This is a genomic window from Halobacillus litoralis (genome assembly GCF_004101865.1).
Lineage (GTDB): Bacteria > Bacillota > Bacilli > Bacillales > Halobacillaceae > Halobacillus > Halobacillus litoralis_A.
Genome location: NZ_CP026119.1, coordinates 57,672 through 115,342 on the forward strand (window position 1 = coordinate 57,672; position 57,671 = coordinate 115,342).

A 57,671-nucleotide genomic window follows, 5' to 3' on the forward strand; every position below is an offset into this window, starting at 1 on the left:
CAGAAACTAAATCTCGTATCAAATGGGATGCAGCGGATCCAACGAAGTACGAAGCTACTAAAGGTGGATTCAGTAGTGCATTGAAAAGAGCAGCTGTTAAATGGGGCGTTGGAAGATATCTGTATGAAATCCCGGAACAACATGTTGATATTTACAAAGACCGAAACAAAGGATTTCATTATCACAAAGAAAAAGAGAGTGGATTTGTTGGATATTGGAATAATCCTAAGTTGCCTGAGAAATATCAAGCTAAAAGTTTCACAAAGCAACCTATGTTAAATCCTAATTTGAATGGATCCTATGGGAATCAGCAAGACAATTCGATTAATAATCAATCAAATGGAGATAACTCTGATAGGAATGGAATCCTAAACTGGATTGAGGAAGCAGAAGAAATGATTGGTATTCAAGGTAATGAAAACTTTATTACCCGCATATTTAGTCGTGCCAATCCACAAAGAACTCCGGTTCTTCAGCGTTCGGATATTATTTCGGATGCTACTATTAAGGAACTGAAAGAATATGTGAGTGCATTAAAGCCAGTGAAAGATGTTCAAAAAATTGCTTCTGCTTACGATTGTACAAGGAAAGAAATTATAGAATTTGCTCAGATTGTTAAGTCAGAAATGACAGTTAATGGATTGCCAAGTCTGTTCTTCAATTTAAGCAAAGACGATGTATCTGAAATACAAAACATTGCTAAGCAACACGCTCAAAACAAGCATAACCAAACAGCTTAGCAAGAGCGTCAAAGCACAAAGTAGAGCCTTATCCGGCCTCTCTTTGTGCTTTTTTATTTTAAAAATCATTAGATATCCAGGAGGAATATAATTATGAAATTTAATATTACACAAAGTGCATTCGTAGAGGGATTAATGAAAGTGAATAAGGTGATTTCATCTCGTTCGTCGCTTCCTATTTTGCAGGGGGTTTACGTAAAAGCTACAGAAGATGAGATAGTGTTGACCGGTTCTGATGCAAATGAAACCATCATCCATTCTATCCCTGTCACAGGTGAAGATGTAGTGGTGGAAGAAACAGGAGACACGGTATTCCCTAAGCAAGTAATTGATATCGTCAAGAAGTCTCGAAAGCATCTGTCTATTGATTTGGACGGAACGGTCACCAAAATAAAATCAGGTAAGAGTGAGATTGAACTTAACTGTTTAGACCCCGAGGAGTACCCTTCTTTTGTCAAAGTGGATGAAAAGGAACCAGACCTGGTATTAGATGCAGCGCAGTTTAAAACGCTGGTATCGAAAACTTCATTTGCAGCGGCGAAAACAGATGTACGTCCCGTACTTCAAGGCGTTTATTATAACGTTACGGAAGATTGTATGAACTTGACTTGCACTGATAGCCACCGTCTTGCTGTGGTTAAGCAGAAGGTTGAGTCTAAACAAGCAATACAAATGATCATTCCTGCCTCCTCATTAGATAATGCTCTAAAAATCTTTGGCATGAATGGTGAAATAGAGATATTTTCGCATTCGGACAATGCTCTTGTCTTAAAAGATGGTCCGACGTTATACCAAACTCGACTTCTTGATGGTAATTATCCAGAGACTAGCCGATTGATTCCAGATTCATTTACATCTGTTATGAAAATCAATCGGAAAGAGTTTCTCGAAGGACTAGAGCTGATCAAGGAAGTCGCGAATAGTAATACATCAAATGAAAATGGCGTAGCTAAAATCCATGTGAATGGGGTTGCTTCGCTTTCGAGTACAAAAGCTGAAACTGGAAAAGGAAAGATAGATATTCCTTATGACTCCTTAGAAGGAGAACAAGAGGCTTTTACCATCTCTTTTTCAGTAAAATATGCTATCGACTCTTTGAAGGCTTTAGATTGCGAAACTGTAGATTTCAGTTTTGTAGCAGATATGAGGCCCTTCTTACTGAAACCATCTGACATGACAGATATGGAAGAATGCCAATTGATTCTTCCTGTTCGAACAGTCTGATTATGGAGGGGAATTTTCCCCTCTTTATGGTTCTTCAAGAATGAACAGAAAAGAGGTCGTAATGATGAGAGTGGATTTCAATGAAATCTTAGAAGGTCTTCGAGAATTTGATTATGTAGAGGACCATTCTAAAAGAGGTAAAATTATAGAGTTTCTTTTGTCATTCGGTAAACCGAGTCCTGAATTTTTAGATTCTATTGATATGCAGTCTATTGAAGATGTTTTCGATCAAATGATGGACTGGCCTATTGATAGTGATGAGTCTGGTGAGATTCTTTATCTGGACCCGACGAATGATTTTGATAAGTACCTGAAGCAAGACAATACCTTTTATAACTTAGTCTATTCTAAAGGTACTTATGAAGCGGATGACGAGGATGTATTTATCTAAACAGAGGTTTTATAGGAGGATTAACACATATGAGAAGTATGCCTGAGTTTGAGCATCAATCTTGGTTAAATGCTATTCAAGGATTAAAAATACACAAGCTCTTTAGACAAGTTGGCGTAAATGTCACAGGGGATATTTATATCCCGGTGGATGCGATTCATAATATGTCTGACCTTGTGATTGATGGATTTTCTAAGACCTATTCTCGAGGAGAGTTATGGTCATGTTTTGAAGAAGATAAAACAATTAAGGAAAAGAAGCTTGCCATAGATGAAGCGTTTATCGAACAAACGAGTGAAACGTTTGAGTATTTCTTTGTGATTGAAGATGAACGCTTTAATATCAATGGGATAGAAAGCGAAATACCTTTAAAGACTTCCTTTGATGATTCTGTTTTCGAGGGAGGAATAATCGTTCCATTACAATTCCTTGGTTATTCTAATCCTGGTATTGCTATTGGTCATGATTTCTTCTTAGGATCTGCAGAAGTTGTAGAAGAGGTATTCCAATTAGAAAGTCTAATTAAGCAGCTTCATTCCTTTCCGGAGAGTAAGGTGAAGAGCTCATGAAAGTAACTTTCACATTAGATAGCGAAAAACTTCATTCGACTTCCGATGCTATACAAGTCGAACAAGAAATTGAAGGAAAGAAAGTTTATCGTTCTCTTTCTTATGGTGCAATGACAGAGATATTCAATAAATCATTAGTTAATGATGAAGAATGGGGCCCAATCCTCCCACCAAATGCAATTCAATATAGTGTCAGATCAAATGGATACAGCATTATCTTGGAAGTTCCAAAAACAAGGCAAACCATTATATTTAATGGTCTTACTCTTGAAGTAGGTTTTCCGAGATTGCTTTTTAAATTTGATTTATCCATTCATAATTCAAATAAAAATTATGAAGTGGAACTAAGTAAAATTGTTGCCTTGAAGAGTAAAGGGAGATTGTCAAAAGAAACAAAGCTATATCATTTCCCCTATTCTCACGTTATGAATGGGAATGTCTGTATGGGAAGTATGAATTTGCCTGCTATTAAGAGTATTAATCAACTGGAGCACTTTCCTTCTTATTTTTTCCAAAGCACTTTTACAATGGACTACGGTTCGAAAGTGGTGTCTGGAACGAGTGTTTCTTCATTATTTACAGAAGTGTTTAATGAGAAAGACTTTGATGATAAGGAGTTAATGCCCTTATATCATACGTACGGAGAGTTTTTTCACATAAATTAATTGAGATTTTACTAAACAAATTATTGGAGGAATTTATTATGACTGACGTTAAACAAACAGATATTTTTTCTACATTCGGACTTCACGATGAGGTAGCGGAGGAAAGACAACGGGAGGAAGAAGAGCGTAAAAGAAAAATCGAAGAGGCGAAAAAGAATGCTCCCCAAAACCCACTTGCTGATAAAACTGAAAAACCAAGCAAGAAAGAGGAGTTTGAGCTTAATTTAGAAAGCTTTATCTTCCACCTTGGCCAGCAAATTTCTATTCTTGAGTATTTCACTGAGGAAGAAATTGAGAATGGTGTTAGGAAGAATAAAAAAGGCGAAGAAGTTTTTGTTAAGATCGATGGAGAAGAAGTTAGAAAACGCTTGGAGAAAGATTATCCGAATTTGGTTAAATCTCACACTCAAGTAGTATTTTTAGCTAAGAAGAATATGCTCATGTGTATTCAAATATCTAAAAAGAAAGGTTGTAGTGAAGGAGCCTCCTCTTCGGAGGGCTCCTTTTCTCCTGTTAAAATCCCTTCTTGGATACTTAATGATTTCATTTTCCAGGCTAAGAAGATATATCAAACCCATCAATCAGAGTTGCATGCGGATATTTATCTAAATACAGACACAAAGGAATTTATTTTGGACTTCCCCTCTCAATGGATATCTTCAGTAAATTGTGAAGTGACTGAAACAGCTGAAGAACAAGCTTTAAAACTTATTGAGTGGTCAAGTGACTCACTATCTCCTATTATGAAAGTCATGGAGATTCACTCGCACCATCAGATGCTTGCGATTCCAAGTAAACAGGATGATGAAAGTGAAAGGTTATCAAATGTTCTTTATGCTATCGTTGGCGAAATAGACCAACTATTCCCTTCGATCATCGTTAGAGTGTTTAATGAAACTACACAGAGCCATTTAATGATTAACCCTAGTAAAGTGTTCGAATCTCCGTTAAGCGCATCTAGCAACCCCTATTCGCTTGATTTAGAGGTAATGAATAAGGGGGGAGTTAAATGCTAGACATTCTAGAATTGTTCAACGAAGAATTTAGTACATTAAAGAAGCGGCTAGTTCCGGTGATTGTACAGGTAGGAGTGGGGGGGACTGGGAGTAACTTGTCTCAACAAGTAGCTCAGATGCTCCGTAACTACCCTAATGCTAGTCATTATGTACTCTCTGACCCTGATCAAGTAGAGGAAAAGAACTTGAACAATCAGCTTTTTACAAAAAGTAATATAAATAAGCCTAAAGCTGAAGTTTTAGCAAAGCGTTATTCAAGTGCATATCAAATACCCGTTTACTCTTATACAGAGTCTTATATTGAATCTGCAAATGAAGTAACTAAGTTATTCAATACAGGGGATTTTAGCAATATTACCTATGACGAGGTTATATTGCCTATCCTCATAGGTTGTGTAGATAATCATTTTACCAGACAAATTATGCACGAGTTTTATAAGGCTAATGGAACGATTATATATATAGACAGTGGAAATGAAACTGCTCTCGTTCCAGAGGACTTCCCTACTCGAAAGATGAAGGATTGGACGGAAAATGAAAAAGAAAATTACCACAGCAGCGGCTGGACCGGACAAGTGGTGTGTGGGATGAAAATACGCGGGAAACAATACCTTGAACCTGTAGCAGAGGTTTATCCCGACATTTTAGAAGAAAAGGATTCGATAGCACCTTCTACATTGTCGTGTGAGGAATTATCTTCTTCTGACCCACAAAGGTTACTTACAAATAGAATGGCCTCCATGGCTATGTCCTCGTTCCTGTCTGAAATCATTGAGTCAGGAACAATAAGTAAAAGGCACACAGTTTTCCATGCCAGCAAAGGTTTTATGCAGAGTGAATTAATACATTAAAAAAGACTTCCGAAGCGGATATTATATCCACTTTGGAAGTCTTTTTTTAGATAATGGAAGGTTCCATATTAGAGTGACTAATTAGATCCACAGAAGGAAGATGAATTGTTATACCTACTTCCTTTTGAAGCTGCTTATAAACAATTGAGTTTGTGTTATTCTCCACTACAACTATGCAATCTTTCCTCTTCCTCTTTAAAATCCTTAATAGTTCTAGTGCTTGAAGATTGGAAGCATACCCCCAAAGTTCAACCGTATCATCCACCACAAAGTTATCCTGGATGAAATTCGTATAAGAGACTGCATTAATTATATTTTTCCTTTTAATGTCTTTTCTTAAAAGTAATAAAGTTAATGTTTGCAAATCTTCTTCATTTAAACTATTCACAACTACCAGGGCATTATTATGTTTGTTAAACGAGTGAGTAAGCTCTTCCAACAAGTAAATCCTCCCCTTTCCCCTTACTCCTGAACTAAAATATAGAAGTCCTCGACGACTGCAAAATTAACCATTATTTGAGACCTTCCAATACCTCGGTAAGTCATTAGCTTTGCAAGGATTATTCGCAGCAATTCTTCCCTTTCAAAAGAGAAGATGTTTTTACTTAGGTATATATTTAAGTGATACTGCTTGTATCCATCTACTTCAACCATATAAACAGATACATCACCAGCACGGTCGTCCTCCTTGTTGAGAGCTGACCAATAGTGTAACGTCCAGGTCTCAATACCCTGGCTGTAAACGACGGAAGTCGAATATATCTGAGGGTTGAGAAAGTTAATATCAGTTAAAGGGCCTAAGAACCCTCTCTCGCTTATCCCACTGACCATTCTTTCCTTGCTATCCTTTTCATCCATTATAGCTTGTGTAGCACCTAGACAGACGATTTCAAAGGATATTTGTCTTAATAGCTCACGAACGTTTTCATATCGTGTGATTAACCATTTAACCAAATCATTCAATGATTCAGTGTAGATGGCTTCTATTTGTCCATTTTGATTCAATCCATTCATCAACATTGCTGCATCTTCTGTGATATAACCTTTAGGTTGTGCGTAAAATTCATCTTTCAATGCAGTAGGATCAAGGTATAAAAATTCCCTAACTATGTAATACCCATTAAAGAATTGGCTTTTAACACTCGTGAAAAACAACTCTTGAAATTTATTTTTGTCGTCATTATTAATGATGTTCTCGACTTTGTTGTAGTAATATTGTTCCATAATAGCGAATTGTTTATTGAAATCATCATTATTTTGAAAATGAGATTGTAGCTTTTGCTCCGTGTATTTGAATAACTCTTTGTACTCTAAGTTTTTTTCTGTCAATTCAATCACCTGTTTCTAAAGTATTTTGATCTTTATAAGGAGGGGACGGACTATCATCCTGCAATTTCCAGACATTATCTTCTTTAATAATCGTGGTTATATAATAATACTCGGAATTTTCCCCATTAATTTTGCGGTAAAAATACCCTTCTTTTTCCGAACGATTATATGTGATGGTTGTTAAATCATAGCTCTCGGGAGCCACATTACTTGTGTAAGCATCTTGTAAGGTCCTAAGTACTTCAATCGCGTTCTTTTTTTCTTCTAATAACGATTTTTGACTATAATGTTCTCCTGTGTGTGCCTTAAGAAAATCTGCATATTCTTTTGGAGTTATACTTCCATCTTCAAACTCATACATAACTTTTCCAACACGTTTAGCAAACTCCTGGGGATCCTCATATGAGTTTAGTTCTTCATTTACTTCGGTATCCATAGTCGCTAACTCATCTAAATCATTATCTTTAATGACTTCATCCATAGGTCTTTTCATTTCTTCATAAATCTTATCCCGCTCTTTTTGTAGCTCTTCTTCATCCATTTCTTGCTCAATCTCTTCTGAATCAGGTGTCAATGTTTTCTTACTTTCTTCTACAAATTTATCGTTGGAACACCCGACTAAAGTAAGAAAAGCAAAAATGCCCAGCAATTCCTTCTTAATCAATTTGTTCACACCCTTTTGAAGAAATAATTTGAACCAGCTTACTTTTTTCATTATTGGTCAAAAAGCACGCTATTTCAGTACAATCATAGGTGTTTTCTTTTCGTAAAGCGGTTAAAAATAGATTTGTAACTTCTGGAATCTTTATCTTGTTACTTCCACTAGGAACAACATTAATTTTAAGCTTTTTCTCTATACAGTAGGCAAGCGTATTAAGATACTCTTCCTGAATGTTCGTTGAAATACTTACCCCTTCAATTTGTCTGTTTCCAAAAAGAGAGATATAGACCATTATTGCTTTACGAGTCAGATGTTTTGAATTAACACCTTGAGTAAACACTTTGATACTACCTTTGTACCAACCTTCTACTAGATCCGTGAGCTCACCATTCAAATGTATGACAAATTGATTTTTCCTTGGTTGAACTGTTACATGGTTTTTAAGATTATTAGATTGAAGATAATTCAATAAGTAAAAAGATTTTTCTTTTGCAAATGGTACTTGGATTGATGTGATAGCTCCCCCCATTGCTAAAGGAGGTTCACCTTCCCCCATTAAAGAGGCAACTATCAGGTTAATTAACGATTTTTGTTCATCAAAGTTCTTCACATTGATATCCCTCCATACAAAAAACCCAAATAGGCACAGTCGTATCACGACCATGCTATTTGGGTTTATTCCCTGCGTTTTCAATTCAATTATTATCTATTCTACACCTAGTTTCTCGTCTAATTCAAGCTGTTCTTTTCCTTTGTGATGACGAAATTGACTATTTTTAATTAATTGAGCTGCACTAACTACCTCTATACCTAGTTCAGCAGCTATTTGTTCTACGACCATTCTTTTTTCTGTATAAAGATAAAAAGCGTAAGCGTGTCTAATGTCATTAGGAGTGATCTTGACAGGAAAATTGTAGTCCTGTGATATAACACTAAAGTGCATGTGAAGAGACATATATTCAATAGGTACAAGGGATTCATCATGCTTTTTAGTAGTAAATATATAGTCAGAACCATTGAACTGGGATTCAAAAAAGTAGGATAAGAAGATTTCTGCTTCATCATTATAAAGAATTAAGTTTCTCTTTGGATAAAGAATTTCGACAGAGTTGCCGTGATCAATTACATTACCTTTTTTAATTTGAAATTCTGCACTACGTAAACCGTACGTGGATAAGATGAAAATTGATTTTCTTAAGGTTGTGTAATTGTGGTTGTTTATAACTTTGGGCAGAGTATCTTTAAGAAGATCATAAGTTAATGAATTCCCTTTATTCTCTTCTTCTAGGAATCTATCAATTTTCATTGCTGGATCAACAGGTACTTTTTCTATTCTCCATAAGTAATCAAAGAATCCTTTTAATATCGTTAAGTGTTTGTTGACCGTTTTTATTGAATTCCCTTCTTTCACTTTAGAATTAAGGAAATTTTTAATGTCAGCCGGAGATATTTGATATGGCTCTTTCTGTTTTTCATAAAAATTATCTATAAAGGAAAAGAACAAATGAATGGTTTTTAGATATCCTGCAATTGTGTTTTGACTTTTGTTTTTATCTTCTAGATATTTTGAATACTGAAATGGCATACATTCCCCCCCCCTTTATCTTGACACCTTTATTAAATGAATAGACAACTATTACAAACAAGAATCTATTATAGAAACGGCTGTTACTGTCATGTAGCATGTTTTATAAGATTTAAACTTAAAAAAACAGATGTATATTTTTTTAATCTCAACAAAACTTAATGTTTTTTATTTCCAGAAAATCATTAGTTCGTTGTTCCCTACTATACCACTTAACTAATCAAATTATCCTCAAAGTAAACATATAATAATATGTTTTTTTATGAATAAATAAATGGTTTTCCACACTACTAACGTATTCCACAATATTCACTTATAAATATATGTTTTTTTACGATTTTGAGTAAATGAAAGAAAAAACGAATCATTTCTTTTAAAAAGATGAGTATAAGGAATTGTTCTTGCTCTAACTACTCCTTATGGTTGAAAGGTGGGCTTTGTATTCATCAATCATGAAATCTTCCATTTGGAACTTGTAAGGAAGATCAGGCTTCACAGTTACTGTATTTAAAGAGCGTACTTGTTGGATCATCTTGTCACATAACGTTTTATAATCTATGGCTCCTGTGTTCCATTCCTTTATTGCTGATTTTTCTACTAATTCATACTCTGCTGGAGACACGTTCTGACGAATGGCCAGATGACGTAATACTTCGATTCCTTTCAGTTCATTTAACTGTGGGGAGAAGGAAGATTCATAATCTTTTTCAGTGTATGCAGTTTTCCCAAAATGATTTTGAAGCGTTGGTTTAGCTAGTTGAACCATTCTTCTAAATACACGCAACGAAAAGTAACTAACTTTTGAAACAAATTCGTAGCGTCTCCTCTCTCGTTCATGAGGTTGTTTATAACCGAATAAGACATAGTCTAATATCCCTTCTTCACGGGCAATTCTTATATAGTCAATCACTGTATTATGACGGACAGCATCTATTGTGAATTCTTGAATATTAGGTGGGAATTTCCCTTTGTAATTCACGTATTCCTTAATGGCTAATATTGCGTGTTTAATAGCCTTTTTTGACCGGTCCTTTAATATATAAAGAAGATCCCGGAATAATGAGCCATTGTATAATGAAACTAATTCACCTATTCTTTCATTATTTAATAGATTTGCAATATATTTAGCTTCTCTTTGGTATGTCTCTTTAGGTGCTAAAGGAAACCGATACGTTTCTCCTTTCTTCACTGCTCGATGGAAGTAAGGGTTTAACTGTAGATTTGCTTTGTAGAAACTTCTCCCTCTTTTTGTAATAGGTGGATGACCAGGTACATGATGAAGTAATGTCTGACCATTCGGACCTTTCCAACTGAGTAATTCTATGATTATGTTTTTCACATCTGAATTTTGTTGCTTATGTAATAGCTGTTTAAGAGCAGAAGTAATAATGTCATCTTTTTTATTTGGTGTTTTATCATTTGGGTCCAGAACACGAGTAAACATAAACTTCTTCTTGTTTCCCTGTTGCCACGCTAATGCAAGGTATAATTTCATGTGTGAAACACTCAGCTGATCAGTGAAGAAATGGCTGAACACGAAATGAGGTAGCATGATATACCTTCCTACCTTCCCACTTTCATCATCCACAAAATGATTAAGACGGATAGTATAACGTTTTGTATACTTATCTTTTTTGACTAAGATAAGTTCATTAAGTTCAAATTTCTTTAATGTGTTTTTAAATTCTTGATAAGTTACGGGGTTTTGGTATAGCTTCTCCATTCTCTCAGAATAAAGATTGTGAGGATTTGTTTCCCTTATCTCCCCTACTGTATTGCAGGAGATGTTGAGGATAATGGCTGTCATAATATCTGCCATTGTTATATGGTGTAGTTTTCTGGTTCTAACGGAGCCATCATTAACAATCGGGTAAGTGATTCCTTCCTCGTACCTTTTTTCAATATTAAACAATTGTTTTAAGAAGTCTGCAGACATAGCAATAGGACTATTTGTAATGAAGTTGTCTTTTTGAGGAGCGAATACCTTATTCATGGGTTTTTGTCCTTTCTATTTAAGGTTATTTTAGGGTAGGTATTTACCTTAAAAAAAAGAACAAAACCAAAAGATAAATCAATAAGTCTTCTAAGTTATCAAATAAAAATGACTAGGGCTTTTGGTTAGACGATCCGTCCAACTTACCTGGCCCTAGTCACACAGTTTTTCATTTGAAGACAGAATAAATGTTTGAAAATAGAGCTTCAAACGTTGAATTCAAAGATGTACAATGATATTATTATAGAAGGTAATTGATTTTAAGCGATTGTTGCAGCAATCGCAAGTATCATTGTTTTGTGTGTTGGGCTTGGTTGTTCTTCGGATCAATCAAGTTCTTTTTTTATGTAAATTTAGTTGATTATCTATTTTTGAGCATAAAAAATACAGAAGATTCGTGTAAAGATGTACACGTATCCCGCAATTTGCTCGTCTTATTCTAAATAATATCATAACCATTCTATGATGTGAATAAGGTACTAACAGTTTTAGCTATTACTTCCAGTAGTCAGGCCGCATATTTCTTGCGCCACGGAACCCCCTATGCTAAACTATAAATACAAATTAAATAGAAATAACAAGTCGCAGAAGAAAGCGATTTGTTCGTCTGCAGAACCTCACCTTTGGTGGGGATTTTTGCATTTTATAAACAAAAAAGCCCTCTCCTCTCTACTCAGGGATAGGGCTTTCCTTCGTATTTTCAGTTATTTTATAGTCCAAGCAATTGGTAACCAGCTGCTAAAGTTGTGATTACAATCGCAGAAGCTACTACTACATTATCGGTTAACTTTCTGGTTTTGTCTTTAAATAGTGCTAACATTTAAATCACCTCATATTTTAGTTATTCAATCATAGCACATTATTTTGAATATTCAAAATAATTCAATCTGTATGAGTGTTTAGTAGTTTCAATACATCATTTCTTTTAATGTCCTCTTTATGTTCAATAAGATGATTAAGATAGCTTTTATTTTCTTCTACTTTTGTTTGTTTCTTCTCTATTTCTTCTTTTAAACGCTCTCTTTTCTCTATTTTCTTATTTAGTTCTGACTTTAACTGATCGACTTCTTCAAAATTCTGCTCATTTCTTTCTTCCTCTGCTGTTGATATAGCGTCATTTAAGACACTTTCTACGTCCATTTCCTCTTCATTAGAACCACCAGTGAATAAGCTCAACCAGGAACGTTTTTTCACCTTTTGTTGAGTAGCTTTCATTGTTTGATCTAGAACACGATAGTAACGGCGTTCCATTGCTTCTCTTTGATATTTAGATTGAAGGTTTTCAATTTTATTTTCAAGGTTACTTATTTCACGTTCATTATCTGAGTAATCGAGGCGTGTACTAGTTAAAGAATTATTTGCATCTTGAACTTTTCCTGTTAGCTTTTGAATAATTAAATGCTTTCTTAACTCTTCAATCTCTTTTATTAAGGTTGCTTGATTTTGTCCATCATTCTTTGCTAGATGATTGTCTACGTTGACAGGATTAAAGTTAGTTGTAGACGTTAGGTTTTTCACACCAACAAAATGGGCTAAATCTGCAGTTTTTTTGTTAGCTTTCTCTACTAATAAGAGAATCATATGAAGCTTAAAGATACTTTTATAATCTAAACGGTAATACTTTCCGGAACGTGCGGGACCTATATAATGGAAAAGTTCGTTTCTGAAATAATTTCTAAGAGTTCCGTCATTTCTACCTATAAATTCAGCTGCTTCTGTTGTGCTGTATGTAGTATCTGGGTGCATTTTTAGTATGTTTTCCGTATATAGTTCACTTTCCAACTCCGCTAATTCGATCTCTTTCCTCAATGGGTCTTTTATGAATTCATCTTCTAGCAATTCTTTCATATCTAATTTTTCCATTTTTACACTCCCTCCATTGTAGATTTCTACAATATATTTTCATATTACCTGTGAAAGAGTGATAATTCAAGATTTTTGAGAGCGCTACATGCTCATAAACGTATCGCAACGTAAGTTTTCGATGAATGAAGTGTATCGCAACGCAAGCGTTTCGTCTAGATGGAATAGATTCAAACCGAATCAAATGCATTCAAACGGATTCCTATTCGAGTGAATTTAAATGAATTAATTGCGTTACGGGTCGTCCATGATTCCATAACGCACTGATATTGGAAAGTTTTGTTGGAAAATAGCACTTGAATTTAGTGTATCGCAACTTCACTCTCATTATTTGATTGCACGTTACGTAGCGTTAGGGTTGCGTTATGATTTCAAGTCGATAGCGGTCACTAAATAGCGTTTTGTGCCAGGTCTTTAATCGAGAACGATACGTATCGCTTAAAATTACAATTTGATACGTATAAGCGATCCGTAACGCTCCAGTTACGTTATGTACACTTGTCGATAGCGGTAATTTTATAGCTAATTGAAGCTTTATGCGCCATTGAGCGATCCATATCGCAAGAATTATGAGTGGTATCAAGAAATTATATTTAATTCGTGATAGAGTAACCGCGCGAATAGTATTGAATCGAAAATGAGATAGTTTTTGAAATGATGAAAGAATAGCAAGTTCACTCGAGTATGTTTGAATTTCACATAGAACGATTGCGTTATCGTTCGTCCACGGTGCTGTAGCGCACTGGTATTTTAAAGTTTTGTCATTTTAAACCACATCTATGGACTAATGTCTGCTGCCTTTTGAATATCTAATGAAGGGTGGTTGAACCGAAATTGTGATAGTTAAGCAGTGCTTCCTTATATTGAAGTGCATTATGAAGAGATCAAACGCATTCAAACCAGTTCAAGTTTATATATGCTTAGAGTAGCGGTTGCGTTATTGGTCGTCTATGGAACCGTATCGCACTGATGTTAAGCATTCTAACTGAAAAGACGTTAGATACTAGCAATATCATTTATATGCATAATATATATATATTCTACATTAGAAATGAACATATACAACATATGCCTTATATTGAATATGATATAAAGTCATGCTATAATAGTTTTTAAGTTTGGTAGAGGAGGAATTATTTATGAAACAGAAAGATTACGATATTAAAGTAGTAGAAGATATGGGGAACTCTGAGCAAGTATTGAGATTATCCATCGGTGATTACAAAGAAGAAATTAAACAACCTAATGTTTTCTCAGAGGAGTTTGACTTTGACACAGTGGGAGATAAGCCAGATACCCAACTAATTGAAAATTTGATGGATGATTTATTTGTTTTTATAAACTCAAGTGCGATAAGACTTGCTGGGAACTATTACATAGGAAGAGCAGCGCTTGAACATAGTGGTGAAGTAGTATCGAACATGCGCGCTGGAAAGGATCTTAAATCTGAGTCTGATATTCCAGTGGTTAACACACTAGGTGTCCTAGCTGGGAAAGCCGTACAACGAGCTTTCAAAGAGGATAATGAGATTCCTGATTCAATAAACCTTACTGTAGATTTCATAACTGCTTTGCCTGTGACGGAATATAAGAGAGACGGTGCGAAAGAAAAACTTCAAGAAAAATTCATGAATGGAGTCCATGAGGTCGTTGTCTATGTAGGGAAGAAAAAAGTTAAAGTAGAGATTGGTTTTGAGTTTGTTTTTGTAAGTCCAGAAGGAACAGCAGCTGTATTTTCGATCGTGGATAAGAAAAATAAAGAAAGAACGAAAAAGTTGCTAAGTGAATTTGTTAAAGAGTACGAGGGTATGACTGAAGACAAGGCCCTTGAAGAGCTTGAAAATGGACGCATTCTACATGTTGATATTGGTGAGGGTACAACTGAACTTCCTATTACTCAAAAATACAATTTTGACGATAAAAAAGCAGATGGTATTAACATTGGAATTGCAGTTGCTATCAATAAAGCGTTAACTAGATTTCGAGAAGAACAGGGTTTTCCAACTCTTTCTCGTCAGAAATATAGTGAATATCTAAAATATCCAAAGCAATACCCTGAGTTTCACAGTGTAGCGATGAACTACATTCGCCAGACTGTAAAAGGTCCATATAGACAAGTTTTAGATGCAATAAAAGACCAGCTAGATAGTGTTTACAATGAAGTGGATATTGTAATGGTCTATGGTGGTGGTTCGATATTGATGAAAGAGATTATGTATGATGCATTAAAAGAAGAGTTGGCGGGCCGTAGAATGGGGAAAATTAAAGTATTATGGGTTCCGACTGAACTTGCTACGACTATGAATGCTGATGGTTTGGAGAGACTCTTCTATAACAATTTCTATAATAAGATTAAAAGTGCAAAATTAGAGAGTGCTAAGAAGTAATTTGATTAATATAGGGAAGGGCTTCCCTCCCTCCTTATTTCAAGTAGGTGGTGAAAATATTGAGCCGAAAGAGGCAGACTAAAGAAAAAAAAGCAGGAGATATTCACCCGTTTTATTTAAATGATAATAATGTAGTTAATGAGTTTATAAACAAACAGACTAATGCAAATGAAGGGCTTCGGGTAGCTATTGAACTTTTTGTAAGTCAATTTGGTAATATAGACGTTTCTAAGTTCGTGCCGAATCGTAGAGATCCAGAGACATTGGAAAACATTTTGCCGATATTAGAAATGGCTAGCAAAATAGAAGGTAATACCCCTTCTAGTGCCGGAGTTTATATTGAGCGAAATAAAGATGCTGGCGAAACTGAAAGCGCTCCTTCACAATCCTCTATCAATGATGAACCGCCCGATAATAAAAACGACGGAAAAGATATGGACAATGAAGTTAATCAACGGGATAATGTGAATTTTGTTGCTAGTAATAATAAAAACGAAGGGCGAAACCAGGAGAATCTTTTGAAAGATGAAGATAAAACAGAAAGTAAAAATAGCCATTCAGATTTAAGAAAAGATAGCGAGAGTATAAATGTGGATGAACACAAGGTTCCTCAAAGAGAAAATGAGAGAAAAGAAAAAGATGGAAACGACTTAAATCATGAAGAAGAATCACCTGCAGATAATGATGATATGCCTTCATGGATGACAGAATAGAAGAACTAGGGAGTTACCCCCTTCAAAAAAGTCGATGCATTATGCATCGACTTTTTTATGTGAATTTTTCTTTAAATTCAAAGAAACCCACAGATTCTATATTTAAAATTTTGTCTTCATTCTCCAATATTTTCAGTTTTATTGATTGCTCCAAATCTTCTCTTTCTTTAGGTTTAGTTTGGTTGAGTGCTTTTTTTATTCTGGGTTCTAGTTGTTCTATATAATCTAATATTTCATTTGCATTTGAATCATCCATAACGATACCCCCTACGTTTAAAAGTGAGAAAAAATTACATTATTACACAAAAAATGACTTTTTTACCAAAAATGTTTATTTATCCTAATTTATATCTCTTTAGAAAGTGAGGAGGGATTTTATGAGAGTATCTGTTTATACATCTCAATCATGTGGGTTTTGTAAAAGAATTAAAGACTGGTATTTGTCCCAGGGTATACATTTCGTTGAAAAAGACGTTCAAAAAAACCCTTTGTACAAAGATGAACTATTAGAACTTGGGGTGAAAGGAATACCGTTTTCACTAATCGAGTCATCAGAAAAAACTGTAGAGGTACTTGGGTTTAACAAAAAAGAGCTAGAAGATCTCTTTTTGAAATAACTTTCATTAATAAAGGTTGGGTGCTTATGAGTGGATACGAAAATCAAATAGATACGTTGACAAGACGCTATACAGAGCTAAGAAAAGAACTTAACAGATTTACCTGTAAATTGGATCATGTGGACGAACAAGATATAGAACTTTATCAAGATGTCTGTATGTTGTTCGCAACACAACTTAATCGCTTAAGAAAAGAATGCAATGCCTCCTACTCAATTGATGTTTGTCAAGAAAACTTAGATAAATAACCAGCTGATTTCGATACAACCATACTAATTCAAATCAAAATATTAGATAACGGGAACGTGTGTTCTATTATATCGAGTTGACTCCCATATTTTCAATATTTTCTTTTAACAATGACATATTTCATTGGAGGGAACTATATGAAGCATAAATCGGATTTGATTGAAAAATTTATGAGTGATAACCCGAATTTTGTAAAGCAACCCATCGTTAAAAGCTTCTTAGCACAAGAGGATAACTTTTCTTTACTAGAATCTCATCTAAGAGGAAATGAAAGTTCATCCAATCTTCTAGATGAGAAGTTCAAGTTGCATTTTTACAGAGCAAAAATCGTAAATTATTTATCTAACTTGATTTATTACTTTTCGATAGATTACGACAAAAGGGTCAATGTGTACGGAGAAAGGTTCCCTTTGGTGTTAAATAAAACTCCAAACGACGATGAGGGGAATAATGGAGACAATTCCTTAATCGATATGGTTAATGTAGATCATGTCGATTTTGACTCTTCATTTGAGCATAGTTTAGAGGGTTCTGTAACAGATAAACGTTTATATAAAGCTATAAAGAAGCTTCCAAAGAACCAGAAAAAAGTATTATCGTTACATTTTCTTAAAGGTTTAAGCAATAAGGAAATTGCAAGAGTTTTAGACGAGAGTGAACAGAACGTTTCTAACGTCAAGCGTAGAGCCTTCAAAAAGCTACGTGTGCAAATATCAAGTTAAAGTGTTTAATTTTATACACTTGTTGCTCTTTAGTTAATGTAGTAAGATTATTTGCTTATTTTAAGCTTAGGGTAGTATAGCCAAGTGGTAAGGCCAGGGTCTGCAAAACCCTTACCCCCGGTTCAAATCCGGGTACTACCTCTTCAAGAACTTAAATCTAGAAAGGAGGTAGTTCTTGTTGACTCCAGATAATTGGTTAGATTTAATTAGTAATCTTGGTTTCCCAGTGGTAGTGACTTTCTATTTGCTTTTCAGGTTAGAAAAAAGCTTCCAGAAACTAGAAGAAAGCGTGGATGAATTACTCAATAAACACAGTAAGTGTTTAGAAGCCAGATATCTCGATAACTGAGTGTAGAACTAACATTGTTCTACCTTTTTTTCTGAAACTGATTTATTCAGTCTGATTTTAATACCAGAACAATCAAAAGGGATGTGTAATAGTGAGGAAATCCGTTAAAATTTTTCCTATAAATGATATAGGGGATGATAGGTCAAAGGAAAAGATACCAGAGAATATACTTGAGATAAGAGCTTTTAGGAAATGGGAAGATGGATTATCAGGGAAAGAGGTTGTAATAGCAGTAATAGATACCGGTTGTCACACTAACCATCCTGATTTAAAGGGAAGAATTATTGGGGGATACAATTTTAGTGATGAAGGTAAAAGTGATAATTATGAGGATTTAAACGGCCATGGAACTCATACCGCTGGTATAATTGCGAGTTCTGATAACAATACGGGCATTAAAGGGATAGCTCCTCATTCGAGTATCTTAGTTCTTAAAACTTTGGATAAGAAAGGTACAGGAACGGTTAAGAGTTTAATCAAAGCAGTTAATTACGCGGTTAATTGGAGAGGTCCGAATGATGAAAAAGTAAAAGTTATATCCATGTCTTTAGGAATAGAGGAAGATTATCCAGAGCTTCATCTAGCTATTAAAAATGCTATTGGAAAAAATATCTCAGTCGTAGCATCCTCAGGGAATTACGGAGATGGGAACTTTATTACAAATGAATACACTTACCCTAGCTATTATAATGAAGTAATCAGTGTAGGTGCCATTACTAATGACGATAAGATATCTTCATTTTCAAACACAAATAGTGATATCCTACTATATGCGCCAGGAAGTAATATATACTCTACTTACTTAGAGGGAAGATATAGAAGATTAACCGGTACTTCTATGGCATCACCTCATGTTGTGGGAGTCATAGCATTGTTATTAGAGGAAGAAGAGTTATCAGTTGCGGGTATAAGAAAAAAACTACTTCAAAACACACAAACTATAAGTGATGGTGATATCATTTACCCTGTGCTATACCTACAATAACAACCATCCTGTTTAATTTCCAAAAAAATTTATTTTCAAGACTTTCAAGTTAATAGCTAGATATAATATAGAGTATCATTTAGTGGATGCTAGGAATAATTCAAAAGATCTTTCATTTGTGACCCCCTCGTATGGACTTCATTGTTCACATACGGGGGTTTTCTTTCTTTGAAACATAGGTTATTTACCTTTATAATCGGTGAACTTTGTGAGTGAGGAACTAAACATGTAACACACGTTTAGGTTACAAATATCGAACAGTTATGGCCATAGAAAATAATTTAAATGATTTTGTTTATTTTCATCTCAATAATCCTCTTTACTTAATAACCATATAAAAATGGTAAACCTTACGAAGGGAGGTATTAAGATGAATGCATTAAGTGCGATTAATTCAATTCCTAAAAAGCATTTTATGGTTGTCGGGATGTTAGTGATGCTTTTCTCTGGAGCTTCAGCATTTGCCGCAACAGATGAGGTGCATCTTGGAAAATACGATGAGGCGGTGTACGGTACCGGGGCAGCTATTAATGAATCACTTCTCGTTATGGATGCTGATAACTACGGTGGGTCGGTTGCTCAATCAGAATCTTTCACTGCAAAAGCTAGAAAGTATAATGTTGGCATTAAACCCACAGTAGCATCTTACGGGGTAGCAGAGAATGATAGCATTTACAAATATGTAAGTGTTGATCCAGGAGTATACCAAGCAGCAGCTGTGAAAAATTCTAATTACCCTTTCCCTAACTATGCAGAAGGCAAGGTTGAAATATTCTAAGGATATTAATTTAAAAAGTAGTACCTAGAAGTTTTCTTTTAGGTACTACTATTTTATAGGAGGAAAACAATGACAAAGTTCTTATATTGGGCAGATTTTTTCGATACTATTTTTAGAAAAAATAAATTGTTTTGGGTGGTTCAAATATTAAGCTTTCTATTTATCAGTATATTCTTTTGTCAGTACATATTCTTTGAGGGTGATTATTCACCTCCAAATGCACTTGAATTATCTAGTCCTATTGTCCAAATAGGTATACTAGCTTATCTAATTATTGGTTCAAATCTTTTAGAAAATAACAGTTTGAAAGGTGTAAAAAGCATTTACAGTTCTCTTCATGTACAATTAGACAGCTTAATTGGGTCGATAGGATTCATAGTAATATCCTCCGGATTTACAATTGCGTTTTATTATTCTTACTATTCCATTCTTTTGATCAGCTCGGGCACAAATATTGGGTCTTTTTTTATTGATTCTTTGCTTTATTTAATTCTATATTGGTGGGTTCCCTTCCTAACAAGTGGGTTACTTGGCTTAAGTATTTCACTATGGATAAAAAACCACTTTAAATACGTCATTATGATATTAGTTTGGCTTCTCGTAGGACCTTTAAACGACTTATACCTTAAAGACAGATTATCACTGCTATTTTCATGGGGAGAAAAAGAGCCGACAATCCCCTATCATTACCTTTATGGTTTTGCTATTGAAGATGCAGCTGTACTAGAAAAATTCACATGGATTATGACAATCTTACTGATACTCATTCTGTCATATTTTACTAAGATTAAAAAAATCAAAATCTACAAATCTATAGCACTTGCTCTTTGTTTCTCGGTATTGATCGGGTTATCTTTCAATCAAATCCATCAATATAATACGTTATTAGTTGGAAAGGGAGAACAATCTATACAGAGTGAAATTGATAAATATCAAGTCTACCCAAACTCTAAAGATAACTCAGATCCGGAATATGAAATTACAGAGTATGATATTGATCTGGCCCTCGATAATAACCTTAGTGCTAATGTATTTCTTAATATAGAAAACATCTCTGAAAATACAATTTCTAGATTAAAGTTTTCTTTATATAGTGGATTTCATATTAGATATGTAAAAGATAACGGAAACAAAATTGATTACTCTAGGAAATACGATCAGGTAAAAATACAATTAGCTATGCCTCTAGAAAGAGGTGAATCAAGAACTATAGAGGTTTCCTATTCAGGAGATTCCTCCCCAATATATTTTGCAAATGAGCAAGCAGCATATCTTCCATCAAATTTCCCATGGATACCTAAGGAAGTTATTGCCCCTGCTATAACAGTATTTGAAAATTCCATTCACAGAAACAATTTGAACTCATTCAACGAAGTAAAATATGAGTTGGAATTCCAAGGAGAAAAAGAAGTATATACAAATATAAATAAAATAGGAGAGGATATTTGGTCAGGTGTGTCTACAGGAGGCCTATCTGTAATTATGGGCAGGTTAGATGAAACAGATTATGAAGGTAAAAAAATCATTTATCCTGATATCTGGAACGTTTCCACTGTATCTTTGGATAGATATTTTGAGAGGTTCGAAAATAATCTAGCGAAGATCAATGAACTTTTTGAAGGTGTAGACACAACCATACCAAACACAATCTTTTTACTTCCTAATACTTTTGTAAATGATTTCTATTTCGAAGAGGATTATTGGTTGTCGAAAGACCATTTCATTTTAGGTATACAGCGTGTTTTTTCTATAGATGAACATATTCTAGATCGTAAATCTGCTTTAATAATGAACAGCCTGGTACCAGCATCGACATGGAAAAACTCTATAAATCCTACTGATTTGGACTTCGTCTTTCTATTCAATGCCATTGTGTCTAATTATTTATCTGATGGAAATGAAAAAGTACCAAAGAAATACCTGAGTTTTGTAGAAATGAAGATAAATAAACAAGATAAACAAGTGCAAGTCAATGTATTGACTCGCGTTATAGAACTTATGGAAATACTAAGTGAAGAAAAAAAGAAGGAGTTTTTAAATGACTGGTATCAACTCCTTATTAAAAAGCATAGTTTTGGGGAGCTTAGCTCATTAATTGTTGAGTACAGGGAGGAGAGAAATTGATGGAAATCGTAGATATTGAAAAAAAAGTAGGAAAGAAAAGTATATTGAAGAATGTAAGTTGTGAGTTTAAAGGAGTTTATGGTTTGTTAGGTCCTAATGGTGCTGGAAAAACGACTCTAATGAAGATTCTAGCATCGGTTAATTCAAATTATAATGGACATGTAAAAAAAAATGGAATAAAAAATGTTGGTTATCTTCCTCAAGATTTCTTTCCCTACAAAAACCTTTCTATAGAGAAGATACTAAACCATCTAGGGACTTTAAAAGGACTAAATAAGGAAACGATCAACAATGAAATAGACGCAGTTCTAAAAGAACTGAACTTATTAAAATATAAGCAGTATAAGGTAAAAGAGCTATCTGGAGGAATGGTTAGAAGATTGGGAATAGCTCAGGCTATCTTAGGGAGACCTGAGTTACTAATCATTGATGAACCATTTAATGGGTTAGATTTAGAAGAAAAAATCAGACTTAAATTTTTACTAAAAAAAATATCATTGGATGAAAATAGAGTAACAATTATTACATCTCATTTAGTTGATGAAATGGAGGAGATTTGTACTAACATAGGTCTATTATTTAGCGGAGAAATGGTTAAGAGTGATGGTGTGAATGAATTATTAAGTGACCTCGAGAATAAAATATGGGAGCTAGAATGTGATAAAGGTAACTGTTTCGATGTAAATCGAGGCTTGATTTTATCGGAAACTTTTGTGTCGGCTAACAGGAAAAAATTGAGGATATATTCTGATGAAAATGTTTCTGGTGGGAAAGTCATGTCTCCTACACTAAAAGATATCTACCTATACTACAATCAAAAGGCGAACAACAATGATTATACACAATAGGATGCATTATGAACTAAAAACCAAGGATTTGCTTGTAATATATGGTTTCTTATTTGGAGCTTCGTTAGTATTTAAGGAATTATTTGCTTTGGACCTAGATAAGCTTAAATTATTCAATCAAGGGTTTGTTTCTTCGTTTTTCGGATTATGGGTTGTGTTTCTTTACAAGGAATTCTATAACGATAACTATAAAGAATTACTTTACTCCTACCCTCTTAAAACTCTTGATCTAGGAGTTAAGAAGGTTGTTGCATTAGTACTTGTGTCCTGGGTATTATTGTTTCCACTTACCTTGTTTGACGATAATATATACAATTCAGTCTTGTTGTATTTTCCTCAGTCATTCTTTCTTATAGGTTTGGGCTTTTTATGTATTTCCGTAATTAAAAATTTCGAGGTTTCGCTAACCTTATTGTTGCTGTATATCTCTACTGAATTCTTTACAAAAGGAAAGTTTATTAATTGGGTCCATATATTCGTTTTTGAAGATAATCTCTATAATCAGACTCAGTACTTGTTAGATAAAGGAGTAAACACGCTCGGTTTTTCACTTTTATTGATTTACGTTGCCCACATATTTTTAATTGTAGACAGAAAAAAATAATCTTTTAGCTAATTTTGTTTAATATATTCCTTTTAAACCTCTTTATATAGTAAAGGAGGAGATAAGATGAATGTTGAGATAAGTAATTTACACTTATTGCAAGGAGAAGAAGAACAAAATAACAAGAAGGAGATTGTTAAGTCTGATGGCTTTATGTCTCTGGCCTCATTGGTGGATACTGAAGAATTAACTAACCTTTATCACGTTGGAGGGTTTAGTCTCGATCTGAAACAAGAGGATAGGCCGCAAGTTTCGGTAGTTAGCAATGAATTTGCTACACCTAATAATAAGGTGAGGTTTTTCTTTACAAAATCTATGAAGGACGCTGAAGTAAAAAACACTGCCACAGCACTAATCGTAAAAAATATCGATGGGGTTGAAGTTCTAGAAACTCACCAGAAAGTAAACGATAAAAAAACTAAGTTGCTCTCGATTTTAACATTAACAAAAGCTATTCGGGAGAAATTCAATAATGGCATTGAAGCATCAAAGCTAAGATTTGATGCTCTGAAAAACAATACCAATGAAGTGTCTACACAAGCTTTATGGGATGGCTGTATGCCAGGTGGTTACTTCTGGTGCGGTGGAGGATGCGGTTATCAAACTGGTAGCTCTGCAATTAAAAACAAAATTGATGGTTGCTGCTTAAATCATGATTATTGTTACGCAAATCATAGTACAGCACGTTGCTTGAACTGTGATGAGGACCTGCATGCCTGTGTGACCAACCCAATTAACAGAGCAGATGACCCAACAACTGCAGATTATATTGCTACCTACTTCGAATGGCATTGTTCAAGTCTTTAATCGCTTTTTAAATGATATGAAGAGTAAAATGAATTAAATTAATAGATTCTCCTCCTATAAAGTGGAGGAGAATCTATTTAAAGAAGAGTAAATTCAAAATAATTAGTTTTAACTCTAAAATAATGTATCCCTTTATTAGTAACATTGAATAGACCTCCCTTTAAGCTAAAACTTATAGGAGGTTATTTTTTCGTATATAGAAAATCAAATGTGAAGTGTTCTCAAGAAGACTATCTCCGTAGAGGTATTTAACAAGTAAAAAGAGCTACGGGAAAGCTGATTCCGTCGCTCTTTTTTACTGGGCTGAATGCAAATTAGGATTTTGGATTTTTGTTCTGCCAAGTCTGACTACATCTAATGTGAAACTTAAATAATTTAAAAATGTGATACATATATACTAAATTGTGGTTTTTTTGGAAAATAAATGTTTTGATGGTATAATGAGCACGAAATAATGAATGGTGAAATATTGGAGGGGTTTTATGCCGAAGTCGGTACCAGGAAAATTATCGTTATTAGTTTTAGTAGTATTTTTAATTCAAATAGTTTCTTTCACAGTCGCGCTCTCTACTAATTTCTTAGGAGCTATGCTTCAATTTATTACTTTTACCCCTTTCACAGCCTCTTTTGGTTTAATCATCGGGATAATTAGCTTTAAGAAAGAAACTTCTAATAAAATAGTTCCTATAGTTACAATTACTATCAGTGCTATATTTATATTAATTATGCTTATATTTCTATTTGGTTTTTCATTTGGTGGATAGATTTTCTTTGATTGAAGAACCATTCGTGAGATAAAGTATATGATGATGTCCCAGAAATCACATAATCAGATTTCTGGGACATTTTTGTTTTGCAGTTAAATAGAAAGCTGTTAAACATTCATAACATCATTCTAAGTCTAGAATTTAAAAGGTCACACAAATGAACTCTTTCCTTTATTATTCTATCTTATGGATATGACATATATATTTGGTGGAGCTATATTGCAATTTAGCGCGATCGAATGTAATACTGTCTATTTCAATACTATCTAGTTGTCTTTTCACTCACACCGCTACATATCGTTATTTTTCGGAAGTGATTATGCTGCGTTCATTAACTTTACAAATCGTTACTATACTGGAGAATCTGCTTCATATTGCGCAATATATATACATATAATATACATATAATATATATATATTATATGTATTTCTTGTGTTTTTCTTTTAGAAAATAAATGAATTATAGCGCGTTCAAATGTGTTTAAACAGGTTGCTTAGGGATATAACTGTTATTCTCCCTTTTAACTTAAAGCGATACCTAATGTTCACCGATCCATAGCGCTACGAAACGGTAGCGTTAATCTGATTGGTTAGATAGTTGCCTATAGTAGGACGTTCCAATTGATGTTTCTATTATCCTTTAAAAAACAGGAAATATTAGCTTGATTTAACCTTTTTAGACGGAAGGGGTATTCTATACATATACCTTTCCGTCTAAGGGGTTCCGCGGGACTAACACTTCCATTTGCTGATTTGAAAGTTACTTATAAGCTTTTTAAAGCCCTACAACCCCCTGTAACAGGACCTTTTAAATACCCTAATTTTCACCCTAAAATTATCCAACTATTGCAGTTCTATTTTGAACTAATATTATTGCTTAGTCACTAGTGAATTATTTCAAATGTCGTGGTATAATTCTGTCACATTACAATTAAATCTTATTCACGGGATGACCCCGCAAATAAATGGAGCATATTAACTCCGTTTATTTGCGGGGTTTTTTTATTAAGGAGGAACAAATGAAGGATAAAACGTTTTTTGTTAAAACTGGCATTAATGGAAGAGGAGTAGGTTTTAGTCATCATGAGATGGAGCTGCTCAAAGTTTTAGCTAATCAAAAATTACTTACAGGAGATTTAATGAGAAGGTATTATGAAACAGCAGTTCCTATTTCAAAGGATGGTATGAGGAAAAGGTTAGCTAAATGGGAATCTAAAAAGATAATTAATCTCCATGATATGACTGAAGGGAAAAACTATCGTTTTGGCAACCCTTATAAGAGGGTTACTATAGCAAATCGAGGCCTTAACTTTCTAAGAGAACATGGATATTTGGATGATGATGAATATGAAGATGCGGAAACATCTCTCATAAACATCGACTTTCAAGACCATTATTTTTGCACTCAAAACCTCGCAATCGAACTTATGGTAAGGCTGAAAAATAGAGGAGTAGACTTCGAGTCCATTAATCCTATAAAAGAATTTGGTAAGAACCGCATTAATGAAAAGATAGAACTTATTCCAGATTGGTTACTTAAGTCGAAAGACAAGAACTTCTATATTGAAACTGATACTGCAACTGAAACTCAATCAATAATAAAAAGTAAGGTAGAACGTTATATAAAAGTAGCTGAACTAGAACCAGAGTGTACTCATATTGTGTTTTTTAGTGTCATTGATGACAGTGCCGACACATTACACATCTATTCTGAACATAGAGAAAAAAGAGTGGCTAACATAAAACAAACTCTTTTAAATATGCCTGGGATCCATATGAAAAACTTACATGTAATCGTTACTCAACAATCAAGGTCGTATGATGTGGCTGAAAGGTCGCTGATTTCTCCATTACCCTTAACAAATGATTTCAGACAATATGAAATGCAAGTAGCAATCCTTGCTCTTGAACAAAATGAATCTTTTAATTATGAGATTAAGGAGCTTGAAATGGATGATTTTGTTTTTAAGGGACTGGAAGAAGAGTTTTATCCTGATGGAATATTTGAGATTGCTAACATTGCCGGTACCAAAAGGGACAATGTAGCTTTCGTTCATATGAATGAGGCATCAGCAAATAGTATGGATAGACTGAATATTCTTTCCAAGTGTGTAAGGGATAGCCGCTTCACTAAGAGGGTTGATAGAATCATAGCCTTCTATAGTGGTTCAGAAGAACTTAAAAGGGATGTTTTTGGTTGTGTTTTTGATAATGTACTCATTAGCTCACAACAAGATTGGGCTGAAGAAGGTAGAGGAGGAAGAGAACCTTCATTTTACAAAACTAAAAGTAATTACAGATTAGAGGTGACAAGTTTTGGAGAATGATGATAAAGAGTTTGTAGAAGAAAGAACCAACTTGCAACTCTTTTTAGAAAAAACCTATCACAAGATACCAGTTATCTTAACTGTTCTCTTGTTAGCTATTTCTTTTTTCTTATCTATACGTAGTGCAACTAATTACACATTATTGATGGTAGGACAGTTTCTAGAAAGCATTCCGGTTATTAAAATATTCGGAAGTCCGTTAAAACCCAGCCTACTTGGTTTAGTTATTATTACAGTCGTGTCAATAAGTACCTGGTTAATTTCTACAAAGGTAAAGTGGTTGCACCCTATAACATATAGAGTAATCATTTTCTTTCATATGTTCCTGGGGATTTCCTTTTATTACACATGGTTTCTGACCGCTCCTGTCTATAATCACATTGTTCCCTACTTTGGTGAGAGAGTAGAAGAAGTTGAGGTTGCTAATGTATGGCATGAAATATTAATTGGCAACCCGGGGAATTTAATGATCTTATTTGTCTTTGTCCCTACGATCGTTATAGCTCTATTTATGATTTGGTTGGGAAGTCAATATGCTCAACATAATATTGAGATTAAAGACGTTTTTCGAGAATTTGAGTATAAAAATCGGTTATTACAACGGTTTTATAAAATAGAAGATGAAGAGAAATTACCTGATGTGGATCTTGGCCCTGATTCAGAGACTAAGGAATTAATCACTCAACCTGGTAAAGATCGAACACTCAATAATGTCATCATCGGTTCCATTGGAACAGGTAAAACTGCTGCTCTCGTTCTTCCTATACTTAACCAGGATTTACACTGGATGACGCGTTTCATTAATGATTATTCGAGAGTAAGTAGGGATGATAATTTTGAGTCAGAAGAAGTAAGGGGGAGATATTTGAATGGTATATCTGTTATTGAGCCTTCCAACGACCTATGTCAAAAAACATACAAATTAGTACAAGCTCATAAAATTCCCGAAGAATCGGTTTTCTACATTGACCCGACTAATCCAAGCACTCCTAATATTAATCCCATGCAAGGCCCTGTAGATCAAGTTGCTGAAGCTTTTGCTATGGTCATTGAGGGATTAGCAGAAGGGGATGGAGGAAACTATTTCTTCCAACAATCGGAAAGGAACCATTTAAAACATTATGTGTATTTACTAAAGCTTCATCAACCAGACCAAGAAGTAACATTTGATATGTTGCTTGATATGTATAACAATCCTCAGTTAGTCAGACGAATGCACGTTCAGTTAAAAGAAACATTTCCAGATTCTATAGATGATATAGAAGACCGAGACGAAAGAAACCACTGGAAGATTGTTCAACAGGTGGACGAATGGTTTGAGATGAACCTTGTTCCTAAGAAAGAGAGAAATGGAACCCCGGAAAAGATTGTTGAAGGAGAATATCGCGGAGATACCGCTTACTATGATGCGAAGTCTGAGTTTGTTCAAGGACTCCGAAACATATTAAATGATATTGGTGCAAACAAACTAATACGACGCGTATTGTTCGGTAAGTCTAAGTTCGATTTTGACCGTCACCTTTCCTTAGGAGGCGTATTATTGGTTAACACGGCGAAGGGGGAACTCGGAAACCTTGCTAATGTTCTAGGTAAGTTAATCCTCTTAAGTTTGCAAAATGCTGTGTTCCGACGAGAACCAAACGTATCAAGCTTTCACCATATACTTGTCGATGAATTTCCTGATTATATTTATCGGCCCTTTAAGGAATTTCCTGCACAATCACGTAAATATAAGACTATTGTTACAGTGGTAGCTCAAACGGTTTCTCAATTAGCTGATAAATACGGGGAAACTTACATGCACACTTTGTTAGGTACGTTAAGGCATAAAATGGTTTACGGTGATATTCCGGACTATGATGCTCAATTATTCTCAGCAATATTTGGAGAAATGGAAAGGTTTGAAGAACAACAGAGTGAGCAGAACGTATCTCCATTACAAGAATCGCCGGTTACACGTTCTGGGAGCTCTTACACTAAAACGAAAGAAGCTATTCTTTCACCGAGTGATATTATCTTCCAGAAACAGTTCCAAGCAGCAGTTAAGATTGTACAGAATAATAGACCAATCCCAGTTAGACAAATTGATGCCAACTTTGTACCTCGTGATGAATTTACAGAAGCGGTTATAACTGTAGATGGTGAGAGTGGATCCTACTGGTTAGAAGACCGTTATTCTACAACCCAAGAAGATTCAAGGGTGATAGACATTACCGCTGAAGAGTTTATGGAAGAGACAGGGGAAGAAGGAGAAGATATAGCGCTGCGTGTCGCAGAAGCTGAAAATATGGATGAGAAGAGTATTGATTTAGAACCCCATTCTGACTTACCTCCAGGAAAAGTTGTATATAATTCTTCTCAAAGTAGGTTAAGGAGCAGCCACATGAGTCATAATGAGAATGTGCTCGAAAACCGCAATGTAGAAAGATATGGATATCCTGCTGTAAGAAGAAAAGAAAATCTGAACGAAGCGGATGATAAACAAGTCTTTGCTCCAGAATATTTAGATGGTTCGAATGATACTTCCTCTATAGAAATAAAGAGTGAAGAAATGGACACTACTGAAGAAGATAAAGATCCAAGTGTGGAAGATCTACAAGGTCAAAGAGAAGATGAATCCACCGCTTCCGCTTCCAGGGATGAAATAACCAGTGTAGATAATGCCTTAATAGATGAGGACCCTTTGAACGATATATTTGGAGCGGGAGGATCTTTTCCACCACAAGAAGTCGAACAGAGTGAGTTGTCCGTTAAGGAAGAGCAATTAGTAAATGAAATTGAATGCATGGTTAAAGAAACGGATGCCGAAGATGAAAGTGGGAGTGAACAAGAGGAATATACAAACTCTCAGCCTATGAATCAAAATGATTTAAACAGCTTATTAAAAGACTTCGAGGAAGAGAAATAGAAACTAATTTGCGCTTTTTGGAAATCTATTGTACTATTTTAGGTAATATCGAAGTGAGCAAAATGTATTAATACAATAGAATTATAGATAGTGGGACACCCCAAAAGTTTGAAATAGTGTATTTGCGCTATTTTTGATTTCGGGGTGTCTTTTTTTGTTTACTTCTATTAAAAATCTAGGAGGTTTATAATGTCCGAACTATTAAAACAGTCATGGAATAATGAAGAAGAGTTATCAGCGCTTGCTAAAATGCAACGAAATCGTGAAGTGGTGGAAGGAGTCGTTCGTTCCGTAGGGGTAAAGAAAATGCCGGTGGAAACCAATGGACGTATGGAGACAGCTGAGGTAGAAGTGGCTATTTTCTTATTGCCAGGTGGAGTGAAAGCATATTGTCCTGCGAACGAATTTTCTGACCACCAATATAGCTCCTTAATTGGTTTTGTTGGTACGATTCAAGAATTTATCATTGATCGTATTGATTTGGAACAAAAAGTAGCAATAGTAAGTGTTCGTCAGGCAGATGAAATGAAAAAAGATTTGTTTTGGGAAGAGCTTGATTATCTCGAAAAAAATGAAGCTTTTGACTCGAAGGTTTATGAGGGAGTTATATCTGGATTCAATCCTGAGAAAGAGAACATCTTCGTTCGTGTGAATGGTACAGATTGCTTCATGACAAGATATGATTGGGATTACGGACGCATTCGTGATTTGGCTTCTCAGGTAGAAAGAGGTACGAAGATACAAGTTAAGGTTCAACGGGTGGACAGAGAGAGAAACATGATTCATGTAAGCAGAAAAGCGACTTTCGAAGACCCATTTGACAAGCTTGAAGAGTTAAGGGATGAAGGGGCAGTTGCTGGAAAGGTTACAGAAGTACATCCTATTCATGGTATCTTTATCAAACTGGATATTGGGCTTGAAGTTAAGGGCATGAAGCCAAGAGACAAGGAAGAACCAGATGTAGGGGATATTGTTTCATGTAAAGTAAGAACCATCGACAAAGCTAAGCGTCACTGTAAAGTGGTCATCATTGGTTATCCTCGTGGGAAGAAGAAACTAAAAAATATAGGATCTTTCCTCTTTGAATAATGGCTAATGATACTTTGCAAAGCCAGGAGTTAGACCTTGGCCTTTATACCTCTAAGCGCGGGGAAGTGCCTTTTTGGGACCATCCTCACGCAAAGGGGTGCAAGTTCTTGCCGAAAAATTACAGACCACATGTGACCATAGAATCTGTTCTGTCTCTTTACATGAAAAGGAAGATAGACGATACAGACCTTATCCTTCTAAAAGTATTAGGTGATGCGGTATGCTGCAACGAAGACCAACTTCGCCGCTACCTATCTTCAAAGATTTCTCGTTCCTCCGTATCTAAGCGTTTAGACAAGTTTAGGCGTTATGGTTTAGTTGAGCGTTGGAAAGTACGCATTAAATCAGAGGACGAAGATGAAGCAAGAAAACCTCCTGCTCCATTTGTTTTGGGTATAGCAGGATACAAACTTTTGAAACACTATTATAATGATGAATTCTTTATGGACCCTAACAGATGGGATCACCTAGGAATCAGTGCCGTGCAAAGGTATGTCGCCATGAATGAGATTAGATGCCGTTTAATAGAAGCGAAGGCGGCTAAAGCATGGAAGTGGAACCCTAGTTTGACCTTCTACAAGAACATTCGAAATCCAATGGGAGCTGCAGAAATACGAACACCGAGGGGTAACATTAACTTTATTATGGAACGTCTGCAAATGAGTCAGGATTTTGTAGGGTTCATGAAAAGCAAACTTCACCAGTGGACCAAGGTATTTGAAAAACAACAAAACCTTTTGTTGGATGATATGCATGAACTTTTACCGACGGTCATCATATCCGCTTCTACATTATCTATGGGAGAAACGTTACATACCAATGTGATGTTGGATACCTTTCCCTTTAACGTGTGGGTAACTGTAGAAGAGGATATGGAATCGGATGGATTAGAAAATTCATTCTATCGTCCTGAAGGCAAAGAATTAAAACGAATTAAGTTGGATTTTCTTAGCGGTTCCTCGTAAGGAGTGATAAATATGAGTCAAACAATAATGGAACAACCAAACCCTACTCACACAATAGATGCATTGCTAGAACATGACTTTTATACACTGCAACACTCCTTGCGAGTAGCTGAATTACTCTACAATTTTGGATGTTATTTAGGATTTCGAAGAGAACATCTAAAGGAACTATATTACTTAGGTATTGAACATGACCTCGGAAAGCTTGATGTGCCTAAGAAAACTTTGAACAAAAAAGGAAAATTAACTTCTGATGAACTAGGCCCCATACTTGAACATCCTATAAAAGGGTATCAGATGGTGAAAAAAAAGGACTTGTATCCTCCTAACTTGCTAGAGGGGATCTTATATCACCATGAAAACCTCGATGGTTCAGGATATCCCTATGGCCTAAAGGCGAATAAGATTCCGTTATATGCTAGGATCTTGAGGATTGTAGATAGTTACGATGCCATGACTACAAATCGAAGCTATTCTAAAGCCCTTACTATAGATAAGTCACTAACGGAACTCCAAGTGTTCGGTGGTTCCTATTACGATGAAGAGCTAGTTAAAAAGTTTGTGAGTATGGTAGGAAGTTTACCTAAAAACAAATCTAAAATTAACTAATCACATATGGGAAAATACTCCATACTTTTATTGACTCTACCAAACATAAGTGCTACTATTATTTTTATAAACATCCTTTCTGAAAGTTTTTATAAACCTCAGAAATGGATTCTTTCTGAAGAAAGAATTCCCAGTCATTCTCACCCGGATGGCTGGGCTCCCAATTTCATACATTAACGGGAAGACCCGAAAAGATCATGAATGCGACATTTCTGTCTGCAATCATCATGGTTTTTTCGGGTCTTTTTTTATGTGAAAAACTTTTCTACGCGGAGTGAGCATATGAAAAAAGTCCTTCTGGCTATAGGTAATACAGAATTCAGTAAGATATTAAAAAACCATATTGATAGACATTCGAACTCATTTCTTCTATGTGATCAAGAAGTGATGCATCACCGGTATTTAGAAGAAATGATTGAAGTCAACGAACCGAACATTATCATAGTCCATGATTATTATTTGCCGACTGATGTGAATACGACCGAGGAGAGAGAATACGAGTGGTTAAACTTCGCTCTAGAACTAAGAAAGAAATATGAGGACACCATTCGATTGGTCTTTCTATGTGAGAGGGATAAACGAGATCCATTCCTGCACAACCTTATCAGTAACAATGTTTTGGACATTATTAATGATAACTCCATAGATATTGAAGGTCTTATTGAACAACTAAAAGACATTCCCAGATTTTCGAGAGTCTCTAAGTTTGTACATAATTCAAAACAAGCTTTATATGAGGATATATCGGAAACGGTTGAAGCGGAAGAAGTAGAGGACACTAGTTCTACACCTGTGCCAACGCAAAAAGAGGAACAAAGAAAGGAAAGTACACATAAGAAAAGAGACCGTCCTGTTGTTCAAAAGGTAGTAGAAAAAAAGGTTGTTAATAAACAGGTGGTTAAAAGGGATGTTTCAATTAATCTCCAGCAACAAGTCAATAAAGTTGTCGGAGTCCCTGTTGAAAAGAAAATTGTTCTGATAGGTAGTCCATTTAAGCGAAGCGGCTGCACATTTATTTCACACCTTTTAGCGAGAGAGTTGGCAAAAATGAATGTGAGTTCCACTTATATTGAAAGCCCGTATGAGGCTCCATATACATACGATCGATTCTTTGGACATGAGTTTACTAAGAATTACAAAAGCAAATTTTATCAATACATCAAGACACTCGACATAGGAGAAGAGTTAGATTTTGACTGGACGCATGATGACATTCAGATGGTAGCTCTTAACCCAACGGATGAGCCGACATATAGTAAAGATTCTTTACCGTTTGAAGTCTTCATGAAGGTTTTAATGTCTACATCTTCTACTGTAACCATCGTTGATGTAGGAAACCAATGGGAGAATGAAGTGTTTCAAGATATATACGATATTGCTTCTAACGTGTATATCGTCATGGAACCGGACATTAGCAACATTCAAATGCTTCAAGACCCAAACAGCTCTTTCCAGACATTTTGCAACAAGATTATGAAGGACAAGAAAACAAAGGTAATCGGAAATCGCTTTGAAGAAGGTTTGATGAAAAATGACCTAATCAATGAAGTGTTTGTGAATAAGCTACTCACATATTTAGAAGTGTTTCCATCCAAGGAAGTTTTTGATTGTCAGATGGATGGAGGTTTCCTTAACGATCATCCGAAGTATCAAGAAGGGATACACCGTTCCCTTAAGCCAATATTAAATGAGCTGCTTCCCCAAGAGTTTATAAAGAAGTTATCCAAGCAAAAAGGATTACTTAGAGGGATATTCAATAAGTCCATCACAATATCTAAAGATTAAACAGGAGGGTAACCATGAAACCACGTACGAAGATAATTTTAGGGATTTTCACCTCGTTATTATTACTTGCTTTAATACCGACTTACGATATCTTTCTGAAAGACAAGATTGACAGTACAGCGGTAGTAGTAGTGAAAGCAGATACAGAAATTAAAACAAATCAAACGATTGAACCCGAAATGCTCAGTATTGAAAGAAGAAGAAAACAAGATTTAGTAGATGACGTTGTATTAGCAGATGAAATCAATGATATCACTGGCAAGGAAGCTGCTGAATTATTAGTAAGCAATTCAATGGTTTCTAAGAAGATGATTGATTATGAACAAATGCTACCTAATCCGGATGAAAAAGAAGCTATACGTCCCATCGTAAGCGACATGATATACGCTAAACCAGGAAGTTTGCGTCGTAAAGATAATATCGACATTTATACAATTAGTGGGGATGTAACAGATAAAAGAATGGCGGAAACCAGCGAAGATACAGAGGATAATGAAGTATCGAGTGAAGATGTGAAGAAAGCTGAGAAAGAAGCCTTGAAAACTCCACTCCTCACCAATGTTCGTGTTGTTTATGTGAAAGACTCGGCAAACAATGAAGTTACTGGAGAAGACGGCAAAGTAGTTGCAAAAGGAGAACGATTGAATGCAACGGGTAATATTTCCGACTTAGAAGTGATTTTAAATGAAGAGGATTTCAATAAATTGATGAAAGCAGTTATTGAAGATAACCAAAAGCTCTATATCACTTATAACTAACAAGGAGGAAACTTAAATGAACATCGGTGTCATTAGTAAAAACAGTCAGTATAAAGAGCTTCTAGAAAAGAATGAGCTTGTAGAACTTGCTCCTTTACGTTCAGAACTAAAACAAGAGTACAACTTCAGTATCGACATAGATGCACTTCTTATAGATGGAGAGACGTTTTCTTATGAGCAACTTGCTTCCGTTCGCAATGTGTTTCCAGAAATCCCCGTGTTTTATAAAATTTCAGGAATGAAAACGCATGAATCTATTCGAACGGTCCAAAGGTTATGTGCAGCTCACTTAATAAAACCAATTACCGAAGGATTAACTTACGAACAATGTACAAATCAGATTTTACAGTTCATGGCCAAAGAAAAAGGATTGGAAAGTAACAAGGTCGTAACGTTTTTTGGTACACATAGCGGTGCTGGTGTTAGTACCACTGTTTTAAATATAGCGGAAGCAGTCTCCCAAAAAGCACAAGAGAAAGTACTGGTGCTAAGTTTAAATGCTTGGGACCCTTCCGACTACTTTCTAAATTACAAAGGGAAATATCTCAATGACTTAAAAGTTGATTTAAAGAACAAGAACCTCACTTCTTCGAACCTTAGAGAGGCACTGTTCCAACATCATAACTTTTATCACCTTGCAGGGAATAGAGATATTAAACTTCAACGATACTTCACTAATGAAGAAATTGAACATTTGATTGAAGTGGCCAAGGAATCCTTCGACTTAATCCTTATAGATGGAGGCACTCACTTTGATACTGCGTTAGCTACTCAAGCATATGTCTCGAGTAACCTTAGATTTATTGTTACGAACCAAGAAGATAAGGGTTATCGAGGTTATTTTCCACACGTTTTCCAACAACTAATTGAACCGTCAGGTGGAAAAAAATCAGATTTTATGCTTATCATTAACCGCTTTCAACCAAGCATGTCTTTGATAAATGAAAAAGATCTTGAAGAAGAGCTTGAAATTGACCGGTTAGCCACAATTCCAGATATGGATGTTTTAGGAGCTGTTTCAATTCGTCAAAAGAAACTACTTTATACGACCTCAGAACGAATGTACACCAAAGAAATAGATACAATCGCCAACGTAATATTCTCTGAAGCTAACCTAACACTAGCTCCTAATCTTGAACAAACCAACGAGAAAAAAGGTGTATTAAGAGGGATATTCCGTAAGAAGAAGGAGGTTGAGAAGACATGGTAAGAACTTTTGACAAAATATTTCCTAAAGAAGCAGAAGGCATCGATATGAGGGTAACAGAAGATGCCCAGCCTTATGATCCGTCCAAGTGGTTAACAAAACAGATTGAGAAGAAAGGATTGGACTCAAATACAGTCACCACCTTTCAAAGGAAAAAATCATTTAATGCCATTTGTGAACTTGTAAGGAAACACCTTGATACATCTAATGAATCAGGAATCCAATCGGAAGAGCAAAAAAGGAAAGATGCGGAGAGGTTGGAACTTCAACATAAAGCAGTTATTGGTGACCAGGCAGCTATGAATTATTTCGTAGCACAGATTAATGAAGTGTTACGAAAAATTAATGTCACCTCCGGGGATTTTCCTGGATTTTATGATTCTCTAGGGGAAGCCATATTCCACGAAGTATGGGGGGTAAGCGTTCTTCATAAGTGGGAGATTTATCCTCAATCAGAAGCAGCTGTTATCCGTGGAAGAGAGCTATGGATTGATATTGACGGGGATTTTGTAAAGCAGGAGGAAGAATTCGGAGACGATGATGTTGTACAGAGAGTTAAGAGAACTTTTACTTTACGGACTAAAGATGCAGTCATTAACGAGCAGAGTCCAGAGCTTGAAATAGAAAGAGAAGATGGTAGTCGTATAACAATGATTCAACAACCAAGATCCCGCCAGGACTACATAATGTTTCGCCGCTTCATTGTAAAAGATATAAGTCTCGTTGAACAATCACGAAAGAAGACAATCAAAGAAGAAGATGTACCCCTTTTCCGAGCATTATCAAGAACGATGCCAAATACCATATTCGCGGGAAGGGTCCGGTCAGCTAAATCGACCTTTATGAAATCCATGCTTAGAGAACGCGATTCTTCCTATGTCATTGCTGGGATAGAAAAACACTTTGAGTTGGGATTAACTTCTCAGCTGCCTGATCGTTTATGTTTTGAAGTACAGGCGAAAGAAGGAGACTTACATGAAGCTATGCCGCGGCTATTAAGGATGGAACACGACTTTATTGTTGTGGGTGAGATTCGCTCTTTAGAAACGGAAGGCTATATGCAAGCATGTGAACGTGGTGAACGTGGCGCTTATGCTACATATCACCTTACAAAGGTGGACCATGTAGTCAAACAGATCACCAGACACGTTTTGGATGAGTTTTCTAACCGTAATTTTGAAAACGAATTGGAGCGTGTGGCTAGGAATTTAGATGTTGTTGTCACAATGGGGACAGACCGCGACAGAAGAACAAAACGTGTGCTAGGTGTCACAGAAGTGATTTGGGATGAAGAAAAGAAAGAGGCTCGTACTGTGGACTTAGTAAGATACAGCGAAATTACAAGGGAATATTACTATTCATCTAACATTTCTAAAGACTTGTTGTACTTGATGGCTCAAGAAAACCTCGAAGAAGCTAAGATATTAATTCAGTTGCTTAAGAAAAGAGAGAAGGAATCTCCTATGAGTGACCTTGATCGTATCAAGGATACGCTCTTGGACGATTTACTAGGAGGTGAATCCGTTGTTTGATTTAAAACTTGATCTTTTCTTCCATTGGTTTTGGGGTGATGGGATATTTTATCTTCTATATATTACCCTTACTCTTACCATCATTAGCACATTAAACGTACTTATGGCAGCTCCTATGAAAGAACGTTATGGCCAATGGCAACATATGTATCGCCTTCGAAAAATTAGGGTGAACGCTGCAAAAGAAAAAGAAACATATGCTAATCCCTTATTAAATCATTTGTTCCTACTTAACAAAGCAGTAAGAAAAGGTGAGGGCGATGTATTGTCATTCTTGATCATAACAGGCTTACTATTCGTTGCTACTTTTTCTTTTACCATCTATCAATTTACCGATTTCGTTTTATCTTTAGTGATATCAATTCTAGCTAGCTTGGTTCCATACCTCTTCCTTGTTATGAGGCTCCAGAAGTTAAGGCATTTAATGGAGGAGGATTTTCTGAATATTGTTCAAAGCTTAACTCATAATTACAATGCGAACCAATACGACATGTACTACTCCCTTGTAGCAACTCAAAAAAATATTCGAGATAAAAAACTAAGGTCAGTAATGCTGAATCTCATTTCGGATTTACATGCAGCTAAAAATGAGGAAGAGCTACGCAGGGCTATAGATGTATTTATATACACAGCTGGAACAAGTTGGGCGAAAAGATTAGGAAACATCATTATAAAGTCTTACTTAAATAATGAAAATGTTTTGCAAACTTTACTAAAACTCACAAGACAAATCGAAAAGACTGAGGAGATGTTAGAGCAAGAAAAGTCCCATACTGCTGATGTGGTCCTTACTGGCTATTCAACAGTACCAATATTTATTGCATCGCTTATTTTGGGATATTACATGAGTGGCGCACAAGATTGGGTGAGTTTACAGTTTCACAATCAATGGAGTTTATTGTTTTTTACTTTGAGTTTAATAGGAGTTGTGTTTTCTGTAATCACTGCTGTATTGATTAAGCGTCCTAAAAACGATTTATAAGGAGGGAAGGTATGGATGAAGTCTTAGTCTTTAAAATTCTTCCGTATTTCTCATACGGGTTGTTCATCATCCTTGCTTTATCTTCTGGGGTACTCATCTATTCTGGTCTTTCAAGCAGAACGGAGAGACTTCAAACTCGATTAAGAATAAGGCAATCTGTGAAAGAAAACAATGAAAAATTGTCACTGATGGCTGAGAAATCTAAAGCTGAAGGATGGCTGAAAGAAGCCGAATATCCCTTTAAAGTGAACGCCTTTAAATACAATATCTTTTTATATGGGTTAATCCTGGTTCTAATCTTTAACTATATAGTGGTACCTATTGCCATTGGTGAAACCATTAGTCCTTGGACTTACATTATTCTTTTAACGCTTTACGTATTTTTACTACCGAATAATCCATATTCAATATTCGTGTATATAGTTAAAAGAGTTATTGATTATCGCGTGTCTAAAAAGAATGCCGAAGTTTTTATGCTTTATGATCTCCTTATTAATGAGCTTGAAATGATGACCACAACACGGATCAACTCTTATAACCTTCTACGAGGGATGAAACCTTATTTTGAAGTGATTAGTGGATCATTTACTAAGCTTTTAACCACTTGGAGTAGTGATGAAGGGCCGGAAAAAGCATTGGATAAATTCGCCATAGATATAGGAACAAAAGAAGCGGAATCACTAGCTAATGTTATCAAGACACTAGATGATGTGGAACGTCACACCGCCATTGAATCATTAAAGGGGATGAATGATATGTTCGTCCAGTCTCAAATTGAAAATTACAGAAGAAGACGTAAAGTTACGACGGACCTTGCCTCGCTACCAATTCAGGCCACTCATAGGATTATCATCTTGAATATAATTATTGTTATCGTCGTTATGGTCAGCGTTCTCATGGATGCCAATAGTTCCATGTAATTATATTCAAACTTTTATAAAGGAGGTGGTTTATTGAATACGACCATAAGTACATTCATGAAGATTGCTTTGGTTGCGATTACCATTTCTTCACTTGTATTTGGAGTTTTGCTAAACAAGGTTAACGAAACGAACACAGATGTACACACCTATATTGAAAGTCATTAAGTCTGGGGGGAACTCATGAGGAGCACGCTAACCCAATTCATGAGTATTGCTGCAACTGTAATTATACTTTTCACAATAGTTATAAGTGTTTCTTATGCGGCTTTGGTTGATAAAGACCAAGAACATAGAGACCATTTAAAAAGTGAATATAACTTACAAATAAAGTAGAGGTGAAAAATAAGCAATGAATACGACCTTAAGTACATTTATGAAGATTGCATTGACGGTCATAACGATTGGTGCTCTTCTCTTCGGTACTGCTTACACCTTAATTGAAAATGAATCCGGAGATTATGGAGATATAATGGATAGTCACCGCTCCGATTCCTTATAAAATTACTTATTCTGTTTATTTTTAGGGACAACCCTATAATAATAAAAAAATATCTGGAGGTTTTTTAATATGAACACAACTTTAAGCACTTTTTTCAAAATCGGAATTACAGCACTTACTATCGGGATTTTATTGTTTGGGACCGCTTATTCTATGACTGACAGTGAAGCAGAAAGTTATGAAGGTAATACGACTAGCGTAAAGGACCAACTGCCAACACCTTAAGTTTTAACTACATTTAAGAGGGGGGACTCCCCCCCCTCTTAAAATTATGGAGGGGAGATACAGATGGCTCTTACATTGGCTAAATGGATGAATTTAATCATAGCAGTAAATATCATGTTCGCTCCAATTCTTGCTTATGTCGATAGCAAGCATAGAGCAGCTGTAGAAGTTGTGCTTCAGGAAGCTTCTAAGCAAGCATCTATAGAGGGGAGATATTCGGATGCACTTATCAGCGATATGAAGAAACAACTAGTTGATAACTATAACTTCGATGAATCTAAGTTGAACATAACAGCTACACAAACTCTAACAACTCGAGGTAATTACATAAGTGCAAGTATTGAAGCTCCTCGTGGCATTATCTTTGTTTTTAATATTTTCAACCAGGGCGCTAGAACCTTTGAAAAAGACACAAGGGTAATGAGTGAATATTAGTATTTTTTCTGAGGTGAAAGTATGTCTGAAGTAATTAAAATAATGGTACTAATTGTGCTTTTCTCAGGTTTAACAACGCTGCAATACAATATGGATGCTGATGAAACTACGACACGCCAGTTAAAAAACTCTCTAGAGCTAGCTGTTCATGATGCTGCGCTTGCTCTTGATGAGTCACAATTATCAAATGGAGAAATTGTGTTTGATCAAGATCAGGCTATAGAACAATTTAAAAGTAGCTTGGAAAATAACTTGCAACTGCAATCAGGTGAAGGATACCTGTACACTCCTACAGAGAATTCTTTTTATAAGCATGATTTCTACCTGGAACATCTTGAGTTTCTAGACGATAGTAATTCTACGTTTCCATTAGTTTATGAAAATAGCGATTATGATATCTTAGACAAAATTAATGGTCCAAGTATCGTTGCAGTAGTTTCTACAACCTCTCCTCGATATTTTGCTGGTAATGGAATAACCGCTAGAAAAGCTGTTGTTTATGAATACACTCAATAACCGCATTAGCTTTAAACCTTCCATGTTTCCCTAAAAAATGGTGAAAAGTAAATAAGTTAGTGATATACTAATCTTGAATTAACTTTCTATTATTTTTTTGCAACCTTTTTGGTTAGCGGGACTATTAAACATTAGCGTTCTTTGGAACATGGATTTTAAGATACAGCATGTATCTTTTAGTCTGTTTTCTAAAGGGCGCTTTTTTATTGTCCGAAATAAGAATAGTGGAAAATAAAATAATTAGGAGGAATTTGATGAAAAAACTTTTGGGCGTATTCGTGGTAATTACAAGCTTATTAGTATTATCCAGTACAGTGAGTGCAGAAGAAGCATTCAAAGACATTAACGGGCATTGGGCAGAAGAAGAAATCTTACAGATGGCCAATGAAGGAATTGTTAAAGGGGTGCCTGGAGGAAACTTTGAACCCAATCAAGAGATATCAAGAGCAGAGTTCATTGCAATACTGACACGAGTCTTTGATTTTGAGGAATCTAAAAGTGATTTTTCAGATGTAAACGAAGGTGATTGGTTTTATAAATCCGTAAGTAAAGGATTTAATGAAGGAATAGTTAGTGGTTTTCCTAATGGAACATTTGGACCTAAACAGAATGTTACTAGACAGGACATAGCGGTTTTTATAGACCGAGCAATTAAAAAGAACGGTGATTTTAGTAAACTTGCTAAGTTAGAATTCAACGACGAGAATGATATTTTTCATTATGCGAAAGATAGCATCCGTACAATGGTTGCTTATAATCTAATGCAAGGTAAAGGTAACAATAAGGTTGCGCCATTAGATAATGCTAACCGAGCTGAATCAACGGTAATGATTTATAGAATGAAAGAACTATTAAGTAGAGAAAGCAATCCAGAGCCTTCTGAACCAGAAGAGCCAAGTGATCCAGAACCGAGTGACCCAGAGCCTTCTGAACCAGAAGAGCCAAGTGATCCAGAACCGAGTGACCCGGAGCCTTCTGAACCAGAAGAGCCAAGTGATCCAGAACCGAGTGACCCGGAGCCTTCCGAACCAGAAGAACCAAGTGATAAGCATTATACTGAAATGACTTTAGAAGAATTAAAAGAAGTCTATGGTCCATATACACTTGTAGAAAGAATTGATGGATATGCTCCAGGTGTTGGAATAACTACTAGAGACTTAATGGACCGTTATTACGATAAGTTAAATAATCCTGTTTATGATGTACCAGATCCGGAGACTTATATGAAAGAAAAAGAGAAATCTCTTCAATCTTTAAATGGTCATTACTCCACATGGTATCCAAAGTATGAAGTCATTAGCTATAATGGAATGCCATTTGTAGAATCACCTCTTTATGACGGGGACTACATTTTGCCATTTAAGTCCAATCAAGCAGACCGTTTATCTATACTTCCAAGAAGTCCTGCAAAAGGTGAAATATTAATTGATTTGCACACATATAGCGAAGGATTTGCAATATATCAACATGATAATGTAGGTGTGGGGTATTTAGGTGAGACCATGTATCAAAAGAATGGAGTATGGATGGTAGATAGTCATAGCTTATTTAATAGATTCGGAGATGTATCTACTGGTGCAGAATCACAAACTATTGAGTATAAAAATAGAACTGTAGAAGTTACCAATGGAAAAACCTTAATAAAAGTAAATGGTTCACAGAAAAACTTGCAAACTTCAGTAGAAAAGAAAAATGATACTTTGTTCGTTCCGCTTAGGGAAGTGGCCAATGAATTAGGTTTATATACAAGAGAATATAAACTAGAGTTGGGTAGGTTAGAGGTAGCCACATATGAATTGAAAGCTGATTTTGTAAGAAATTAAAAAATAAAGAAAAGGAGTTAATTCTCCTTTTCTTATATAGTTGTTTGCGAAGTGAATTCGAACAACTATATAAGAAATTAATTCTTTCTTAAATAAACGCTAAGGGGGACATATGAAAAAGATATTCTTTAGTTTAACGGTAATTCTAGTTGTCTCCATATCATTTCCCGGAAATAAGGCAAATGCTTCTATTCCAGTAAACTCTAATGGGATGTATTTAGAAGATGTTTATTGGGTTGAAGATTTTTATCCACACCATCTTTATTATGACGCAAATATACCTTTTCATTTAAATTCTAAATATGGCAAGTACCTAGGTAAGATGTTATCTGTACAAGATACGGAAACACATCTATATGGAAGAACATTTGCACATAGTTCGACTTATTACCGCTGGGGGAAAGCTATGGGTGGGAACCCTTCTTATGTAAGAGACTATGTAAGAGAGTCAAAACTTGAGAGAGAATCTGATGGGAGGGTTTTTACTAGGGCTCATTCCAGACAACTTGCAGAATCTTCAGGAGCAGAATTAGAAGTATTATTTCGTAGTGCCGGCTCTACTGGAGTCGACCGTATTGTTGTAAAACCTACCCCTTATCCTACAGGAGATCTTAATGGCCCTTCGGTAGTTAATTTAAATGAAGATTTTACGGTTTCATTTGATGCTAGAGAGTATTATCCCTACAGTGGAAACCGTATTAAGTGGGAACTATGGTTCGATGACCGTTTCCGAGTTGATAGCGGGACCTCTTATACTAGTAGAATAACTAGTAAAAAAATACCCTTATCATTAAATGGCCATGGTCATAGAAAAATGGAATTACGCATTTCTGATAAAGTTGAAAGAGAAACATCAATTACAAAAAACATTTATGTAAACCGCCCTCCTGAAGCTGATTTTAATGCGAGTCCTAACCCTACAAACACAAAGAAATCTGTTTCATTTTCAAATAGGTCAAGCGATCCTGATGGAGACCGTTTGTCTTATAAATATGATTATAGAAAAAAAGGGAATAGTTCTTGGCAGCGCTTCAGTACAGCAACAAACCCTTCGCAGCGTTTTAGGAGTCTAGGAACCTATGAAGTTAGACTAACCGCAACCGATACTTACGGTGCATCAGATACTGAAATAAAAGAAATTGATGTAGAAAATCAGCCTCCTAATGCTAACTTTACCATGAGCCCGAACCCTACGGATAGGAATACAACAGTTGATTTTAATGATTATTCAAGTGATCCGGAAAACGATAGCTTAACTTACCAGTATCATTATAGGAAAAAGGGTGCTTTAAGCTGGAGGAGCCTAAGCACACGTGCAGAACCCAGCCACAGATTTACTAGCTTAGGAACCTATGAAGTCAGATTGAGAGTTACAGATATTCATGGTGACTATGACACTAAGACAAAGGAAATAGATGTAGAAAACATAAGCCCTGAAGTTAAAGTTAATTATAACCCTTCTCCTGTGTATGAGGGCGATGATGTAGATATATGCATTACCCCTACTGACGAGGATAAAGACCGTCTGAAAATCACTCTATATATACAAAAAAAGGGAGGATCTACACAGAAAGTTCTTGAAGTGTCTAACCTTGATTCGGGCACTGAAAAATGTCATACAGTGGAAGACATAGAAGACGGCGAGTATGAAACCACTACTACAGTTACTGACGGCAATGATTCAAAAACTGTAACTTTAACATTTACAGCAAAGGAATTGTCCATCACTGGTCATGTAAACCATACAGACAAATGGGAAGAAAAGCATATGGTGCTTGGTAACCCGTTAGACCATTTCTATTCTGGAGAAAGGTTCTTATTACTAGCTGATTTGATTGATTATCCCGTAGATTACCTAAATGTATTCTTCGAAGGATATCAATTGAATAGCAACCTATATACAGAAACGGTACCGTTAAGTGCAGATTCTCCTGTCTCCTGGGTTGGCGACTTATACAATTCTGAATTCCAAGATGGCAATACCAAACTTAGAGGTGGGGTAATTACTTTTGATTTCGAAGTTAAATATCAAAATGGAACAATAAAAAGAGATACTGTTAATGTTGAAATAATTGGTGATGTATACGATGTATTTCAAATAAAGCAGAAATATTAAAAAGAAAAAGCCGCTAAATTCACTGGCTTTTTCTTTTTTGTTATATATGTTAAATTACCCTACAAATGAAATATTTGTAAGAGGAAGGGATGCCCACATGGAAAAAATCAATTGTTTCAAAATAGGTGAGCAGTTGTTTAGAGGAGTGAAAAATTTCTCTCACAGGAATGATCATACCATTATTATTGAACCTTCCTCTTATCCCACAAGAAGCTTTATTGAAAACATTTCAAAGTTTAATAGGTTTGAAGAGGTGAAAGTTCATATTGAGGGAAATGAGGAATGGAGGACTCTAAGTGGACCGTTCCATTTTGAGGAGTATCTGGGTCTTTTGATTTTTAAAAAAGTAATTTGAACTCTTCAAACTTATCGGATGTAATTATTATCCATCACACTTATAAACTGTAGAAATAAATGAGTGACCATTGTAATATCATGATATGACTAAACAATCAAATGTTAAAATATTATTTGGTGCAAACGTTAAATATCATCGAAATCGTCTAAAAATATCTCAAGAAATACTAGCAGAGAAAACCAACTTACATAGGAATTATATAGGTGAAGTTGAAAGAGGACTTAGAAACCTCTCCTTAGAGAATATATATAAAATTTCTAAGGCTTTAGGGGTAAAAATGTCCGATTTGTTAGATTTCGAATAAAACCTGGCGGGGAACAGATAAAGGACCAAGAGCAGCTTCTTGTTTAACTTTAAAAAGTTAGATAATATGAAGCTTGTTTGTGTAGCGCCTGATTTAGAATCATTTTTTGATAAATTTATTTTGACTTTAGAATTCTACAATGTTCGCAAGATTTTTATATTAGAATTAAATTATCAAAACGAGTCTGAAATTAGGTTAAATTATTCACGGATGTGGGTAATTAAAGACAGTGGGGTGTTTTTTAATGTTAAACAGAGAGACTACATTAGAGCAATTTAATGATTTGAGCAAAGAGAACTTATCGATTAACAACTACTTTTTGAAAAAAGCTTATTTTATTGTGGATGAAGAATCTTATATTGAGTTAGTATCTGTATCCAAAGAATACCTTGAGTATTTAGGGGATGAAAAGATTACTCAATTTGAAGTTCTGGCTTCAGAAACAAGAGAAGTAAGCTTATCTTCAGCTACAAGAGATTTTCACAAAAAATTACTTAAACACGAAAACATCAATTTGGTTTATAAGTTAAACGAAGATCAGGCTGAAAAACTAGTTGAACAATACCAAGAACAACTACACGAAATCACAGAAGAATCCATGGCTACACTAAATTAATTGTGATTGTGAGGGCAATTTGCTATAATTTCATCATAGTATCTTACAATTGATTTTTATGGCAATCTTTTAAGATTAGCGGGTAAATAAAAAGACATTCAAAGTGCCTTTGGGCATGTTTTAAGACTTACACGTAACGTGTGCGTCAATTAGAACATGCTCAAAGGCATTTTTTTGTGCTTTGAGAGGGGAGGATTCTTTTTTTCAGTAAGTTAATGGAAGAGGAATAAAACAATCGGAAGGGTGTTTATGAAATGAATTTGTTTTGCATGATGAGCATTAATACAATGTTCGTTACGGGTGGCGTGAGAAAAAATTATGACAGGGGGTTTTTGCATGTTCAAAGTAACTTGCTTTTCCTCTGTTAGTCCAGAAGATCTATGGGAAAGATTAAAAGGTTTGCGATTTAGTTATACCACAGAAGGTTTTGTATGGCAGCAAGAACAAAGCGTGTTCAAAATAGTCCCGTTTAAGAATCCACCTAGAGGAGATGCCTATGGATATCGCGTCTACTTCAAGGGGCCTCAAGGGAGCATTCATGGCCCAATTTACTTGTTTGATATGGCTCTTGGGTGGAGTGATATAAAAATTAAAGGGATAGAGTACTTCATCTATGATTCGAAAATGAATCATCAAAGCTGGCTAGAACTTCTTTTGGAAACTCGTAAATTTAAAACAATCAATGCTAAAGGTATCTTTAGTAAAGGAAGGGTAGGCATTATCCCTGTTGATGATGGTGTTAATCTTCAAATTCGACCTATCAAGGGGAAGAATCTTAAATTAATTGATTGTTTGCATGAACTTGAAAGAGTAAGAGATGAAGTGAAACCGCAGAAATACGATTTGTTCTCTTTTTCAGAGGAGGAAGCAATATGAGTTTCGACTTCTTCACTAAGAATAGCGTATATACTGTCGAGGACACTTGTGTGTACAAAAATGGAGAACTACTAGCACAAGGGAAAGTAAACCCTTTACAAGTGCTCTTAGGGCTTCCTGGTGCCATTTCGGTTTATGATCCATATTCGGGGTCATCAAATAATATTTGGACCGGGGAAATTCGTTCCATTCTTCCTCAGAATGAACGAATAAATAAATTATCTTTACCTACTAGAAATCGTTATGTAGTAAGGGTAAGAGTGGATTGTAGGAACAGGGAATTTGTCGTTAATGCTATTGATGAATCACATAGTGTTAAGCATTTAAAAAGTTTTTTTAAACATATGGAACTAATATCTGTACACCAAGTTAATTCTAGCTATGTTCCTGCCACAAAGGAGGAATCTGTATGTTGTTAGATAAGAAAGCTAGTCAAATTTATCGTAAGCTCCAATGTGCAAAAGATGAATATGAGAGGTTTATGATTATCGACCAATTAAATCCAGACTTAGCAAAGAGAACATTCATACGATACGTGATGAATGAGAATAACGCGAACAAGAACAAACAATAACTAAATATCCCCTTCCTAGTAGAGAGTAATCTATTTAATTGCTCCCCTTACTAGGCGGGGAGCATATTTAGGGGGAAATACAAATGAAAAAGAATGCTGCGAAAATTATGGAGGAGTTAATGGAGTCAGGTTTATATCCAGAAAAGAGCAATATGGAGAATAAAGAGGATCTCATTAAGAAAGGAATCCATAAACAATTAAAGAATTCAGAAGAGAAAAGACATGAATTTGGTTCGCAAGGTATCGTAGCGAAGTTTGTTCCAAAGAAAATCACGGATGTTGATTATCAAGGATTAAAGGAATACCTTTACGACATAGGACTCCTTATTCCTTTGATGAAGATTGACGACCGCTTATTGAAGAAAGACCTTTTCAATAAAGAGATTTTTAATGAATTTAAAACGGGAGAGGATTTCTATGTGCGCCCAAACTTTAATAAGTTAGGGAAAGAGCTTAACAAACCTTCCCTCTTCGACGTAAGTAAGTGGGAACTTGAAGAAATGATTGATGAATTTCGAAGGGCTTCCACAAAAACGAAAGAAATAAAAGAGACTTATAAAAATCACATGATGATGATGGCTAAGTGTCCTGTATTAGAAAAGGATAATAAAATCAAACACAAGTATGGTTCGGTTTCTAGAATTTCTTCCGGCTGTACTTATGATCTTGAAGGCATACATGATGAGATAGGTGCAGAATTGCTCATTAAATACGGGAAAGTGAACACCAATAAATTACAGGAGTTCATTTACAAAGGTACATTATCTCAAAAAGATGTTGACCAGTTTAGGACAATCGTAGATGTGCGATTAGACTTTATGGTGATGAGTTTAGATACAGAAAGAAGAATGATTGAACAATACCAGAGAGAAAGGACCAAAGCTTCTCAAGCTAGATTAAGAGCATAGCTAACTGAAATACGTGCTTTACCTTGTCGGTAGCAAAATTAAGTGGTATGATTTAACTGTTAAGATTACTTTTTACTTTTTTTGCAACCTTTTTAGGTTAGCGGGTGTATTATTAAACGCAGCGTCCTTTGGGATGATTCTATAAACACTTATGTGTTTATGAGTCTTTCTGAAGGGCGCTTTTTTGCGTTTGATATAAATTATTCTTCAGAAAGGGTGGATGTTTTATGGCTATGACAATAGCTGAATTTTTCGGTATCGAAGATCGGGTGGAAGATTGTAGAAAAGAAGTACAGGCAAAAGAGGTGGCGCTAGAACGGTCCCCTTACAAAGCGGAGATTATAAGAAAAGATGGAGAACGTCGTATTTATCCTTGCCGTTCTTCTCAAAAGAAAGTTGCTATTAAAGAAATCTTGCTCTTCGTTAAATCTATCGAAGAAGCTACTGGAGAAAAAGTTGCTTGGCGTTTCAAAGGAGAAAAGGTATTTCATTTTAGTCAACAGACTTTTAATGAAGTAAGCTCAAAAACGTCAATAAAAGGAAAAATGAAAAAATTTTTAAACGCATTCTTTGATTTAGAAGATTAATCATTAGGGGGAATTACAAATGTTGAACAGAGTAGTATTAGCAGGAAGACTTACGAAAGATCCAGAATTACGATACACACCAAATGGGGTTGCGGTCGCTAATTTCACTATTGCAGTGAATCGACCATTCTCAAATAACGATGGAGACCGGGATGCGGATTTCATCAACTGTGTCGTATGGAGAAGAGCTGCTGAAAACTTGGCCAACTTTATGAGTAAAGGAAGTCTTGTTGGTGTAGATGGACGATTGCAAACACGTAGCTTTGATAATCAAGAAGGTAAACGCGTTTTTGTAACAGAAGTTGTCGCTGACAGCGTTCAATTCTTAGAGTCTAAAGGGAGTTCACAAAGTAACAGCGGGAATAACACTAACCGTTCTGGAAGTAATAATGACTTTGGACGAAATAATAACCAAAGAGGTCAAAACCCTATTTCAGACCATGGCGATCCAATCGATATTTCCGATGACGATTTGCCATTCTGACCATCGACCACTGTGTAAAGGGATTATATAGGGAAAAATAGATGTTTATTCATCAGTTTTAGAGAGTCGTAACTTCGACTCTCTTTTTTTATTCCATTAGGGGAGGTTATGACCAATGAAATATAACATGGTCATTATAGAAAACAAAACAGAAGAGGAAACGTGGAAGTCAGAACCATTTAGCTAAAGGGTGGCTTTCCGAGTGAAAAGTGGTGCGGAAATAAATTTGAATCATAAAGAGTATCGCGTTGAGCTAATAGAAGCTTAATTGCGGATAGAAGTACCAATTAAAATTTGAGAGGTGTTTATAATGACAAATGAAGAAAAAATCATCGCATTAAAATCATTGAACAAGGGTGAAAAGGTTACGCTTAAAGACGGGCGTGTAGTGAGTTTCGAAAGAATGAAACGAACAAAATGGCTGGGTCGTATAGACCGCACATTATACGATATCCCTGTTCAGATGTTTGCCAATGTAGGCGAAACGTTATCTGATGAAGCGTTATTGGAGAATGCGAAGAAGAAGCAAGATATACAGAGTGAATTCTACGAGAAAAAACGGAAGCTTAAGACCTTGAACCCAGGAGATCGAATAAAGCTCACAAATGGTGACGTTATTGAATTTTGTAAGGTGAACAGGAAAAAGTTTGTTGGAATCGAAGCGGATGGAGGAATGTTTAACTATCCAATCGCTCTTTTCAACCGATTAGTTGAAACAAAGCCGTTAAATCCGAGAGACGAAAAAATAAAAGGACTCGCAAAGAAGTACAGAGGTCGAACTATTCAAACAGGATGGGGACCTTCTGATATTGGTGCTATAACCGATGATCATAAATGTGTACTTTTGTACGAGTTTGGAAAAGAAGAATATGCATTATCTCTTGAGAATTTCTTGGAAGAGATGCATAACAATGATTTAGGCAAAGAGATTTAACATTAAATATATACAAGGGAAAAAGACCATTCATTTGGTCTTTTTCTTATTTGATTTATAGGAGGAATTAAAATGAGTCATATAGGTAACAAATTACGCTCGGGGTTCTTTGCAACTCCTGAGAGACAGGGCGAATATATAGCGCAATTATTAGATGTTAAGGGAGATGGTACTTTTCTAGATCCAACTTGTGGGGAAGGAGAAGTACTTTCACAAATTGCAAGGAAGCATCAAACGGAGGATTTAACTATCCGTACTAATGGTGTAGAACTAGATAAGGCCAGAGCTGCAATAGCAAAAGATAATCTTGATTATTGTGTTAATGCTCCAATTGAAAGCATGGTAATTTCAAACAAATCTGCATCTCTTCTTTATTTGAACCCTCCCTATGATTACACCATGAAGGGTATGGATGATGAATATGCAGAGAGAAAAGAGTGGGCAGAGCTCTCACGTAACAGCCGCTACCTTAAAGAAAATGGATTGATGATTTACATCATTCCTAGTTACAGGTTTGCGGATGAAAAGATCGCCAGATACCTAGCCACACATTTTTATAATATTGGTGTGCTTCGTTTTTCTGATGAGGATTATGAAGGGTTTAAGCAATGCATCTTCATTGCTAATAAAAAATCAGGAAAGCGGAAGGAATTCAACCGGAAACTATATGATTTCCTTTTGCAAATGAATGATGAAGAGTTTATCAAACAAAATGTTACACCTATCAACTTAATGATTGGGCGTATGTCTTGGAAGGTTCCTCAAGGAACTACTCAATTAGAACCTTTCTACACTAAATTGGAGAACAAAAATAACTTTTACGATGGGATTGTTAATTCTAAAGGATTCGCCGCTTTTAAGGAGCGTTCGAAACCCAAGCGATTAGAAATTGGAGGAAATCCTTGCTTACCTATCAACCAAGGGCAGATGGCGATTCTTTTAGCTAGCGGAGCGGTTAACGGAGCCATTGGAGAAGGTGACCACTATCATTTAGTACAAGGGTTAGAATTAGTCACAAAAGTACGAGAGGAAGAACAAAACGAACATGAGAATGGAGGGAAGACCACCATTTCAAAGGTTCGAACTCAAAGAGATGTATCCGTAAAAATTATCACCCCTTCCGGTTTAGTGAGGAAGTTAGTCTAATTATGAATATACATCAGCGACAACAAAGTTGGAAAAACAAACGAAACGGGGCGATAGTATGACGGAAAGAACGAATACGGACAAGCTACGCATGATAGTAGAATACAACGAACAGGAATTGCACGAGCACGGGGAGTTATCGGACTTGGTTACTTTCGAATCGAATATCCAAGAGATTTCCAATCCGTTCCTCAGCGAGTGTCTACGGTTCAGTGTTAACCCATTCGAATACTACGGGGAAGACTTAATGGAAGCCTTTATTGAACGAGCAGCACATAAAGGGTTTCTATAATATGTTGACGAGTATTCTCCAAAAGGTTCGAACTCAAAGAGATGTATCCGTAAAAATTATCTCTCCCTCCGGTTTAGTGGGGAAGTTAGTCTAATTATGAACATACATCAGCGATAACAAAGTTGGGTACTGACAAATAAAGTCGGAAACTCAGTTGGTTTATCAAAATCAGACATTATGAGAGAAGAAAGGGACACAAAATTTTTGTGTCCTTTTTCTTTTAATCAAAGAAAGGGAGTAATAAATGATGGAAAAACAAATTGATATGTTCACCAATAAGTTCAATGGAGTCAAGGATATTCGCACGAAAGGACAAGAAAGTAATCTTGTGGCTTTTGATGTGGGTGAAAAAATAGAAGGATCACGTAAAGAAGAAGCAGCGTTGAGACAACAATTCGAAGAGAACATGAGTATTTCTAATCTCCAATTGGTTGAAGAAGCTAATCCTTTAGCTGCAGCTGAGTTGGTTACACGAAAAGCAATGTTTTCCGGCTTTTCTTTGGAGAAAGAGAAAGATAATGGAACAGAAGTGATGATTGCAAAGGTAAAAGACCTCATCATTAAAAGAATAGATAAGCACCCTAAAGATTGTCCTTCAGAACGCGAAACTTATGCTGAAGCGGCTAATTATATAATGGATTCATTCCGTAAAGTATGTACCTGGAATGAATTTCAATCCATGTATAAGGAGATACGACAAAAACTTCTTTACGAGAGGAAGGACCCTTCATTTGCGAAACAAAGATTAGAAGAAACTAGGTTGGAATTAGATAAGTACGAGTCCGAATCTGAACGATATGAGAGGGCTTTAAAAAGCTATTATTCCTACCAAGACATGATTTCTCATATTGAAGATGCTCGAAGAATCCCTCTTGAAGTATTAGGTGATAAATTTACGAACTTCTTCCTTAAGGTGAAAAGTTGCAATACTACATTGAAAAACATTCAGGTAAATGTAAGTTCGTGGGATGATTTACTTGAGCCACCAAAGTCTGAGAAGAACTCTACAACTACCCGCCAACCTGTTTGGTCTAGGAGGTTGCCTGAGCGTCCAGGACGTATAGGCGGAGAAGTGGTCAATATTGAAACACCGAATGATATTGTCGGGCTTCTAGGGTTTAGAGGAGTTGAGTTTGGACATTGGGTAAATGATCAAGAGGCTTTGGAGCATATCACTAAATGTACAGAAGCATTCTTAGATTTAAGAGATATTTTAAAGATGGACCATAACTATTCCATTACTTTTAACGGGGATTTAGGCATTGGCTTTGGATCCAGAGGAAGAGGAAAAGCAAATGGCCATTATGATTTAAAGAATAGAATTATCAACTTGACTAAGAAGAGGGGATTGTTAGGCATTGTTGCTCATGAATGGTTTCATGGTTTGGACCATTATTTGTACAATGTGTCTCATTCTCACAGAAGCGGTCATTTACAGATGTTGAGCAATCACGAAGGAATTGGGTCTAATCTGTCACCTCAAGTTGTTAAACGTTCCAAAGAGCTTATGGAGGTTATTCTAAACGGAAAAAGTATCGAATTGCTTCCCAATAAAAATACAGATACATCTAAGTGGAGAATAGGGATATCTTTATCGAATTTATATAAGAAAACAAACGCAGACTTATATGAATGTATGAGGACGAAGGCAGAAGAAATGAAAAAGACTATGGAAAACCACAAAAGTATCTATGGCCATTGCATTTCCGAAAAAGACGCGTTACGTTTAGAAAATAAATACAAGCGAGATATTCGTAAAACAGCACAGGCTCTTGCTTGGCTACATGAAGATAAAACAGGTGAAAGAGTGAACTTTATTCCTGTTCCATCAGATAGTTCTGAGTATTTCCAGCAATCCATTTCTTTAGACAAAGGGAAGGTAGGTAAATACTGGAGTAGCCATATTGAATTAGCCGCTCGAGCATTTGAAGCTTATATCTCGGACAACTCGAAAGAGAAAAACTTATCTAATGATTATTTAGTTAGTGGAACAGAGGATGAACGTGCCTTCCCTGAAGGAGAAGAAAGAGAAAAAATCAACAGCCATTTTGATAAGTTCTTTGATGAACTGCGAAAGGTTCAATTGGTTTAATCATCAAAACACACATAACTAATTATGAGAGGAAGAGACTAAGGTGCAACAATTAAAGCCCATTAAAATAGAGCTAGATGAATATATCAGGATGCAGATATTTAATATAGAATGGTTTAATGAATTGGAAGATGAAACTATTGGTCTTATGAAAGTTAGGTTTAGTCATTCTGATTTCATTACAAATATAAGCATATGGTTTGATGAAGAGGATAACCATTATGTTTGCTTACCTATCCATACGGGGGAAAATCTAATGATAGAAGAGGATACCGAGGGACTTGTGAGCTTTTTGGTTTCCGATATATTAGATGAATATTACTTAAGCAATAACTTTTATGCTACAGTAAGCTAAAACCAAAGACACAATCCAATTTAATGTGATTGTGTCTTTTTTTAAAAATAATTGTATATGGCATTTATTCATTGTAGGTTTTGGCAACATGTTTATTAGAAAAATTGTATAAATAAACGCGTTAATTAATGCATGAACGTGTATGTATATTCAATATTAGGACAATTATCTCGAAACTGAGTCTTATAGAAACGGGCAGGTTTGCGTAAGACTCAGTTTCGAGATAATAGGTGAAATTGGATGATTTTTGAAGCTTTAAATTGAGCTGTTCGTAATTTGTATTAGGGGGTTTTTAAGGTGAGTAACAAATATGTTAAATATTCAATCCTTGCTGGTTTGGTTACTTTTGCTTTATGTTTAATCATTTTCTTCACGATTGATTCTCCCTCCCCATATATTGCAGGACTAATTGTAGGCTTTATGATATTTGAAATAAGTTTTTATCACTTATTCGGCAAGGAAAAGAAGAGACTAGAGTTGATGTGACGAGTAATAAGCTGCTTTCTTACGGATAAGGGGGCGAATGCTAAAAAGAATATTTGCCCTTTTACATTAGCAAAGGGCTGTCATAATGTATGACGGATCAGGATAACTTAATAAACATTCTTGTATTGAAACCTTTTCTCAAAGTCTTTCGTAAGAAATAAATAAAGTTAAAATTAGATGTGCGTGGACGTATTGACGGAGGGGACTTGGCTTGAAGTATATAGCTATACTTATAGTTTTTTGTTTTACAGTGTTATTTGCTTATGATTACTTTCCCGGTATTACACACGTAATTGAAGTTCCAAAAACGGTAGTTATTTTTCTTGTCCTTGGCTTATTTTTAATCAGTATGTTGTTTAATAGGAATAAGAGAGTTTACGAAAAGGCTGTTTTAAGATGGCAAGTGTTTATTGCATCCTATATTCTATTTTTAATGGGATTGTTTACTGTTTTAGGCGGGGAATCAACTTCTGGAATATCATTTAGTAATGGAGTTTTTTGGCTTGTGTTACTCATTTCTATTTATGAAATTGTTTCTCAATGGAGAAGGTTAAAAATTCACAGTCAATATCCAGTTAAGTTGAATTCTCATAAAGTAACAGGTTCTAAAGTGAAAGAATAGTAAGAGATGTCTCGAATTCGAGTCTTACGTAAACGGGGGCTTATCTTCAATAAGGACTTACCCCCTTGTTGCACTAAAGAGGCAGTTTAGTCGATTAAAGAAATTATATATGGAGGAGTAGGATGCAAGAGAAAATCAACTTTTGGTCATTTATCTTTTCGATTATTTGTGTGGTCTTGTTTCTAACTGTTTCATTTTCAGGTTGGTTTACGAATTCCATATTTGGTATTCATCCTTTAACCATAGTTTTATTTGTTACGTTATTTACATTTCTATTTGGTATGCTTGGTTTCTCAGGTGTTAGGAGCTGTAAAGGTATGGCAAGAAGTGTATCCACAGTAGTTGTAACACTAATTTTATCAGCTTATCTGGGCTTTGCTTTACTATTTGGGAGTTTGCTTAACTAACTGGTGCCAAGATATATCTCGAAATCAAGTCTTATAAAAACGGGGGCAAGAACAGTAAGAGATAACTCTAATTCGAGTATTACATAAACGGGGACAAATCCGAAATATATAAGATGAAATCTTATGTTTGTAATCGTCATAGCCACAATATAAGGTTTAATGAGTGTTATCATGATGATGGTTTTATCCTTGTTTAATTTTTGACTCGTAAGCTTATAGGGATAGTGTTAAATTTCCTTCTTTCCAAAGTGTAGATCATTTCCGGATCTTCAGCTTTCACAGGTAAAGAAAGCCCCTGGCATATTAAAGATGCTATCAGGGGCTTTTTAAATGGTGTCAAAGGAACTCTTCACTGGAAGGAAGTTATGCTCTATGACACCTTCTTAATTTCTGAAATTTTAAATTTACATTCTACAAAGGAGTAAACAATAACTTAAAGGATTCCACCAAGAATACCATCAAGTATTCCTTCATCTTCATCCTCGTGGTTATCCTCTTCGCCTTCATCTTCTTCGAGAAGATTATCCAGATTTACGTTAGCATCCAGATCAAGATCTAGTTTCGCACTATCCTCTACACTCCAACCGTTTTCTTCGGCCCAGTCTTGCAGTTCTACTTCAGTCATGCCATTGGCTTTGGCAAATGCTTGTAGATCATCCATTTCCCAATCATTCGTTTCTGCCCAGGCTTGAAGGTTAGCTTTTGTCACGGTTTCCCCTTCATCAATCGCTGTTTCTACTTTCGTGTGGAGATCGACTGTGGCACTTGCGTCTTCGGCTGCAGAAACACTCCCTACACCTGCCATTCCAATAGATATAGCCATTCCTGTAGCTGCTAGAGTTTTTAACATGATAAATCTCCTCCTTTAATTATTTTCACCAAGCTTTCGTATGAGATGGATCACTGGATCATCATATTTCATGGTTTAAGGTTGAAGTCCTATAGATTGTCATATTTGAAATTTAATTGTAAAAAAGTGCGTTTAAAGTAAGTTTGAATTTATGTGAACAGCCAATGTGAAATATAAAAAGTGTAATCTATGGACAGGAAGAGAGCTTACTCCAACATCCTTTCCAAAACAAGAATCCGGTGGG

General features: G+C 35.5%; 63 protein-coding genes and 1 tRNA gene (2 of these 64 cut by a window edge). 55 read left to right on the plus strand and 9 right to left on the minus strand.

From position 1 onward, the window contains the following. The 7 genes from HLI_RS20945 to HLI_RS20975 all read left to right on the plus strand — a co-directional run. Positions 1–740, plus strand: the 3' portion of a protein-coding gene (locus HLI_RS20945) for a Rad52/Rad22 family DNA repair protein (RefSeq protein WP_128527016.1). 259 nt of this gene lie to the left of the window's left edge; only the last 740 of its 999 coding nucleotides appear in the window; its start codon lies off the left edge, out of view; it ends in the stop codon at positions 738–740. A 93-nt stretch (positions 741–833) separates the two neighbouring features. Next, entirely contained in the window at positions 834–1,964 is a 1,131-nt protein-coding gene (dnaN, locus tag HLI_RS20950; protein WP_128527017.1) for a DNA polymerase III subunit beta, read from the plus strand. A 61-nt stretch (positions 1,965–2,025) separates the two neighbouring features. Beyond that, a complete protein-coding gene (locus HLI_RS20955) occupies positions 2,026–2,355 on the plus strand; it encodes a hypothetical protein (protein ID WP_128527018.1) in 330 nt (109 codons plus the stop codon). Between the two features lie 29 nt (positions 2,356–2,384). After that, complete coding sequence (locus HLI_RS20960; protein ID WP_128527019.1) at positions 2,385–2,924, plus strand: hypothetical protein; 540 nt, start codon at positions 2,385–2,387, stop codon at positions 2,922–2,924. Continuing rightward, positions 2,921–3,589 carry a hypothetical protein gene (locus HLI_RS20965; protein ID WP_128527020.1) on the plus strand — a complete coding sequence of 223 codons (669 nt, stop codon included), beginning with the start codon at positions 2,921–2,923 and terminating at the stop codon, positions 3,587–3,589. Before HLI_RS20960 ends, HLI_RS20965 begins: the two co-directional genes overlap by 4 nt. 23 nt (positions 3,590–3,612) lie before the next feature. Continuing rightward, positions 3,613–4,605, plus strand: a complete 993-nt coding sequence (locus HLI_RS20970; RefSeq protein WP_128527021.1) for a hypothetical protein — start codon at positions 3,613–3,615, stop codon at positions 4,603–4,605. Beyond that, positions 4,599–5,456 (plus strand): ThiF family adenylyltransferase, encoded by an 858-nt coding sequence (locus HLI_RS20975; protein WP_128527022.1) that lies wholly within the window; start codon positions 4,599–4,601, stop codon positions 5,454–5,456. Before HLI_RS20970 ends, HLI_RS20975 begins: the two co-directional genes overlap by 7 nt. A 46-nt stretch (positions 5,457–5,502) precedes the next feature. Here HLI_RS20975 and HLI_RS20980 read toward each other — a convergent pair whose 3' ends face one another. The 7 genes from HLI_RS20980 to HLI_RS21010 all read right to left on the minus strand — a co-directional run bounded on the left by HLI_RS20980 (position 5,503) and on the right by HLI_RS21010 (position 12,887). Beyond that, positions 5,503–5,895 (minus strand): hypothetical protein, encoded by a 393-nt coding sequence (locus tag HLI_RS20980; RefSeq protein WP_128527023.1) that lies wholly within the window; start codon positions 5,893–5,895, stop codon positions 5,503–5,505. Positions 5,896–5,918: 23 nt separating this feature from the next. Next, positions 5,919–6,785, minus strand: coding sequence for a hypothetical protein (locus HLI_RS20985; RefSeq protein WP_128527024.1), 867 nt, complete (start codon positions 6,783–6,785; stop codon positions 5,919–5,921). A 1-nt stretch (position 6,786) separates the two neighbouring features. Beyond that, positions 6,787–7,449 carry a hypothetical protein gene (locus HLI_RS20990; RefSeq protein WP_128527025.1) on the minus strand — a complete coding sequence of 221 codons (663 nt, stop codon included), beginning with the start codon at positions 7,447–7,449 and terminating at the stop codon, positions 6,787–6,789. Beyond that, positions 7,442–8,056 (minus strand): hypothetical protein, encoded by a 615-nt coding sequence (locus HLI_RS20995; protein WP_128527026.1) that lies wholly within the window; start codon positions 8,054–8,056, stop codon positions 7,442–7,444. The genes HLI_RS20990 and HLI_RS20995 overlap by 8 nt, the downstream gene beginning before the upstream one ends. Before the next feature lie 96 nt (positions 8,057–8,152). Then, positions 8,153–9,031, minus strand: coding sequence for a tyrosine-type recombinase/integrase (locus HLI_RS21000; protein ID WP_128527027.1), 879 nt, complete (start codon positions 9,029–9,031; stop codon positions 8,153–8,155). A 406-nt stretch (positions 9,032–9,437) separates the two neighbouring features. Further along, the gene (locus HLI_RS21005; protein ID WP_128527028.1) at positions 9,438–11,024 is read right to left on the minus strand and encodes a hypothetical protein; all 1,587 of its coding nucleotides are present in this window, start codon (positions 11,022–11,024) and stop codon (positions 9,438–9,440) included. Positions 11,025–11,906: 882 nt separating this feature from the next. Next, positions 11,907–12,887 carry a coiled-coil domain-containing protein gene (locus tag HLI_RS21010; protein WP_128527029.1) on the minus strand — a complete coding sequence of 327 codons (981 nt, stop codon included), beginning with the start codon at positions 12,885–12,887 and terminating at the stop codon, positions 11,907–11,909. 1,139 nt (positions 12,888–14,026) lie between these two features. Here HLI_RS21010 and HLI_RS21015 point away from each other — a divergent pair. Next, complete coding sequence (locus HLI_RS21015; RefSeq protein WP_128527030.1) at positions 14,027–15,274, plus strand: ParM/StbA family protein; 1,248 nt, start codon at positions 14,027–14,029, stop codon at positions 15,272–15,274. 59 nt (positions 15,275–15,333) lie between these two features. After that, entirely contained in the window at positions 15,334–15,987 is a 654-nt protein-coding gene (locus HLI_RS21020; protein ID WP_128527031.1) for a hypothetical protein, read from the plus strand. Between the two features lie 55 nt (positions 15,988–16,042). Here the strand turns inward: HLI_RS21020 and HLI_RS21025 are convergent, their stop codons facing one another. Then, on the minus strand, positions 16,043–16,243 hold the full coding sequence (locus HLI_RS21025; RefSeq protein ID WP_128527032.1) for a hypothetical protein: 201 nt from the start codon (positions 16,241–16,243) through the stop codon (positions 16,043–16,045). A 121-nt stretch (positions 16,244–16,364) separates the two neighbouring features. Here HLI_RS21025 and HLI_RS21030 point away from each other — a divergent pair, with 121 nt between their 5' ends. The 45 genes from HLI_RS21030 (at position 16,365) to HLI_RS21230 (ending at position 56,577) form a co-directional block, all read left to right on the plus strand. Continuing rightward, positions 16,365–16,604: a glutaredoxin family protein gene (locus HLI_RS21030; protein ID WP_128527033.1), complete on the plus strand. Its 240-nt coding sequence runs from the start codon at positions 16,365–16,367 to the stop codon at positions 16,602–16,604. Between the two features lie 26 nt (positions 16,605–16,630). Next, entirely contained in the window at positions 16,631–16,852 is a 222-nt protein-coding gene (locus tag HLI_RS21035) for a hypothetical protein (RefSeq protein ID WP_128527034.1), read from the plus strand. A gap of 138 nt (positions 16,853–16,990) precedes the next feature. Beyond that, positions 16,991–17,575 (plus strand): RNA polymerase sigma factor, encoded by a 585-nt coding sequence (locus tag HLI_RS21040; RefSeq protein WP_164908650.1) that lies wholly within the window; start codon positions 16,991–16,993, stop codon positions 17,573–17,575. Positions 17,576–17,645: 70 nt separating this feature from the next. Continuing rightward, positions 17,646–17,716: transfer RNA gene (locus tag HLI_RS21045), tRNA-Cys, on the plus strand. 37 nt (positions 17,717–17,753) lie between these two features. Continuing rightward, the gene (locus HLI_RS21050; RefSeq protein WP_128527036.1) at positions 17,754–17,924 is read left to right on the plus strand and encodes a YvrJ family protein; all 171 of its coding nucleotides are present in this window, start codon (positions 17,754–17,756) and stop codon (positions 17,922–17,924) included. 91 nt (positions 17,925–18,015) lie between these two features. Next, positions 18,016–18,909: a S8 family peptidase gene (locus HLI_RS21055; protein WP_164908651.1), complete on the plus strand. Its 894-nt coding sequence runs from the start codon at positions 18,016–18,018 to the stop codon at positions 18,907–18,909. A gap of 370 nt (positions 18,910–19,279) precedes the next feature. Next, positions 19,280–19,687 carry a hypothetical protein gene (locus tag HLI_RS21060; protein ID WP_128527038.1) on the plus strand — a complete coding sequence of 136 codons (408 nt, stop codon included), beginning with the start codon at positions 19,280–19,282 and terminating at the stop codon, positions 19,685–19,687. 69 nt (positions 19,688–19,756) lie between these two features. Next, positions 19,757–21,811, plus strand: a complete 2,055-nt coding sequence (locus tag HLI_RS21065) for a hypothetical protein (protein ID WP_128527039.1) — start codon at positions 19,757–19,759, stop codon at positions 21,809–21,811. Further along, the gene (locus HLI_RS21070) at positions 21,811–22,659 is read left to right on the plus strand and encodes an ATP-binding cassette domain-containing protein (RefSeq protein WP_128527040.1); all 849 of its coding nucleotides are present in this window, start codon (positions 21,811–21,813) and stop codon (positions 22,657–22,659) included. The genes HLI_RS21065 and HLI_RS21070 overlap by 1 nt, the downstream gene beginning before the upstream one ends. 670 nt (positions 22,660–23,329) lie before the next feature. Beyond that, positions 23,330–24,070 (plus strand): hypothetical protein, encoded by a 741-nt coding sequence (locus HLI_RS21075; RefSeq protein ID WP_128527041.1) that lies wholly within the window; start codon positions 23,330–23,332, stop codon positions 24,068–24,070. Between the two features lie 482 nt (positions 24,071–24,552). Further along, positions 24,553–24,834: a hypothetical protein gene (locus HLI_RS21080; RefSeq protein WP_128527042.1), complete on the plus strand. Its 282-nt coding sequence runs from the start codon at positions 24,553–24,555 to the stop codon at positions 24,832–24,834. Between the two features lie 1,022 nt (positions 24,835–25,856). Beyond that, positions 25,857–27,164, plus strand: a complete 1,308-nt coding sequence (locus HLI_RS21085; RefSeq protein WP_164908652.1) for a replication-relaxation family protein — start codon at positions 25,857–25,859, stop codon at positions 27,162–27,164. Further along, positions 27,154–30,072 (plus strand): type IV secretory system conjugative DNA transfer family protein, encoded by a 2,919-nt coding sequence (locus HLI_RS21090; protein ID WP_241656022.1) that lies wholly within the window; start codon positions 27,154–27,156, stop codon positions 30,070–30,072. The genes HLI_RS21085 and HLI_RS21090 overlap by 11 nt, the downstream gene beginning before the upstream one ends. A 189-nt stretch (positions 30,073–30,261) precedes the next feature. Continuing rightward, complete coding sequence (locus tag HLI_RS21095) at positions 30,262–31,161, plus strand: hypothetical protein (RefSeq protein WP_128527044.1); 900 nt, start codon at positions 30,262–30,264, stop codon at positions 31,159–31,161. Between the two features lie 107 nt (positions 31,162–31,268). Further along, the gene (locus HLI_RS21100) at positions 31,269–32,126 is read left to right on the plus strand and encodes a hypothetical protein (protein WP_241656023.1); all 858 of its coding nucleotides are present in this window, start codon (positions 31,269–31,271) and stop codon (positions 32,124–32,126) included. A 12-nt stretch (positions 32,127–32,138) separates the two neighbouring features. After that, positions 32,139–32,735, plus strand: coding sequence for an HD-GYP domain-containing protein (locus tag HLI_RS21105; protein ID WP_128527046.1), 597 nt, complete (start codon positions 32,139–32,141; stop codon positions 32,733–32,735). A 282-nt stretch (positions 32,736–33,017) separates the two neighbouring features. Further along, a complete protein-coding gene (locus tag HLI_RS21110) occupies positions 33,018–34,520 on the plus strand; it encodes a hypothetical protein (RefSeq protein ID WP_128527047.1) in 1,503 nt (500 codons plus the stop codon). A 14-nt stretch (positions 34,521–34,534) separates the two neighbouring features. Further along, positions 34,535–35,278, plus strand: a complete 744-nt coding sequence (locus tag HLI_RS21115) for an SAF domain-containing protein (RefSeq protein ID WP_128527048.1) — start codon at positions 34,535–34,537, stop codon at positions 35,276–35,278. 16 nt (positions 35,279–35,294) lie between these two features. Beyond that, entirely contained in the window at positions 35,295–36,488 is a 1,194-nt protein-coding gene (locus tag HLI_RS21120) for a P-loop NTPase family protein (protein ID WP_128527049.1), read from the plus strand. After that, positions 36,482–38,017 (plus strand): ATPase, T2SS/T4P/T4SS family, encoded by a 1,536-nt coding sequence (locus tag HLI_RS21125; protein WP_128527050.1) that lies wholly within the window; start codon positions 36,482–36,484, stop codon positions 38,015–38,017. The genes HLI_RS21120 and HLI_RS21125 overlap by 7 nt, the downstream gene beginning before the upstream one ends. Continuing rightward, positions 38,010–38,999 (plus strand): hypothetical protein, encoded by a 990-nt coding sequence (locus HLI_RS21130; RefSeq protein WP_128527051.1) that lies wholly within the window; start codon positions 38,010–38,012, stop codon positions 38,997–38,999. The genes HLI_RS21125 and HLI_RS21130 overlap by 8 nt, the downstream gene beginning before the upstream one ends. A gap of 11 nt (positions 39,000–39,010) precedes the next feature. Next, entirely contained in the window at positions 39,011–39,919 is a 909-nt protein-coding gene (locus HLI_RS21135; RefSeq protein WP_128527052.1) for a hypothetical protein, read from the plus strand. Positions 39,920–39,952: 33 nt separating this feature from the next. Continuing rightward, positions 39,953–40,087 (plus strand): hypothetical protein, encoded by a 135-nt coding sequence (locus tag HLI_RS22185; RefSeq protein WP_277750316.1) that lies wholly within the window; start codon positions 39,953–39,955, stop codon positions 40,085–40,087. A 184-nt stretch (positions 40,088–40,271) separates the two neighbouring features. Beyond that, entirely contained in the window at positions 40,272–40,421 is a 150-nt protein-coding gene (locus tag HLI_RS21875) for a hypothetical protein (protein ID WP_164908653.1), read from the plus strand. 69 nt (positions 40,422–40,490) lie between these two features. Then, a complete protein-coding gene (locus HLI_RS21880) occupies positions 40,491–40,646 on the plus strand; it encodes a hypothetical protein (protein WP_164908654.1) in 156 nt (51 codons plus the stop codon). A gap of 63 nt (positions 40,647–40,709) precedes the next feature. After that, complete coding sequence (locus HLI_RS21140; RefSeq protein WP_128527053.1) at positions 40,710–41,081, plus strand: hypothetical protein; 372 nt, start codon at positions 40,710–40,712, stop codon at positions 41,079–41,081. A gap of 21 nt (positions 41,082–41,102) precedes the next feature. Continuing rightward, the gene (locus tag HLI_RS21145) at positions 41,103–41,597 is read left to right on the plus strand and encodes a peptidase M23 (RefSeq protein ID WP_128527054.1); all 495 of its coding nucleotides are present in this window, start codon (positions 41,103–41,105) and stop codon (positions 41,595–41,597) included. A 254-nt stretch (positions 41,598–41,851) separates the two neighbouring features. Continuing rightward, a complete protein-coding gene (locus HLI_RS21150; RefSeq protein WP_164908655.1) occupies positions 41,852–43,420 on the plus strand; it encodes an S-layer homology domain-containing protein in 1,569 nt (522 codons plus the stop codon). A gap of 112 nt (positions 43,421–43,532) precedes the next feature. Further along, entirely contained in the window at positions 43,533–45,536 is a 2,004-nt protein-coding gene (locus tag HLI_RS21155; RefSeq protein ID WP_128527056.1) for a PKD domain-containing protein, read from the plus strand. Positions 45,537–45,633: 97 nt separating this feature from the next. Then, positions 45,634–45,891, plus strand: coding sequence for a hypothetical protein (locus tag HLI_RS21160; RefSeq protein WP_128527057.1), 258 nt, complete (start codon positions 45,634–45,636; stop codon positions 45,889–45,891). An 85-nt stretch (positions 45,892–45,976) separates the two neighbouring features. Beyond that, positions 45,977–46,198, plus strand: a complete 222-nt coding sequence (locus HLI_RS21165; protein ID WP_128527058.1) for a helix-turn-helix domain-containing protein — start codon at positions 45,977–45,979, stop codon at positions 46,196–46,198. Between the two features lie 244 nt (positions 46,199–46,442). Beyond that, entirely contained in the window at positions 46,443–46,814 is a 372-nt protein-coding gene (locus HLI_RS21170) for a hypothetical protein (RefSeq protein WP_128527059.1), read from the plus strand. Positions 46,815–47,150: 336 nt separating this feature from the next. Continuing rightward, positions 47,151–47,690 carry a hypothetical protein gene (locus tag HLI_RS21175; protein ID WP_128527060.1) on the plus strand — a complete coding sequence of 180 codons (540 nt, stop codon included), beginning with the start codon at positions 47,151–47,153 and terminating at the stop codon, positions 47,688–47,690. Between the two features lie 409 nt (positions 47,691–48,099). Next, positions 48,100–48,264 carry a hypothetical protein gene (locus tag HLI_RS21885; protein ID WP_164908656.1) on the plus strand — a complete coding sequence of 55 codons (165 nt, stop codon included), beginning with the start codon at positions 48,100–48,102 and terminating at the stop codon, positions 48,262–48,264. An 83-nt stretch (positions 48,265–48,347) separates the two neighbouring features. Continuing rightward, a complete protein-coding gene (locus HLI_RS21180) occupies positions 48,348–49,172 on the plus strand; it encodes a hypothetical protein (protein ID WP_128527061.1) in 825 nt (274 codons plus the stop codon). 227 nt (positions 49,173–49,399) lie between these two features. Next, positions 49,400–49,759, plus strand: coding sequence for a DUF6018 family natural product bioysynthesis protein (locus HLI_RS21185; protein ID WP_128527062.1), 360 nt, complete (start codon positions 49,400–49,402; stop codon positions 49,757–49,759). A 19-nt stretch (positions 49,760–49,778) separates the two neighbouring features. Further along, positions 49,779–50,243: a single-stranded DNA-binding protein gene (ssb, locus tag HLI_RS21190; RefSeq protein ID WP_128527063.1), complete on the plus strand. Its 465-nt coding sequence runs from the start codon at positions 49,779–49,781 to the stop codon at positions 50,241–50,243. Between the two features lie 310 nt (positions 50,244–50,553). Further along, positions 50,554–51,177, plus strand: a complete 624-nt coding sequence (locus tag HLI_RS21195; protein WP_128527064.1) for a hypothetical protein — start codon at positions 50,554–50,556, stop codon at positions 51,175–51,177. Between the two features lie 72 nt (positions 51,178–51,249). Beyond that, entirely contained in the window at positions 51,250–52,323 is a 1,074-nt protein-coding gene (locus HLI_RS21200) for a DUF6094 domain-containing protein (RefSeq protein ID WP_241656024.1), read from the plus strand. A 58-nt stretch (positions 52,324–52,381) separates the two neighbouring features. Continuing rightward, entirely contained in the window at positions 52,382–52,615 is a 234-nt protein-coding gene (locus HLI_RS21205) for a hypothetical protein (protein WP_128527065.1), read from the plus strand. Positions 52,616–52,862: 247 nt separating this feature from the next. Beyond that, on the plus strand, positions 52,863–54,707 hold the full coding sequence (locus tag HLI_RS21210; protein WP_128527066.1) for an LPD1 domain-containing protein: 1,845 nt from the start codon (positions 52,863–52,865) through the stop codon (positions 54,705–54,707). Positions 54,708–54,750: 43 nt separating this feature from the next. After that, positions 54,751–55,062: a hypothetical protein gene (locus HLI_RS21215; RefSeq protein ID WP_128527067.1), complete on the plus strand. Its 312-nt coding sequence runs from the start codon at positions 54,751–54,753 to the stop codon at positions 55,060–55,062. Between the two features lie 297 nt (positions 55,063–55,359). Then, the gene (locus HLI_RS21220) at positions 55,360–55,548 is read left to right on the plus strand and encodes a hypothetical protein (RefSeq protein ID WP_128527068.1); all 189 of its coding nucleotides are present in this window, start codon (positions 55,360–55,362) and stop codon (positions 55,546–55,548) included. A 211-nt stretch (positions 55,549–55,759) separates the two neighbouring features. Beyond that, complete coding sequence (locus tag HLI_RS21225) at positions 55,760–56,170, plus strand: hypothetical protein (protein WP_206659674.1); 411 nt, start codon at positions 55,760–55,762, stop codon at positions 56,168–56,170. A 122-nt stretch (positions 56,171–56,292) separates the two neighbouring features. Next, positions 56,293–56,577 carry a hypothetical protein gene (locus tag HLI_RS21230; protein ID WP_128527069.1) on the plus strand — a complete coding sequence of 95 codons (285 nt, stop codon included), beginning with the start codon at positions 56,293–56,295 and terminating at the stop codon, positions 56,575–56,577. Between the two features lie 433 nt (positions 56,578–57,010). Here the strand turns inward: HLI_RS21230 and HLI_RS21235 are convergent, their stop codons facing one another. Then, entirely contained in the window at positions 57,011–57,427 is a 417-nt protein-coding gene (locus HLI_RS21235; protein ID WP_128527070.1) for a hypothetical protein, read from the minus strand. A gap of 166 nt (positions 57,428–57,593) precedes the next feature. Here HLI_RS21235 and HLI_RS21240 point away from each other — a divergent pair, with 166 nt between their 5' ends. After that, positions 57,594–57,671: the 5' end (the start) of a lysozyme family protein gene (locus tag HLI_RS21240; RefSeq protein WP_128527071.1), read on the plus strand. The gene runs 723 nt beyond the window's last position; only the first 78 of its 801 coding nucleotides appear in the window; its start codon is at positions 57,594–57,596; the stop codon falls past the right edge of the window.

What these genes read in the sequence shown, in the direction of transcription:
- dnaN (WP_128527017.1), top strand. Translation starts at nt 834, where the DNA reads ATGAAATTTAATATTACACAAAGTGCATTCGTAGAGGGATTAATGAAA.
- HLI_RS20955 (WP_128527018.1), top strand. Translation starts at nt 2,026, where the DNA reads ATGATGAGAGTGGATTTCAATGAAATCTTAGAAGGTCTTCGAGAATTT.
- HLI_RS20960 (WP_128527019.1), top strand. Translation starts at nt 2,385, where the DNA reads ATGAGAAGTATGCCTGAGTTTGAGCATCAATCTTGGTTAAATGCTATT.
- HLI_RS20965 (WP_128527020.1), top strand. Translation starts at nt 2,921, where the DNA reads ATGAAAGTAACTTTCACATTAGATAGCGAAAAACTTCATTCGACTTCC.
- HLI_RS20975 (WP_128527022.1), top strand. Translation starts at nt 4,599, where the DNA reads ATGCTAGACATTCTAGAATTGTTCAACGAAGAATTTAGTACATTAAAG.
- HLI_RS21000 (WP_128527027.1), bottom strand. Translation starts at nt 9,031, where the DNA reads ATGCCATTTCAGTATTCAAAATATCTAGAAGATAAAAACAAAAGTCAA.
- HLI_RS21005 (WP_128527028.1), bottom strand. Translation starts at nt 11,024, where the DNA reads ATGAATAAGGTATTCGCTCCTCAAAAAGACAACTTCATTACAAATAGT.
- HLI_RS21010 (WP_128527029.1), bottom strand. Translation starts at nt 12,887, where the DNA reads ATGGAAAAATTAGATATGAAAGAATTGCTAGAAGATGAATTCATAAAA.
- HLI_RS21015 (WP_128527030.1), top strand. Translation starts at nt 14,027, where the DNA reads ATGAAACAGAAAGATTACGATATTAAAGTAGTAGAAGATATGGGGAAC.
- HLI_RS21025 (WP_128527032.1), bottom strand. Translation starts at nt 16,243, where the DNA reads ATGGATGATTCAAATGCAAATGAAATATTAGATTATATAGAACAACTA.
- HLI_RS21030 (WP_128527033.1), top strand. Translation starts at nt 16,365, where the DNA reads ATGAGAGTATCTGTTTATACATCTCAATCATGTGGGTTTTGTAAAAGA.
- HLI_RS21035 (WP_128527034.1), top strand. Translation starts at nt 16,631, where the DNA reads ATGAGTGGATACGAAAATCAAATAGATACGTTGACAAGACGCTATACA.
- HLI_RS21040 (WP_164908650.1), top strand. Translation starts at nt 16,991, where the DNA reads ATGAAGCATAAATCGGATTTGATTGAAAAATTTATGAGTGATAACCCG.
- HLI_RS21060 (WP_128527038.1), top strand. Translation starts at nt 19,280, where the DNA reads ATGAATGCATTAAGTGCGATTAATTCAATTCCTAAAAAGCATTTTATG.
- HLI_RS21065 (WP_128527039.1), top strand. Translation starts at nt 19,757, where the DNA reads ATGACAAAGTTCTTATATTGGGCAGATTTTTTCGATACTATTTTTAGA.
- HLI_RS21070 (WP_128527040.1), top strand. Translation starts at nt 21,811, where the DNA reads ATGGAAATCGTAGATATTGAAAAAAAAGTAGGAAAGAAAAGTATATTG.
- HLI_RS21075 (WP_128527041.1), top strand. Translation starts at nt 23,330, where the DNA reads ATGAATGTTGAGATAAGTAATTTACACTTATTGCAAGGAGAAGAAGAA.
- HLI_RS21080 (WP_128527042.1), top strand. Translation starts at nt 24,553, where the DNA reads ATGCCGAAGTCGGTACCAGGAAAATTATCGTTATTAGTTTTAGTAGTA.
- HLI_RS21085 (WP_164908652.1), top strand. Translation starts at nt 25,857, where the DNA reads ATGAAGGATAAAACGTTTTTTGTTAAAACTGGCATTAATGGAAGAGGA.
- HLI_RS21095 (WP_128527044.1), top strand. Translation starts at nt 30,262, where the DNA reads ATGTCCGAACTATTAAAACAGTCATGGAATAATGAAGAAGAGTTATCA.
- HLI_RS21105 (WP_128527046.1), top strand. Translation starts at nt 32,139, where the DNA reads ATGAGTCAAACAATAATGGAACAACCAAACCCTACTCACACAATAGAT.
- HLI_RS21110 (WP_128527047.1), top strand. Translation starts at nt 33,018, where the DNA reads ATGAAAAAAGTCCTTCTGGCTATAGGTAATACAGAATTCAGTAAGATA.
- HLI_RS21115 (WP_128527048.1), top strand. Translation starts at nt 34,535, where the DNA reads ATGAAACCACGTACGAAGATAATTTTAGGGATTTTCACCTCGTTATTA.
- HLI_RS21120 (WP_128527049.1), top strand. Translation starts at nt 35,295, where the DNA reads ATGAACATCGGTGTCATTAGTAAAAACAGTCAGTATAAAGAGCTTCTA.
- HLI_RS21125 (WP_128527050.1), top strand. Translation starts at nt 36,482, where the DNA reads ATGGTAAGAACTTTTGACAAAATATTTCCTAAAGAAGCAGAAGGCATC.
- HLI_RS21135 (WP_128527052.1), top strand. Translation starts at nt 39,011, where the DNA reads ATGGATGAAGTCTTAGTCTTTAAAATTCTTCCGTATTTCTCATACGGG.
- HLI_RS21875 (WP_164908653.1), top strand. Translation starts at nt 40,272, where the DNA reads ATGAATACGACCTTAAGTACATTTATGAAGATTGCATTGACGGTCATA.
- HLI_RS21880 (WP_164908654.1), top strand. Translation starts at nt 40,491, where the DNA reads ATGAACACAACTTTAAGCACTTTTTTCAAAATCGGAATTACAGCACTT.
- HLI_RS21140 (WP_128527053.1), top strand. Translation starts at nt 40,710, where the DNA reads ATGGCTCTTACATTGGCTAAATGGATGAATTTAATCATAGCAGTAAAT.
- HLI_RS21145 (WP_128527054.1), top strand. Translation starts at nt 41,103, where the DNA reads ATGTCTGAAGTAATTAAAATAATGGTACTAATTGTGCTTTTCTCAGGT.
- HLI_RS21150 (WP_164908655.1), top strand. Translation starts at nt 41,852, where the DNA reads ATGAAAAAACTTTTGGGCGTATTCGTGGTAATTACAAGCTTATTAGTA.
- HLI_RS21155 (WP_128527056.1), top strand. Translation starts at nt 43,533, where the DNA reads ATGAAAAAGATATTCTTTAGTTTAACGGTAATTCTAGTTGTCTCCATA.
- HLI_RS21160 (WP_128527057.1), top strand. Translation starts at nt 45,634, where the DNA reads ATGGAAAAAATCAATTGTTTCAAAATAGGTGAGCAGTTGTTTAGAGGA.
- HLI_RS21165 (WP_128527058.1), top strand. Translation starts at nt 45,977, where the DNA reads ATGACTAAACAATCAAATGTTAAAATATTATTTGGTGCAAACGTTAAA.
- HLI_RS21170 (WP_128527059.1), top strand. Translation starts at nt 46,443, where the DNA reads ATGTTAAACAGAGAGACTACATTAGAGCAATTTAATGATTTGAGCAAA.
- HLI_RS21175 (WP_128527060.1), top strand. Translation starts at nt 47,151, where the DNA reads ATGTTCAAAGTAACTTGCTTTTCCTCTGTTAGTCCAGAAGATCTATGG.
- HLI_RS21885 (WP_164908656.1), top strand. Translation starts at nt 48,100, where the DNA reads ATGTTGTTAGATAAGAAAGCTAGTCAAATTTATCGTAAGCTCCAATGT.
- HLI_RS21180 (WP_128527061.1), top strand. Translation starts at nt 48,348, where the DNA reads ATGAAAAAGAATGCTGCGAAAATTATGGAGGAGTTAATGGAGTCAGGT.
- HLI_RS21185 (WP_128527062.1), top strand. Translation starts at nt 49,400, where the DNA reads ATGGCTATGACAATAGCTGAATTTTTCGGTATCGAAGATCGGGTGGAA.
- ssb (WP_128527063.1), top strand. Translation starts at nt 49,779, where the DNA reads ATGTTGAACAGAGTAGTATTAGCAGGAAGACTTACGAAAGATCCAGAA.
- HLI_RS21195 (WP_128527064.1), top strand. Translation starts at nt 50,554, where the DNA reads ATGACAAATGAAGAAAAAATCATCGCATTAAAATCATTGAACAAGGGT.
- HLI_RS21200 (WP_241656024.1), top strand. Translation starts at nt 51,250, where the DNA reads ATGAGTCATATAGGTAACAAATTACGCTCGGGGTTCTTTGCAACTCCT.
- HLI_RS21205 (WP_128527065.1), top strand. Translation starts at nt 52,382, where the DNA reads ATGACGGAAAGAACGAATACGGACAAGCTACGCATGATAGTAGAATAC.
- HLI_RS21210 (WP_128527066.1), top strand. Translation starts at nt 52,863, where the DNA reads ATGGAAAAACAAATTGATATGTTCACCAATAAGTTCAATGGAGTCAAG.
- HLI_RS21230 (WP_128527069.1), top strand. Translation starts at nt 56,293, where the DNA reads ATGCAAGAGAAAATCAACTTTTGGTCATTTATCTTTTCGATTATTTGT.
- HLI_RS21235 (WP_128527070.1), bottom strand. Translation starts at nt 57,427, where the DNA reads ATGTTAAAAACTCTAGCAGCTACAGGAATGGCTATATCTATTGGAATG.